This window comes from Polyangium jinanense (assembly GCF_028435365.1).
On sequence record NZ_JAGTJJ010000004.1, the window covers coordinates 399,899 to 453,054 of the forward strand.

The following is a 53,156-nucleotide window of genomic DNA, read 5'->3' on the forward strand; positions in this document are numbered from 1 at the left end:
CCGGCTTTTCCCCGACGTCAGTGATCTCCTGCTCGCGCCGCCTTGCGACGAAGAGCTCGAAGCGGAGAGCGCGGCGGCGTTCGACGAAAAACCCCTCCACTTCACACGCTTGCTCGTCGCGCGCATCCGCACCGTGCACGACGCGGAGATCCTCATGGCGCTCGTCAAGCGGGACGAGGCGAGCATCACGGAGTACGAGCTCGGCCCGGACGAACCCGGGCCACGTCCGCCCAAATCCTTCGTCCGATATCTCGCGCTCGCCAGCATTCCCGCGTTCTGGGTGGTCAGCAATGTCCCCGAGGGCGGGCGGCTCCTTCTCGATCGGGTGCGCAAGAGCAAGGACGCGCGCGAGCAGCTCCTCTTGCACGACGCGACCTCCGCCATCTATGAGCATATGCTCTGGGGACATCCCGAGCGCGCGGTGGGCGACAAGGGGCCGGCGATCCTCCGCGGCTCGCTCCCCGAAATCAAGCGGAGGCTCGCAGGGCCCGCGGACGCGGCCTCGCTGGAGCTCGTGCTCCTGCAGATCAACGATCTGGGCACGTACGGCGTGCGTTTTGGCCTGGAGCGGGAGGCGCGGGCGCTCGTGAACGAGATCCTCGCGGCGAAAGGCGAGGTCCCGCTGACGCAGGGCACTCCGGGCGCGGCGCGGGACCTCGCGGAGGTGGCGCGCGGGGCGCTCTTCGATCTCGATACCCCGCAGAAATCGGTCAGCGGGGTGGAGCTCCCGCGGCCGCGACGAGATCGAATGTATGCCCAGGAGGAATTGCTTTACATGGAGCCTGGGAGCGGAAAGGTCCCGGAGGCCGCCGCGCTCGCCCGCGTGCGCGAGCTCGACCAGGAGCTCGAAACGCTGCGCTTCAATGCGCCCCGCTGCTACGTGCTCAACGAGCTCGGCCGATGGCTGCCGCCCGCCGAGGCGTCACGACGCTTCGACGCGTTCATCGCGCCGATCTTCGACGGAGAGCGCATCCGCCTCGACACCGAGTCCGTTTGCCGCATGGATGTCGCGCTGGGCCTCGACGGCGTGGACGAGGCGCGGCGCGTAAAGCTCCTTGAAAAGCTTCTCACGGCGAAGCCCGAGCAGGTCAGCCCGCGTGACCGGAGCCGCGACGAACATCATCCGGCGATTGCCTACCCTGCGGACGAGCAGCCCTTGTGGTCGGTCGTGGCGCGCGCCCTCCTGGTTCATCCGGGATGGATCGAGCGGCACGCCGGGGTGCGCGCCTGGCTCGAACAGCAGGCCCTCGCGCCGATTCCGATCGATTCTGCGACGGCGGAGGTGTGGAAGTACTTTCAGCCCTCGTTCGAGCGTGTGATCACGTTCCACGCCTCGGGCGCGCCCGGCGCGTCGATGGATACGGCGCGCGCGATTTTGCGCGGCTACATGCAGCCCGACCCGCCGGATCGGAAGAAGGTCGCGCACATCTACTTCCTCGAGGTGTCGAGAGCCCGAACGCGCGCGCTCGGCGAATACGGCAAGCTCGTCGGGCTCGTCCCGGAGATCACGGCGTACCTCGAAGAACGAAAAACGGAGCGCGCCGCGGCGATCGCGCTCCATATGCTGAACCTCTAGCGGTGGCCGGCGAACGACGGTAGCATCGCGCCCAGGGAGGAGCCCTCGCATGACCGACCGCGACAAGTACAACATCAACCTCGACGTGAAGTTCCAGCACCTCGAGCGCATCGACGTCCCCTCCGTCGTCGCCGCGTGCACCGAGAAATGGCAAAACCGGACGCTCACGCAGGTCAATGGCAGCGTGGTGCGGCTCGGGGTCGTGGAGGGCGATTTCCATTGGCACAAGCACGACGAGGACGACGAGTTCTTTTTCGTCCTCGAAGGCAAGCTGCTCATCGACCTGGAGGATCGGACGATCGAGCTCGGGCCGCAGCAGGGCGCGACGATCACGAAAGGGGTGATGCATCGGCCGAGGGCCCCGGGGAGGACCGTCATGCTCATGGTCGAGACGACGGCCATTCAGCCCACGGGAGATCCGTGAAGGATCCGCGGCGCGGGGCCGCGCGTACGTGGGGCGTGAGGCGACGTCTTTTGCTTCCTGCCCTCGTGCTCGTCCTCGGCTGCAGCGCCGCGCCCAAAGCGCCCCCCGCCGCCTCGCGCGGGCTCGTGCGCGAGGGGACGCCGGACGCGGTGAACCTCGCGCTCGCGCGGGCGAAGGAGAAGAAGCAGTTCTTCACGTGGCAATCGTTCTCGCCGGAGACCTTCGCGCGCGCCCGCGCCGAGCGGAAATTCATTCTCCTCGACGGCGCGGCCTCGTGGTGTCACTGGTGCCACGTGATGGACGAGACGACGTACCTCGACGAACGCGTGGGCCGCCTCCTTCACGAAAAATTCGTCGCCATTCGCGTGGACATCGACGAGCGCCCGGACATCGGCGAACGGTATGCCGACTGGGGCTGGCCGGCGACGATCCTGCTCTCGCCCGACGCCGAGGAGATCGGCAAATATCGCGGATACCTGCCGCCGGACGAGCTCTTGCCCATCCTCGAAGCGATCGCCCAGGCGGACGCGGAGAGCGGGGAGAAGTCGCCGGATCCGGCGCGAATCGTCCCCGCGCCCGAGGCGCTTCCGTGGATCGCCGCGCGGGTCTCGATCGACATGGACCGGTATTTCGACCGAGAACAGGGGAGCTGGGGTGATTTTCAGAAGTCGCCGCTCGGCGCGAACGTGCAGTTCGAGCTTCGGCGCGCGGCGCACGGGGACGCGCTCGCGCTTCGGCGCGCCGTGTTCACGCTGGAAAAACAGCGCGCGATCCTCGATCCGGTCTGGGGCGGCATCTACCAGTATTCCGCGGGATCGACCTGGACCGAGCCCCATTACGAGAAATTGATGCCCTACCAGGCGGCGAACCTCGAAGCGTACGCCGCCGCGCACAAGGCCGCGGGCCGCAAGGATCTGCTCGAGGACGCACGCGGGATCGCGCGGTACCTCTCGACCTTCCTGTCGAATGCCGAGGGCGGTTTCCTCGTGAGCCAGGACGCGGACGTGGGCGCGCACGAGGAGGGAAAACCGTTCATCGACGGGGACGTGTACTATCGTCTCGACGACGCCGGGCGGCGCAAGCTGGGGATTCCGCGGATCGACGAGCACGTGTATGCCTACGAGAATGGGCTCGCCATTGCGGCGATGTGCACCCTGTTCGAGGCGTCGGGCGACAAGGACGCCCTTGCACGGGCGGAGCGGGCCGCGGCCCTGGTGATGGCGAGCCACGTGGGGCAAGGCGGCGCGGTCGAGCACGACGCGAAGAACCGTTCGCCGGTTCATTATCTCGCGGACGCCGCGGGGTTTGGCCGGGCGCTTGTACGGCTCTTCGAGGTCACGCAAAACGCGACCTACCGTGACACCGCGCTCCGGATCGCAGAGACGATGGAGAAAACACTGCTCGACGAGGCGACGGGGGCATATTTCGCGCACACGAAGGATCCTTCGGCGGTCGGCGTGTTCGCGCGGCGCGAGCGGCCGTTCGTGAGCAACACGCAGGCCGCGCGGTTCCTCGCGGGGCTCGGACGGATCACGGGAGATCAAGCGTTTTTCACGCGCGCCAAGAGGACACTCGTGGCCATCGGGAGCCCGCGCGGTGTGGCGGAGCAGGGCCGGATGGTCGGGGAGTTCTTGCTCGCGCTCGACGAGGCGGGCGTTTTTCCTTGGCCGGGTGCGCGCTGAAGAAAACGCGGAGCTTCAAGGGCTTGCGGGAACGAGCAGGCTCGTGGAACACTACGTCGCCACTTCGTGCAGGAGGACGCGTGAAGCCCTCGATACGATCCATACCCCTCGTGCTGATGCTCGGCGCCCTTGGCTGCGCGAGCGCTCCCACGCCGCCGGTGGCCGCTTCCGTGCCGCCCGTGACCACGACGACGCAGGAACCCAAGGGCGCCGAGCCGCCCTCCGAACCGCCGCCTCCGCCGCCTGCATCCACGCCGAAGGTCTTCGGCTATCGGGATTTCCTCTCCATTGCAGGCGTGCGCGCCAGGGCCACGCTGGACGACGTCGAGGCGGCTTGGGGCAAGGGGGAACGGAAGAGCGACAAGATCCGGTACAAGGACGGGCCCACGGTGTCGGTCATGCCCTCCGGAGGGCTGATGATCGATATCCACGTGGGCGCGGCGGACTGGGTGAAGCAGCACGCGGACGGGCCGCTGTCCATCTGGGGAAAAACCTGCGAGGAGGCCGCCGCGGCGCTCGATTTCACAGATTCGGTGGGCGCGTACACGACCTGCAAGCATTACGAGAAGGACCTGTTCCTCGACGTGACCTTGATGTGCAGCTCGGGTCGCGTGAGCACGATCGCCGTCGTGTGGTATCCGTTTTCCCCGGCAGACGCGGTCCATCCGCTGCCGCCGGATCATTGTCGCTGATCCCTTGAACAAGAAAGGCGCACACGATCTCCTCGCCGATGGTTCGATCGCGGCGGACGAACGCCTCGCACGGGTGATCGGCGCGGGGGGTATTCCCGCATCCGTGCTGCTGCGGTTTGCCTGCGATTGTGCCGCCCGGGCCCTGGACGGGGAGCGAGAAGCGCGGCGCGAGCCCGAGGCGTCGAGCTGCGAGGCGATCCGGCGGGTGCAGCAATGGATCGAAGGGTCATGGCCCTGGAAGCCGGCCCCGGAAGAGGACAAACCTTCCCCCAACGGTTTCTTCGGCAGCATTGCATTGGCCGACGCCATGCTGAAGCGGAATCTGGCCCCGGCGCGCGTGCTCGCAGACGTGGGCGCGGAGGCGCGCAGGGCCGTCGAGGCATGGGATGCCCGCGCGCCAAGAGCCGCGGCCGAGGCGGCGGCCATCGTCGCGGAGGCGGCCGCCGAGATGGCCGCGGCCGAGGCCGACGCGGAGCACGAATGGAAGGCCGAGGAAATGTGGACCGACGTCGAGCTCGATGCCGCCATGCAAGCGGCCGCTTCACGGGGACCGGGCGCGTGGGCCGCGAAATCGGAGCTGGATGCCGGCGCGATTGCGACCCGGCTGGTTCAGCGACGACAAGCAGCGGCGAGCCGCGCCGCCATCGAGGTGTCTCGCCTCGCCGCGGTCCGCGCCGCCGAGGACGTGGCGGCCTCGATCCCCGAAGAAACGGCGCCCGGCGGCTTCACGTCGTGGCTTCGATCGCTGTGGACACCGCGGACTCCGCCCGCCGATTCCGCGGCAGCACGAACCCGCGCCGAGCAGGCGCACAGCGAGGAACATGCCTGGCAAATCGCGCACCTCAGCGCATTGCTCAGGCAGGACGATCCGGAATCGTGAAATTGGCTCAGGGAACGAGCAGAAGCTTGCCGACGACCTTGCCGGCGCGGGACCGTACGTGCGCCTCCTCGGCCTGCGCGAGCGGGAACTTCGCCTCGATGATGGCCTCGACCTCACCCTTCGCGAGTGCGGCGACGAGCGGCTCGAGGGCGGCGCGTGTGGGTTTGCCGAGGAGCGTCTTCGTCCGGCGCGAGAGCAAAAGCGAAGGGTAATCGGCGGGCCGAACGACCACGAGCCCGAGCAAGCCCGTCGCGGTCAAGAGCTTCCGGCACGCGGACGACGGATACACCGCCGAGCCCATGGCATTGAGCACGAGATCAAAGGGGCCGAGGCGAGCCGCGGCCTCGAACGGGTCGCCTGCATTGTAATCGATGGCCGTGGCGCCGAGCCGCGTGACGAGCGGTACGTTCCGCGCCGAGCACACGGCCGCCACGGTCGCGCCATACGAGCGGGCGAGCTGCAAAGCAAAAAGCCCGACGCCGCCCGAGCCTCCGAGCACGAGCACGCGCGCGCCGGGCTTCGCGGGGATATCGGCCTCCTCCAGCCAGCGCCAAGCCGTCACGCCGGCGACCGGAAGGCACGCGGCGTCGTCGAACGAGACCGACGTCGGCAGCTCGGCGCATTGATCGGGACGGATGATGACCTCGTCGGCATAACTGCCGCGCTGGTTGCGGGAGAAATCGGTGCCGCCGACGACGCGGTCGCCGAGCTTCGGCCCCTCGACAGCGCTCCCGACTTCGACGACCTCACCGGCGAAATCGATGCCGACGACGAGCGGCCCGGACGGGCCGATGATTCGCTGAGCCGTGCCGAGCGGGCCCCCTTCGCGCATTTTCCAATCGACGGGGTTGACGCCGATGGCCTGGACGCGGACGCGCAGCTCGTCCGGACGGAGCGGGCGTGAGGGCAGCTCGACGAGGCGTAGAGGTTCGCGGGACGAACGGGACGTCGCGACGATCATCGCCACGCGCCTCCGCGTCAATCCTTGCTCGTGCCGACGGACCCGCTCGCGCGCCCCGAAGCGTCGATCGAATAACAGAAGGTGCTTTTCGAGGAGGAGAACGGCAGGCGGGTGACGCTGCCGCTGCAGGTCGAGGCGCCCTTCTTCCCCTCGAAACTCCAGTCGAACAGCCCCGACGGCGAGACCTTGAGGTCGGTATACCCTTCCTCCGCGAGGGAGGCGCGAACGCTCGAAAAACCCATGCCCCAGTAGAGCGGGAGGATCAAGATCACGCCGCCGACGATGAGCAGCTTTTTCTTGCGCTGGTTCGCCGCGGCTTGCTCGAGCGCGGCGATGTCGGGATCGTTCTGGAGCGAGGAGTCCATGGCCTCGCGTACCACACCGCCCCCGCGTGCGTTAGTCAAGAGGATTTCAACGAATCATTTCACTCGGGCTCGGCGCTGCGGGTCGGGCGGGACAGCGCGGCGGCTCGGCGCACGGCGCTGCCGTCGTCGCTGAGCTTTCGAATCGCGAAGGCGAGGCCGTCGCGCAACGTCGCCAGCGTGCGTACGCGCGATAGGTCGAGGCCGAGGGAAACCATCGTCTGCGCGACGTTCGGGCGAATCCCGGTGATGATTCCTTCCGCTCCGAGGAGGCGGACCGCCGTGATGATGTTCAGCATATGGCCGGCCGTGGCCGTATCGACGACGTCGACGCCCGTCAAATCGAGGATCGCGAAGCGCGCCTGGGTGCGCGAGACCTCGGCGAGCAGGTCGTCCGTGACCCGCGCGGCGCGCCGGCTGTCGACGACGCCCACCATCGGGAGCGTGAGGACGTTGTCCCAGACCTGGATGATCGGGGTCTCCAGGTTGAAAATGACCTCCTGCTGCCGTTGAATGACGGCGAGTTTCGCTTCGAGCTCCGCTTTGGCCTGATGCGCCTCGGTGACGTTCAAGCTCAGGCCGAGAACACCCGAGACCTCCTTGTCGTCCTCGCCGAACGGGATGACCCAGTTGTCCCAGAAGGTACCGTTCGTCTGCGTGCGATCGTACGCCGCGCTGCCCAGGAGGGCGCGCTGCACGAGGCGATCGCCCGGGGAAATCTCGAAGATGTTTTTTCCTACGAGCGAGCCCCGTTCGAATCCAGCGGCCGGGCAGCCCTGACCGTCGTGGAACGTGAAGTCCCCTTTCTTGTCGGTCACCCAGACGACCACGTCGAGCTGGTCGAGGAGGCTCTGGAGGATCCGCGCCATACGGAGCCTCTCTTTTTCGGCGGTGAGCCGCTCCTCCTCGGCGCGCAGCCTTTGCTCGCGCTCGGCCTCGTAGCGCCTTCGCTCCCCGAGGTCGCGGCAGACGGCGACGGCGCCGCAGAGATCGCCGTCTGCGTCGCGGATTCCGCGCGCCGAGCATTCGATGTACCTGCCCGCCGGCAGTTGCTCGCTCCGCACGAAGAACTCGACGGCGTCGACGCTCTCGCCCTGCAAGGCCCGGACGAGCGGCATTTCGTGCGTCGGGAAGGGCGTCACGCCATCCAGATGGTAGATGCCATAACGCATCGACCACTCCGTGGGCATGACCTCGCTCCGCTCCCCGAAGATCGACGTCGCGACGGCGTTGAAATGAAGAAGGCGGCCCGCGCCGTCGCAGACCACCACACCGTCGGCCAGGCTGTGAATGGCCGCGCGGAGGAGCCGCGTCTCGCCGTCCTGGTCGGACGGACTCCCGTTCTTGTGGTGGCCATTCGTCTGGTGTCCATTCGTATAGTGGCCATTCGTCATGGCGGGCGCCTGCTCGGCGAGACGTGCTTCGAGCTCGGCGACCCGCGCGCGCAACTCCGCGCACTCCTGTTCAAAGGCAATAGACGACACGCTGTCCTCCCCCCTCGGTCCCACGTGAATGAGGGCGCGAGACCGATTGTCGTTCACGTTATCGGTGAACCCGTGGCGGTGTCAACGGACTGACGGCGTCGAAGACGTGCGCTCGAATTCGCGGCGCCGCCCGCAAGTCGGGATTTGCCTGATTGGAGGATACTCGTGAGGACGGGGGGATTCGTGCGTGGCGCGATTCAACCGGGCCGGGAGCTGCGGGCCTTTTGCGCTCCGGCCCCGAACCTGCCGCCGGCGGCCCCGTTGAGCTCTCGAATGACGAGGGACAGGCCGTCGCGCAACGTCGCCAGCGTGCGCACGCGTGACAGATCGAGGCCGAGGGAGATCATGGTCTGGGCGATGTTCGGGCGAATCCCCGTGATGATCCCTTCCGCCCCGAGGAGGCGAACGGCCGCGATGATATTGAGGATGTGGCCGGCCGTGGCCGTATCGACCACGTCGACGCCCGTCAAATCGAGGATCGCGAAGCGCGCTTGCGTGCGCGAGACCTCGGCGAGGACGTTGTCCGTGACCCGCGCGGCGCGCTGGCTGTCGACGACGCCCACCATCGGCAGCGTGAGGACGCGGTCCCAGACCTGGATGATCGGGGTCTCCAGATTGAAGATGACCTCCTGCTGCCGCTGAATGAGGGCGAGTTTCGCTTCGAGCTCCAGCTTGACGTGATAGGCCTCGGTGACGTTCAGGCTCAGGCCGATGACACCCGAGGGCTTCCCGTCGTCGTTCATCGGAATGGCCCAATGCTCCCAGGCGACCCCGTGGGCCTCGTTGCGGTCGTGCCCAGGGACACCCGCCGACAATGCGCGGTGGATGAGCATGTCGTCGGGGTAGACCTCGTGGGCACTCTTGCCGACGAGCCAGCCCCGCGCGAGGCCGGCCGACTCGGCGCCGCGACCATCGTGGAACGTGAAGACGCCTTTTTCGTCGGTCGCCCAGACGATGATGTCGAGGTGATCGAGCAGGCTCCTCAGGATCCGCGCCATGCGGAGCCGCTCGTTCTCGGCGGCGAGCCGCTCCTCCTCGGCGCGGAGCCGCCGCTCGCGCTCGGCCTCGTATCGCCTGCGCTCGCCGAGGTCGCGGCACACGACCACGGCGCCGCAGATAGCCCCGCTCGCGTCGCGAATGCAACGCGCAGAGCATTCGACGTACAGGCAGGCCGGCAGGCCCTCCCTTCGCACGACGAGCTCGATGCCGTCGACGCTCTCGCCCCGGAGTGCACGATGGGACGGCAGCTCGTCCGCCGGGATGTGGGTCACGCCATCCGGATAAAAGAGGCCGTATCGCGTCGACAGCGCCTCGGAGGTGACCTCTCTCGATAGCTCGCCGAAGATCTGCGTCGCAGCGGCGTTGAAGTGGATGGTGCGGCCCTCGCGGTTGCAGATCACCACGGCGTCGGCGAGGTTATGCAGCGCCGCCCGGAGGAGCCGCGTCTCGGCTTCGTGATCGGCGGGGATCGCCTCGCGATGGTGGCCATTCGTCGCGACGGGCGATCGAGCAGCGAGTCGCGCCTCCAGCTCGGCGACCCGCGCGCGGAGCGCCGCGTACTCGTTTTCCATCGGAAGATACACGCTGTCCTCCCCCTCGCGTCCGCGCAGATGGAGTCGAATCCAATCACCCTACGAACACGTCGCAACCTCGTCAACGGATTGACGCGTCGGAGACGTGCCTGCCAGCGCCGCGCAACGCTTGTGCATGTGCGATGGCTCTGCGCACGATTTCGACTCTGCATAAAGGATGGGTCCACATCGCGCCCTGGACGAACGGTCGACCCGGCTCGTCACGTGTTATCGCGGCGCGCACGCGCCCACGCTCGGGCAAGCGCCGCGGCTTCCCGGCCGCTCGGGATCCGCCGACCGACTTCGGCACGGCGACGTTTGCTGCCCCACGTTCTAACCCGACATCCGGGTGAGAATCGTCACGTTCGTCATCGATGGGCTTGGACGCGGGCGACGGTTTCAGGCATGAGCACGCCATGTCCGTACCGGTTCTGCCGAAACGCGCGCGTGTCGTCGTCGTCGGTGGCGGGGTCATTGGCTGCTCCGTCGCCTACCATCTGGCTCACATGGGCTGGAAGGACGTGGTCCTGCTCGAACGGGACCGCCTCACCTCCGGCACGACCTGGCATGCCGCCGGGCTCATCGTGACGTTCGGCTCGACGTCGGAGACGTCGACCGAGATGCGCAAGTACACGCGCGACCTTTACACGCGCCTCGAAGCGGAGACGGGCCTCGGCACCGGGTTCAAGCCGGTCGGGTTCATCGAGGTCGCGGCGGATCCGGACCGGCTCGAGGAGTACCGGCGCGTCTCGGCGTTCAACCGCCACTGCGGCGTCGACGTGCACGAGATCTCGCCCTCGCAGGTGAAGGAGCTCTTCCCGCTCGCGCGGACCGACGACATCCTGGCCGGCTTCTATGTGAAGGAGGACGGCCAGGCGAACCCGGTCGACATCACGATGGCGCTCGCGAAGGGCGCGAAGATGCAAGGCGCGACGATCCTCGAAAACGTGCCCTGCACCGGGGTGCTCACGAAGCGCGGCGCCGTCGCCGGCGTGCAGACGCCGTTCGGCGACATCGAGGCCGAGTGTGTGGTGAACTGCGCGGGCATGTGGGCGCGGCAGCTCGGCGCGAAATCGGGCGTCAACATCCCGCTGCAATCGGCCGAGCATTATTACCTGATCACGGCCAAGATCCCCGACCTGCCGAAATCGATGCCGGTGCTCGAGGATCCTGGCTCGTACGGGTATTACCGCGAGGAGGTCGGCGGCTTGATGGTGGGCCTCTTCGAGCCCGTCTGCGCGCCGTGGAAGATCGAGGGCGTGCCGGATGATTTTTCCTTCGGCGAGATCACCCCGGACTGGGATCGAATGGGCCCCTATGTCGAGAAGGCGATGCGGCGCGTGCCCGTCACGCTGGAGGTGGGCGTCCGCAAGTTCTTCTGCGGCCCCGAGAGCTTCACGCCCGACCTCGCGCCGGTCGTCGGCGAGGCGCCCGAGCTCAAGAATTACTTCGTCGCCGCGGGCTTGAACTCGATCGGCATTCTCACGGGCGGCGGCCTCGGGCGCGTGCTCGCGCACTGGATCATCAACGGCCGGCCCGACGTGGACGTCACGGGGATGAACATCGACCGGCTTCACACGTACCAGGCGAACCCCGAATACCGCCGCACGCGCACCGTCGAGTCGCTCGGGATGGTCTATCAATGCCATTACCCGACGCGTTCGATGCAAACGGCGCGCGGCGCGAAGACCTCCGCCATTCACGAGAGGCTCGCAGCCCAGGGCGCCTATTTCAAGGACGTGAGCGGCTGGGAAGGCGCGGACTGGTATGCGCCGCCCGGCGTCCCGCCGAAGGTGGAGCGCCTCTCGTGGGGCCGGCAAAACTGGTTTTCGTACTGGGAAGCCGAACACCGCGCCTGCCGCGAGGGCGTGATCCTCATGGACATGTCGTTCATGGCGAAATTCCTGGTGCAGGGCCGGGACGCGGGCAAGCTGCTCGATTACATCTCCGCGAACAGCGTCGACGGCGCGCCGGGCGTGATCACGTACACGCAATGGCTGAACGCGGGCGGCACGATCGAGGCGGATCTCACGGTCACGAAGCTCGACGACGAGCGATACTGGGTCGTCGCCTCGGACACGGCGCACCGCCACGTGCTCACGTGGATGCGACGGCATGCGTTGCCCGACATGCACGCATTCGTGACGGACGTGACCTCGGGTTATGCGCAGATCAACATTCAGGGCCCGCGGTCGCGCGAGCTCATGCAAATGGTCACGTCGCAGGACATGTCGAACGAGGCGTTCCCGTTCCGCGCCGCGCAGGAGATCGACATCGGGTTCGCCCGCGCGCTCTGCGTGCGTATCACGTACCTGGGCGAGCTCGGCTACGAGCTCTACATCCCCACGGAGCAGGCTACGCACGTCTATGATCGCCTCGTCGAGGCGGGCAAGCGCGTGGACCTCAAGCACGCCGGGCTCAAGGCGCTGGCGAGCCTCCGCATGGAGAAGGGCTACCGCGATTACGGGCACGACATCGACAACACCGATTCGGTGTTGGAAGCGGGGCTCGGCTTCGCGGTCGACCTGAAGAAGCCGGACTTCCTCGGCCGGGAAGCGGTGCTCGCGAAAAAAGCCGCGGGGCCGCTCAAGCGCCGAATCGTGCAGGTGCTCGTGAAGGATCCGGAGCCCTTGATGTTCCACGCGGAGGTCGTGCGTCGCAATGGAAAGCCCATCGGCTACGTGCGCGCGGCTTCGTACGGGCATACCGTGGGCGGCGCGGTCGGCCTCGTCATGGTGGAGGCCGGCGAGCCCATCGACACGAAGTACCTCGAGAACGCCACGTGGGAGGTCGACATCGCCGGCAAGCTCTATCCGGCCGTCGCCTCGCTCAAGCCGCTCTACGATCCCGAGGCGAAGCGCGTGAAGGCGTGAGCCCTCGCGGGCGATGCTTGACAGACCAGTCCAGAACGGTTAGAACTTCCGTGCGAGCATGGCACGCCCGAAGGAGTTCGACCGCGACGACGTGGTGAAGCGGGCCATGGCCGTCTTCTGGGAGAAGGGGTACGAGGCGACCTCGACGGAGGATCTCTTGCGCGCGATGGGCATCGGGCGCCAGAGCATGTACGACACCTTCGGCGACAAACGTCGCCTCTACCTCGAAGCGCTGCAGCGGTATCAAGCGGAGAGCGGCGCGCAGCTCATCGAGCGCCTCCAGGCCGGGGAATCACCGCTCCGGGCGATCGAAGAGGTCTTGATGGCCGTCGCCGCCGAGACGCCCGCCGAACGGGCGAGGGGCTGCATGTACGTGAGCTCCATCGTGGAGCTCGCGCAAAAAGATCCTGAAGTCGCGTCGCTCGCGAGGTCCGGGACGATCCTCTGCGAGACCGCGTTTGAACGGATCGTGCGGGAAGCCAAGCGCAAGGGCGAGGTCGATCGGTGCGTCGACGAGCGGAAAGTCGCGCGCTTCCTGCTCGCCACGGTGCAAGGCCTGCGGGTCATGGCGAAAGGGGGAGCCACGCCCGAGGCTCTCCGCGACATCGTCGCCGTCGCGCTCACCTCCCTGAAATCTCGTTAGTTCGTGCGCGGGCGCGAGGACGCCCGCGTTCGTTTGCTTGATTCTGGACTGATCCATCAACAACCAAGGAGTCCGCGATGTCTCTCGATCGATACTATCTGCTCGGCCGCTCGGGTCTTCGTGTCAGCCGCCTGGCCCTCGGGACCATGACGTTCGGCACCGACGGGGCCTGGGGCGCGTGGGGTTCGTCCGAAGAAACCGCCCGCGCCGTCTTCGACCGGTACCTCGACGCAGGCGGCAACTTCCTCGATACCGCGGACCTCTACACGCGAGGGACCAGCGAGACCATGCTCGGCAAGTTCATCGCCGAGCGCGGCGCGCGGGATCGCGTCGTTTTGACCACCAAGTACACCTACGGCCTCGACACGGGCAACCCCAACGCCGGCGGCAACGGCCGCAAGAACATGATCCGCGCGGTGGAGGCATCGCTCCGGCGGCTCGGGACCGATTACATCGATCTTTACCTCCTGCACACGTGGGATCGCCTCACGCCCGCCGAGGAGGTGGTCCGCACGTTCGACGATCTCGTACGCGCGGGAAAGATCCGTTACGCCGGTCTGTCCGACGTGCCCGCCTGGTATGCCGCGCGCGCGCAGACGTTCGCCGAGGCGCACGCGCTCGCGCCGCTCGTCAACCTGCAGCTCCAGTACTCACTCGTGGAGCGCCACATCGAGCACGAATTCGTGCCGCTCGCGCAGACGCTCGGCATGGGCATCACCGCGTGGAGCCCGCTCGGCGGTGGTCTGCTCTCGGGCAAATACCGGCCGAGCGAGGGCCGCGGCGAGGGCGAGGGGCGGCTCACGAAGAACGATGCCGGCACCCAGCTCGGGCTGTTCACGGAGCACAACTGGGGCGTCGTGGCGGCCGTGGAAACGGCATCGAAGGAGCTCGGCCGCAGCATGGCGCAGGTGGCGTTGAACTGGACGGCGACGCAGCCGGGCGTCGGCTCGGTGATCCTGGGCGCGACCAAGCTCGCGCAGCTCGAGGACAACCTCGCCGCGCTCGATTTCGAGATTCCGGCCGAGCTGCGCCGGGCGCTCGATCAGGCGAGCGCGCTCCCGCCGCCGTTTCCTTACAAAATGTTCGGCGATGCGTACCAGACGATGCTGCACGGCGGGGCTTCCGTGAGCGACAAACCGGTGGGGTATACGCGGCCGTGAGCGGATGAAAGGGGGCCGGCGGATCAGTCTTCTTGCGCCGGCGAGAACGGCGTGATGGGCGCGGATTCCTCGATTTCGCGCTTGGGCGGGTTCTTGACGTTGAGCGTGCTCTCGATGAGGACGGCTCGACGCGGGCGCGGCGCGCCGACCTGCGCTTTGCGGAGCTCGTCCACGATGCGCCCACGCAGCGCGTCGTTCATGTCCTTGTTCTCGCCGGGCGGCACGCGCGCGCTGACACGCAGGACGATCGAGCCCTCGTTCAGCTCCTCCACGCCAACCTCCACGCGCGCGGGAGCGCCCGTCCGCGCCTCGACCTCCTGTTCGGCGATGCTCGTGAGGAGCTCACGCACCCGCGGCAGATCCTCTTCGTAAGGCACGTGCACGTCGACCACTGCATTCACGAAGGAGCGCGAATGATTCGCGACCTTGCGGACCTCGCCATTGGGGATCGAGTGAAGCACGCCGAGATCGTCGCGGATCTTCGTGATACGAACGCCGATCTCCTCCACGCGGCCCTGGATGCCGCCGATCTCCACGAGATCCCCGACGAGCAGGAGGTTCTCGAAGAGAATGAAGAAGCCGGCCACGATATCCCCGACGAACGTCTGCGCGCCGAAGCCAATGGCGACGCCGATGACGCCGGCGCCCGCAAGAAGCGGCGTGGGATCGATGGAGGCCTCGCGGAGGCCCATCACGAGCGCCGAGAAATAGATCGCATACCGCACGAAACCCATGGCCACGGGGACCAGGGTTTTTCGTTGCTGGAGCGTCTGCGGGTTCGCCTCGGCCACCTTCCCGAGGAAGAGGTCGTTGATGAGTAGAACGCAGATCTCGACGAGGACCCGGCTCGCATAAAAGATCGCGATGATCCGGAGGCCGACGCGCCCCGCCTGCGAGAGCCACGTGTCGGGCGTGAGCGCGTCCGCGACCCACGTGGCCGCCGTGAGGTACACGCAATAATCGACGACCCGCTTCGTGATGCCGAGCAGGTGCGACAGGTTGCCGAGGTACCTGAGCGGGCTCTCGAGGTTGGCGAGCCTCGTCGCGTTGTCGAAGATGACGTCGAGGAGCAGGTATCCGATGCCCGTCGCGAGGCGGCTGACGTAGAAGGCGCCAAGCGTGTAGGTCGCGAGGACGATGGAGCGCTGGGTCCCAGGCGCGAGCGTGAGCTTGTCGGCGATGAGGACCGCCGCCGCGCCGAGGACGACCACGCGCAGCGCTTTGCGCAGGCGTATCGTGACCTCGGCGAGCGGCTCGCGCCGTTTGTCCAGCCACTCCGAGCGCGCGACGGCCTGGCCCAGCGCCTCCGCGAGCCCCCGGGCGAGGGCGTCGACGAAGAGCGCGCCGGCGGCAATGCCGAACGCCGTGAGCAATCGTGTCTTGACGAGCGCGGGATCGTCCCCGGCGAGCGCGACGAGCGCGCTCTTCGCCACGTCGAGGGCCCAGATTCCTCGATAGGTGGCGAAGCCCGCGGCGGCCATGAGCACCGCCACGAGGAGCGCGACCCAGACGATCGCGCGACGACGAACACGGCGACGGAATGCCTTGCGCTCGTCTGCCGTGACGTGCTCCAGCGTCGGCGAGCGCAAGAGGAAGGCATAGCCCCGATGAATTGTCCTGACCAAAAGCTCCGAGAGGAGCAAGAGCACCACGATCGTGATGCACAGGGCAACGAGGTTGTGGGCCAGGAGGTCGAGGTGCAGGGTCATCGGGGCCGCCGCGACTATCGCCCGATCTGGACGTTCTCCAGGATGCCGAGGGCGTCGGGGACGAGGACCGCGGCAGAGAAATACGTGCTCACGAGGTACGAGCTGATGGCCTTCTCGTCCGTGTCCATCTTGCGTGCCGAGACGCCGGGCTCGATTTCCTCGGGGAGGCCCGTGCGGTGGAGGCCGATGACGCCCTGATGATCCTGCCCCGTACGCATGACCAGGATGGAGCTCGTGTCATCCGGGTTGATCGGGATCTTGTCGCACGGCAGGAGCGGGACGCCGCGCCACGCGGAGACCCTCGTGCCGGAGATCTCGACGCTCGTCGCGTGAACCCCGCGGCGATTGCATTCCCGGTGGAAGGCGGCGATCGTGCGCGGGTGCGCCAGGAAAAACTGCGACTTGCGGCGTCGGGACAGGATCTCGTCCATGTCGTCGGGCGTCGGGGGGCCGCTGCGGGTATGGAGGCGCTGCTTGAGATCGGCGTTGTGCAAGAGGCCGAAATCGCGATTGTTGATGAGCTCGTATTCCTGCCGCTCGCGGAGGGCCTGGACCGTCAGGTGGAGCTGCTCCTCGAGCTGATTCATCGGATCGTTGAAGAGATCCGAGACGCGCGTGTGGAGCCGGAGGACCGTCTGCGCGACGCTGAGCTCGTATTCACGCGGCGCGGTCTCGTAATCGACGAACGTCCCCGGCAGCGTGGGCTCGCCCTTGTGACCGGCAGAGAGCGCGATCGCCGCCTGCCCCATCTTGTCCTGCGGCTTCTTCAGCCGCTCCTTGAACGATTCCACGTGCGCATGGAGCGCCGGGGAGCGCGCGATCAGCTCCTCGAACACGCGCTGCGGGAGCTCGAGCACGATGCACGGCGTGACGGTCCGGACCGAATAGGTCCAGAGATCGTTCGATTCGACGACGGCCTGATCACCGAAATGGTCCCCATCCGCGAGCGTGTCGAGGATCGTATCGTCGCCGTATTTGCCCACGCCGAGCTTCTGGGCTCTTCCGTGCGCGATCAGAAAAATGGACTCGGCCGGCTTTCCGCGCTCGGCGATGAGCGCGCCGGGCTTGTATTCGCGCTGGACGAACCGGCTCGCCAGGGTCTCGAGCAAGGCGTCGTCCGAGAAGCCGTGGAGGAGCGGCAATTCGCTGAGCTCCTGCGGAATCACCTGCACCTTCGCCCCGATGTTGCCGAAGCTCAGCCGCCCGTCGCCGACGGCATAACTCAGGCGGCGGTTCACGCGATACGTGCCGCCCTTGACCTCGACCCAGGGCAAGGCCCGCAAGAGCCACCGGGGCGTGATGCCCTGCATCTGCGGATGCGACTTGGTCGTCGTCGCGAGCTTCCGCGCCCCCAGCGTCCCGAGGCTCGAACGCTCCACCTCGTTCCCGATCCCAGGTTTTTCGGCGTTTGCCATGACGTACCTTTCCTTCTGCGAGCTTCGGAGAGCAGCGAGCGCTCCGCGTGTCCCCCGTATCTCCGGGGGACGCACGCGGAGCGCCTACCGCGCACGGCTCATTCGTGGGCGCGACCGATCTCGACGCTCTCCAGAACGCCGAGCGCGTCGGGGACCAGGACGGCCGCCGAGTAATAGAGGCTGACGAGGTACGAGATGACGGCCTTCTCGTTGATCCCCATGAAACGCACGTTGAGGCTCGGCTCGACCTCGTCGGGAATGCCGGCGTGGTGCAGGCCGATGACGCCCTGGTTCTTCTCGCCCGCGCGCATGAGCAGGATCGAGGTGGTCCGCGTGTCCGAGACCGGGATCTTGTTGCACGGGAAGATCGGCACGCCGCGCCACGCCGGGACGTGGTTGCCATTCACCTCGACGCTCTGCGGATAGATGCCGAGGCGGCTGCACTCCTGGCCGAACGCCGCAATGGCGCGCGGGTGCGCCAGGAAGAACGACGGCTCACGCCAGACCGTGGCGAGGAGCTCGTCCATGTCATCCGGCGTCGGGGGGCCGCTGCGGGTGTGAATGCGCTGCTTGAGGTCGGCATTGTGCAGGAGGCCGAACTCGCGGTTGTTGATGAGCTCGTTCTCCTGGGTCTCCTTCAGGGCCTCGATGGTCAGGCGGAGCTGCTGCTCGGTCTGGTTCATCGGCTCATTGAAGAGATCCGCGACGCGCGAGTGGATCTGGAGCACGGTCTGCGCCACGCTGAGCTCGTACTCGCGGGGCGCGGTCTCGTAATCGACGAACGTGCCGGGCAGGACGGGCTCGCCGGAGTGGCCCGCGGAGATCTCGATCGCGGCCTCGCCCGTGTTGTCCTGCTTCTTCGTGGCGAGCGCCTTGAAGTTCTCGAGGTGCTTCTTCAGCGACGGATACTGCGCGACCAGCTCCTCGAACACGTTCTGCTGGAGCGTCAGCACCGTGCAGGCCGTGACCGCCTTGGCCGTGAACGTCCAGTAATCCTGCGTCTCGAGGAGCGCCTGGTAGCTGTAATGGTCGCCGTCCGCGAGGACCGCGATCACCGTCTCGTCGCCGTACTTGCCCGTGCCGATCTTGTTGATCTTGCCGTGCGCGATGAGGGCGATGTGATCGGCCTCCTTGCCCCGCTCGGTGATGATCTCGCCGGGCTTGTATTCGCGCTGCACGAAGCGGCTGGCCAGCGCGGTGAGGACCTCGACGTCCTCGTAGCCGCGGAGGAGCGGCAGCTCGCAGAGCTCCTGCGGGATGACCTGGATCTTGGCGCCGGTGTTCGTGAACGTCACGCGACCGTCGCCGACGGCATAACTCAAGCGGCGGTTCACGCGGTACACGCCGTTCACGTGCACCCACGGCAGGAGCTTGAGCAGCCACCGCGACGAAATGCCCTGCATCTGCGGGACGGACTTCGTCGTCGTCGCGAGTTGCCTTGCGGCCGCCGTCGCGAGGCTCGTCTGCTGCTGATCGATTCCCGAACCCAACTTCCCTGAGATTGACATGAATCCCTCTTTCCTTGACGGCTACGACCGCCCGAGCTTCCACGGCACGGCCCGCGCCGTACCCATCGAAAGATCCGCCTTCGCGGCAGGAACCACGGCACCGGCCTTTCCGGTGCCAAAGAAACTGCTGATACGCGCGGCCGACGCGCCAAACCCACGCGCGCCCTCGATCGCCCGCTCGAGCGGGTGGCGCTCGAGCTCCGCGTCCACGTAACGGCTGGTCAGGACGTGCCAGTTGAGCACGCCGGCCATGTACAATCGCTGCTTCTCGACGTATCCGAGCACGGCATCGCGGGCCGCCTTCTCGAGCTTGAACTCGTCCAGAATGCGGGGCAGCTCGGTCGCGACGATGTGCTCGAACTCGACGATGCGCGCCGTGAGCATGTCATTGACGACCTCCTTGGCCCGCTGCGCGTCGCATTCGAGGAACCGCTCGACGACAAGCACGAAGTTACTGAGCTCGCCCTCGAACTCGATCTCCTTGCGATACGAATAGAGATCGTTGGTCCACCCGCCGACGTCGGCCGTGGTGTTGTCGAGGCTCCGCATCGTTCGGGTGCGGAAGACCTCGGCCGGGACGACGTCGCCGAGCGTGAGCTTGGACAGACCCATCGTGAGATCGGCGCCGAACGTCTTGCGGCGCATCTCGACGTAATCGACCGGATCCGGGATCCGGTTCTGGGTCTGGTTCAAAAGCTCCCAGAGCCAGCTCTCGCACATGGTCTCGATGCTGCGGCGGAGCGTCCGCCTTGCGTTCATCGACATGGGGGACGCCGTGCGAATCCAGAGATCGAGGAGGCTGCTCTCCACGGGGTTCTCGGGCACCGGGGCGCCGGCGCAGTCGAGGGGCATGAAGAGCGAGAGCCGTGCAACGAACCGCTTCGCGCCCGCCATGTCCCGCGTCGCGCCGAAGACGAGCGGGAAATAATCATCGCCGTACGTCCCCCAGGTCAGCCAGCCCGAGCTGATATCGAGCTCCTGCGGGGACGCGTCCGGATGGATGCCCGCAGCGCACACGGGGAAATCGAAGCCGATGAGCCTGCGCTCGTCCCAGAGCCCGGAGCCGAAGACGCCCGGCACCACGTCGAGCATCCCGAACTTGCGCGCCCACTCGACGGTGTTCCGGCGCGAGGCAGGCAGATGCGGGCTCAATCGGAGCTTGAACGGCATGTAGATCTTCGGGAGCGGCATCCGCCCCACGGGCCGGAACGGCGTGTGGGTGAGCGTCTTGATCCGCTGCAAACCGAGCGCGCCGGGTGTGAGCTTGATCCGGAGCGCCGAGGTGCCGAGCCCCGTCGGCCCACCGAGGAAATCGGGCACGGACGCGGATTTGTCCGCGTTTTCGTTCATGTAGCGGCTCGACCGCATGTGCCATTCGTGGCCGCCGGATTGCCAGTCCTGGAGCCCCTTCACGTACTTGGCGACATCGAGGGCTTGCGCCGGCGAAAGCCCGTACTCCGCGCAGAGCGCCGGCACCTCGACGAGCGCCGTGTTCTCGAATTGATGGAGGCGCGACGTCAGGATCTCGTTCGTCAGATCGGCCGCTTTTTGCGTGGGGACACCGAGGAATCGCTCGAGGACGAGCACGCAGTTGGCATTCTCCCCCTCCTCCTCGACCTCGCGCTGGTACGAGAACAGGTCATTGCGCAGGTGGACGCCGTCCGAGAACGTGTCGCGCAGGACCTCGAGGGGGCGCGTCGCCGCGACGGCGGCCGGGACCTCGGCGCCGACCGCGATCTCGACGAGGCCCGCGGACCAGGGCGCGCCGCCGACCTTGCGTCGCATCTCGACGTATTCGACCGGGTTCGCGACGCGGTTCTCCTGGATATTGGCGAGCTCCCACATGCACTCGAGCAGCAGGTTCTTCGTCGCTTCGAGGAAACGCTCGCGCCAGTTCACCGAGGTGAGCGGGACCGTGCGCGCCCAGAGGTCCGCGAGCGCGCGCTCGACGACGTTCGTCGGCTCCGGCGGCGTCCCCGTGGGCACCACGGGCATGAAGAGCGGCAGGCGATCGAGATACGCCTTCGCGCCGGACATGTCCTTGGTGCGCTTGTAGATTTCGAGGAAATGGTCGTCGAAGAAGAACACCCAGACATACCAATCCGTGATGAGATCGAGCTCGGCCGGGGGTGCGTCGGGGTGGGTGTACGCGCAGAGCAGCGCGTAGTCGTGCGCGTCGAGATCTTGCTCGGTCCAGATGGGTTTCCCCTGCGGGTTCTCCTCGAGGATTCCCATCTCATAGGACCAGGCCTTGGTATGCACGCGCGCCCCCTCGAGGTGGGGATTGATGCGCGCCGGATACGGCATGTAGAAGTCGGGCAGCGTGAAAGGTTGCATGTTCGCTGACTTCTCTCGCGCGTCGTTGACATTCACGACGCGAGCGACGGTGACCCGCTTGTTTTGGCGGTGTGTATCCCGGACACACCTCGGCCGATCCGCACGACGTGCGGCGACGCGCCTGTAAGGTTCGACCATACAGACCGTTCAGGATCTTCCGGACGAAAGCGGATCTAGATCAGTCGGTTCAAGCAAGTAAATTGAAATGTGACCGTCCGTGACGTTTTTTTGGCGCACTCCTCGGTCGAGCGCGGTGGGCAGCCAGATCTGCCTTGATCTTCGCAAGGTTTCGCGCCACGCCGTTTGTCCGCGGATGTTTGTCCATCGCCCGCGGCCACTCGTTTTTAGACGCCTGTGGCGCGTTTTTTTCGCACAGATCGCCTTCATGAGAACTTCCCTACCTTTCACCCGACTTTCCAGACAAATCATCGGGGTGTCTACATGGTGACACGCAGTGCAAAGTAATAATTCATACGTTAGGGCGGGCGTCGACGGGCCATCGGACTTCACTTCAGCGCCGCAGCGTCGGCTCGAAGGCCGGCGCTCGCCGCGCCTTCGTGCTTTGCTCGAATGCGAATGCCATACCAAGGAGCTCCCCCTCGGAATATGCGCGGCCCATGAATACGAAGCCGAGGGGCAAGCCGTGGCTATCGCCCATCGGCACCGTGATGCTCGGCGTGCCGGCGACGGCCGCGACCGCATAACTCTCGCCCACGAAATGATCCCCGAGGACGTGATCGGTGAGCCAAGCCGGGGCCATGCTCGGCGCGACGACGGCATCGAGCTTGCCGCCGTCGAGGATCGCGAGCAGGCCCTCCTTGCCCGCGAGGCGCCGCGCGGACTCGCGCGCTTCGAGATACTCCGCATCCGTGAGCGGCCCGAGCGCCGCCGCCTTCTCGAAGAGCTCCTGGCCAAAAAACGGCATCACGGTTTCGGCGTGGGCCTCGTTCCACGCAATGAGGGCCGAAAGCGATGCGTGCGGCGCGCCGCTGCGACGCAGATACGCATTCAGCCCATCCTTGAACTCGTACAACATGACCGTGAGCTCGGGGTTGTCCCAGCGGTGGTAGGTGGCCATCTCGACATCGACCACCTCGGCGCCCTGCGCCCGCAAGGTCGTGAGTGACGCTTCGGCCGCCCTGTCGACGTCGGGGTGGTATCCCATGGCCTGACGAAGCACACCGAGCCGCTTTCCTTTGAGCGCGCCCGGCTTCAGGAACGTCGTGTAATCGGTCGGAAGCCCGCCTTCCTTCGGCGCGGCCGGATCGGCCGGATCGACGGCCGCGAGGGCGCTGAGCAAAAGGGCCGCGTCGGTCACGGTCCGGGCCATCGGCCCTGCGGTGTCCTGCGAGATGGAGATGGGAATGATCCCGCTGCGGCTGACCAATCCCACCGTGGGCTTGAGCCCCACGAGGCCATTGACGGCCGAAGGGCAGATGATGCTGCCGTCGGTCTCGGTGCCGACCCCGATCGCGCCGAGGCTCGCGGCGATGGCCGTGCCGGCGCCGGAGCTCGAACCGCAGGGATTGCGGTCGAGCACGTACGGGTTTTTCGTCTGGCCCCCGCGCGAGCTCCAGCCGGATGTCGCACGGGTCGACCGAAAATTCGCCCACTCGCTGAGATTGGTTTTTCCCAGAATGACGGCGCCGGCCGCGCGAAGGCGGGCGACGAGAAAGGCGTCCTCTTTCGGCCGATGGTCGGCGAGCGCCAGCGATCCGGCCGAATTCACCATGCCGGCGACGTCGATGTTGTCCTTGATCAAGACGGGAATGCCGTGCAGGGCGCCGCGCACCTTCCCGGCCCTGCGCTCCGCGTCGAGGGCCTCGGCGTCCGCAAGCGCGCGGGGGGAGAGCTCGATGACCGCGTCGAGCCGGGGCCCGGCGTCGTCGATTTGGGCGATTCGATCGAGATAGGCCTGCGTGAGCTCCCGCGCGGTGAGCGTGCCTTTGACCATACGATCCCGCGCGTCCGCCGCGCTGAGCTCGACGACGTCGGTTCTTTCGCGGGCGACGGTCGACGCATCGGCCGGCCGGGCGCCGCTCTTCGCCGCTCCCCCGTCACATGCCCCGACGCATGCAACGCCGAGCAGCGCCGCGCGCACCATCCATTGCACGGTCTTCATTCCTCGGCTCCCGCCTGCACGAACATCCCTTGCGCCTCCTTCACCGCCGCGCCCCGTTCCCGCGCGAGCAGCGGATTCTCGCGGAGCGCGGATTCCAGCGAAGCCTTGGCCTCACGCGCGGCCTGCTGCTTTTCTTTTGCATCTCGCGCGGCGCTGACGCGCAAGAGGGAAAGGGCCCCCTTTGCCGCGAGCGCCGTCGCCATGTTCGGATGGATGGCAAGCGCCTTGTCGGCCATCACGCGCCCCATCGTCAGATCCTTTTCGGCGTTTTTCCTCCGCCCGAGGAGCCAGCCGGCGCGTAGCTCGTAGATCTCGGCCAGCGCCTCGTAGACCTGCGGATTGGCGCGCTCCTTGTCGAGGACGGGCAGGAGCGGCGCGAAGGCCGCGCCGAACATCGCGGCATCGGCGTTTCCCTTCGCGAGGGCCCAGCGAAGCGCAATCGTCTCCGTGCGCGCCTGCTCGACGCGGTAGTCCACGTCCCAGGGCGATCCCTCCGCGCTCTTGCGGAAAAACCCACGCGCCGCCTCGACCGCCATCGTCGGGTCCTTTCCTTGTCGCAACAGGTAAAGCGCCCGCGTCATGGCGACGAGCCCCCAGAGCTCGTCGTTCGCGGAGGAAGGCGCGAGCTGTTCCTTTTCACGGAGAAACGCCTCGGCGCGCTCCAGGGAGGCGCTCGGATCCTGGCCCGCATTGCATGCATGAGAAGCACGGTGCAAGAATGCCCAGGCCGAGACGTGCGCCGCGTCCAGCGGATTGTGTTCCTTCACGGCGGCGACGGCCTCGAGCGCGCTCGCCACCGGCGCCTCCGGCGAACGCCCATGTTCCACGAGGTGCAGAGCCTTCTGCAAATGTGCGTGCGCCTTGTAGAGCGCCGGGTACGTGAAGCTCGGGTTTTGCGCGAAGGCTTGATCGCAGCGGGACGTCGCGCGCTCGACCGAAGGGCTCGGATCGACGCCTCGCCAGTTCTCGCTCCTGGCGCGCTCCACGTACGACGCGCACACCTCGTTGTAGGGCCAGAGAAAGCCCGGATCGAGCCGGATGGCCTCCTCGTGCGCCGCGATGGCGCGGTCGCTCACGTCCCGCGCCTCGAGCCCTCGGTTCATGCGGTGCAAGAGCTCCATGCGGTACGCGGCGCCGACCAGGTAATGTGCCATCGGATCGCCCGCCCGGCGACGGGCCGCCTCCTCGGCGCGATCGATGGCGACCCGGATGATCGCCTCCGGATCCTTCTGCCCGGGCCCGTTCATGACCTGCCACGCGAAGGCGTTCTGCGCGAACGCCATCGTCAGGCGTGCCGAGCCGCGCTGCGGGTCCGCCGCGAGCGCCTTCCCGCAGGCGCTCACCGCTTTCTCGAAGCTCGGGCGCAAAAGCTCGGGCCGAGCGTCCGACGCGAAGACGACCTGGGTCCAGAGCTCGCACTCGGCTTCGTGCACGGCCGGATCACTCCGCGCAATCGAAGCGGCCTCCGCATAGGCCGCCGCCGCCGGCTCGAACGATCGCATCATCCTGTCGTAATCGAACGCGGCATCCCGACCGAAACGCTTGCCTTCCGCGAAATGCGCGTCACCTTCGAGCTTTTTTGCTTCGTGGAGCCAGGGTGATTGCGCGAACGCTTCGCGCGCCTTCGCGAACGCGACGTCGTTTTGCCCCTCGTGGAGCGCGATGAGCCCCTCCACATACGCCGGCGACGAGAGCCGCGCCCCGAGCGCCGCGCGCAGGTGGGCGAGGGCGGGCGATTTGTATTCGGCGTCGATCGCCGCGAACCTCGCCTTCTTGCGCGCTTCGTCCTGGATCCGCTTCGTCTCTTCGAGGGCCTTGCGATAGAGCTCCACGAGCACGAGGCCCATGGCATAACGGAGCTCCGGCGGCGTGTACCCGGCGGCCTCGGCGCGGCGCAGATGGGCGAGCGCCTCCTCGGGCTCCTGGAGCGCCAAAAATCCCCGCCCGAGCGCGTAATGCCCCGGCCCCTCCCCCGCCCGCCCGAGGGTCGCCATGCGTGCCTCGATGTCCCGCAACTGCTGCCGCACGATGCTCCGCTCCCGCTCGATATCGTGCAGCGGGAGGCTGTACGCACGTGACAGGAAGAGCTCCATCTCCTTCACGTCCTCGCCGAGCTCGCGCGAGAGGGCCGTCTGCTCGGCCAGAGCTTGCCGTTGCCGGATCCAGAAGACGCCGAACACCAGGAGCACCACGAACAGCGCCGCCCCGAGCGCGACGCGCACCTTGTGCCGCCGCGCGGCCTTGAGCAGGACGTACCCGAGCGACGCCCGGCGCGCCAGCACGGGCTTGCCGTCGAGGAACCGCTGCAGGTCCTCGCCGAGGGCCAGGGCCGACTCGTATCGCCGCCCTTGCTCCTTTTCGAGGCATTTCATGACGATGGCCTGGAGGTCCTCCGGGACGTCCGGGCGAATCTTCCCGAGCTGCGGGGGATCCTCGGTCAGGAGCTTTCGCATGACCGCGAGCGCATGGGAGCCCTCGAACGGGGGCCGCCCCGTGAGCAGGTCATACAGCGTCGCGCCGAGCCCATACACGTCGGTTCGCCGATCGAGCGTCTCGGCATCGCCGCTCGCTTGCTCCGGGGCCATGTACGCGGGTGTCCCGGCGAGCGAGGCCGTCACCTGGATCGATTTGCCCATTTCGCGGGCAATGCCGAAATCCATGATGTAGGGCTTGTAGGCTCCGTCCTCGCCTTGCTCGACCATGATGTTGCCGGGCTTGACGTCGCGATGGATGATTCCCAGCCGGTGCGCCTCGTGGAGCGCCATCGATACCTGCTGGACCGCGCGTACCTTTTGCTCGCGAGTCATCCGTTCGCTCGCGCAATCGAGCGATTTGCCCGCGATGTATTGCATCACGATATAGGGGCGATCGCCGTCCGTCCCCACCTCGTGGACCTTGCACGCGTGCTCGTGCTCGATTCGCGCCTGCGCGCGCGCCTCGCGCAGGAGCGTCCGGTTCGTCTCCAGGTCCGCCTGGTGAAGAAATTTGACGGCGACGTCGCGGCCGAGGTGCCGATCCTTGGCGCGGTACACGGAGCCCATCCCACCGGAGCCGAGGAACTCGAACTCCCCGAAACGCGTGAGGAGCCCCAGCGGAACGCTCGGCGGGCCCGGCGGCGCGCTCGACGGCGTGGCGTCCGGCTGCGTGGTCTCCGGAGCTGTAACAGGAGTCACAGAACGCACTTGAACAGCATGACCTATCGTCAAGGGGGCACACCATGGGACCAAGGTCCCATGGTGTAAGGGTTGCAAGAACCCTACCGTAACGTTCGGTTCTGGATGAGGCCCAGGCCACAGGCGCCGGCTGTATCGTAATTATATTTACGATTGGAAGCGCCGACCAGGGGACCCAGCGCCGAGCAGAAAGAGTAGGAGATCATGCTGTCATTTCGCTTGCTCGAGGGGGTTGTCCTTGGAACCGTGCTCACACTCATCGGCTGCGGCACCGCGGTGGATCCGGGTGATTTCGTGGAGTCCCAGGCGCTCGAGCCGCAAGGCGGTTCCACCAAAGGCACGGGGGGCATGAACGGCCTGAGCCCGGCCGACTACCACGCGAACGTCACCGCGCTCGTGAGTGCGTTGGGTGTCGCCGCTGCGGATCCACAGAACCCGTCGGCAGTCAACCCCGCGATCGAGGCGACGGGACTGCTCGCCACCGAAGGCGGGCGCGAGGTCTTCTCCTACGCCGCGCGATGCACGCTCCCGGCCGGGACGCAGCTCACGAACGGGAGCGGCGTCTACACGGGCGGCGGAATCCTCACCACCACCGGGTCATGGCCGAGCGCAGGCCTCACGACGTCCCAGAAGGAGGACGCGCTCACGTGCATGGTGACGCACCTGAACCCGTTCGGCGCCCACGTGCCGTTTTTCCTCTCGGGGCCCAGCATCGCCGGGACGGAGAGCTCGGACGCGCAAGGGTTCACCATCGAGGAGGCGATCTGGCAGGTGAAGCTCGAGGGCCCGAACCAGACCCCGATCTACTACGCCTGGCCCCGCGTGGACCTGCTCAACACCTGCGGGCTCGTGACATCGCTCACCTGGGTCACCCGCATCTGCGGCTCGGCCCTCAACACCTGCGGCGTGCAGGTGCGCTACGATCGCGCCACGGCTTGCACCGGCTCGGACGGGATCTTCACCTGCAACGGCAAGCCGGCCGTCCAGACCTCGCTCGAGGAGAGCGACCTGTGCATCCTGCACCTCAACGTACTCGGCATCGGCCTGCTGTAGCTTCGTTCGAGGCGCGGGCTGATGCCTGCATGTCTCGGCGTCCGAGGACTCCAGACCTCAAAGGAGCGTCAGGTGATCGAGGCCGGCCTCACGACGCCGCGCTCGATGTCCCGCCCGCACGCCACGTCCCATTGCGACGTCCGGCGCGTTTCCTCCTGAAAAGCCGATGCTCCGGACGGCGCGGGGACGATGGCCGTCCAGCCCTGCGCCCCCTTCCCTGCCCCTCTCCCTCGCTGTAGCCTCCCAGCTCCAAGGCCCAAATCGCCGTTTCATCGGCTGACGAGCCTACGTGGGCGCTCATGACGTCGTTCAAGTATCCCCGAGACATGCTCGCGCCGCTGAAGGCGCGCTGGTACGAGTGGGCCCGGCAGGAAAGCGAGCCTCCGGCCTTGCCGAGCGACGACAAGCTCGCGCTCTTGCTCGAAGTCGCATACCACGCGAGTTACACGGCGGACGAGCGCCGCGGGACCCAGTTCCGCGCCGTCGTTTGCAGCCCCGACCTGCGGGAATCGGAGATCGATCATCCGCTCCGGATCGACCCGCCGCGTGGCTTCACGCCCCACGAAATCATGCGCCTCGCGCCGGCCGCCGACGCCGCGAAGGTCATGCTCGCCGTCGATCCCGGCGGGGACGAGCCGCTCATCTGGGGGCTATGCAATGGCGCGGACATGCAGCTCACCGTCTCGGTGATGGCGCCCGGCAAGCTCTCCGTCGGGCGCAACATGCGCAGCCTCGTGGCCCTGGAAGACGGGCGCATTTTCGAGGAAGGGGAGCGGCTCGGCGTGTTTCAATCCGTGGTCGAGGCGCTCTCCGAGGCGACCGACGCGTTGTGGGACGGCGTCAACTGGCGCGGGGGATCGTGGTCTCCCCAGGTCAATTACCCGGCGCACCTGCACGACATCCTCTCGACGATCCGGAAGCTCGGGCACGGGGGCACGGTCCTCGTCGTCCCCGACCGCGAATGCAAGTCCCTCTCCTGGCGGCAGCTCCTCAAGATCAAATACCAGTGCCAGGACGATTCGGTCTGGCCGCTCTTGCGAAAATCGGTGTTCCAGTTCGACGAGGATTCCCCGGGGCGCGGCGCCATGGAATTTCAGTATGCAGAGGACAAGGCGCGCCGCTTGCTGGAGCGGCTCCCCGGTCTCACGGCGGTGGATGGGGCGCTCTTGATCACGGACCGATATCGGGTGCTTGGCTTCGGGGTCGAGGTGCTGGCGCAGACCGAGCTCGAAACGATCTTCCTGCCGGACGGGGCATCTCGGAGCGTCGAGGCGTACGGCACGCGGCATCGCTCCGCGTTCCGCTTCTGCGCGGCGTACCCGCGCGGGGTCGCCTTCGTTTGCTCGCAGGACGGCTCGATCAAATGCGTACGCAATCGCGACGGAAAGGTCACGCTGTACGAGTGATGCGGTGTATCCGCAGGGAGGTGCTTCATGCGAAAGGGTTTGCTGGTATCGCTGTTCGTGCTGATCGCTGGCTGCACGCAGGGCCCGGATGAGCCGGGCCCGAATGAGCCCGTGGAGCAAGACGAAGCGTTCCACCCCGGCCTTCAATACGCAGGGGCAATCGCGATCGGGAACGCGGGCCAGCCGAGCATCGAGCTCTCGGCCCCGCTTTTCCCCGATTCCGTCGTGTTCCAGCAGTTCCAGGACGCGAGCCTCTATCCCACGCTCTCCGATGCCGATCGCGACGCGCTCCTCGACGACATCCGCACCTTCGAGCAGCTCGTGCCGCTCTGCGCCGCCACGCATCCGGCCATCAAGCAGCAGAGCCCCGGCGGGCCGCCGCTCACGCCGGCCGAAATCGCGACCAATTACGACGAAGTGGCGCGCTGCGGGTACGAGGATTACGGCGCCAAACCTTACTGGGTCCCAGAGCACGTGAGCGACGTCGACATCTGCTCCGCGAAGCTCGGCGACGATTGGCGCCTGCCGACCGAGGCCGACGTCGCCACATTGCAGGAGAGCGACTTCGCGTTCTTCCAGTCGACGCTCGCGGCCCAGCCGGGCCAGGACGAGTTCCCGGTCCACTTCTACTATTCGCTCGACGTGTACGTACGCGGCAATGACGGGGCGCTCGCGCTCGGAAACCTCGCGCCGCAGACGGACCACGTCGTGCCCCTGCCCGTCTCGGGCGCCGCGATGAACGAGCTTTACATCGGGAATGGCAAACCGATTGGTCTACGCTGCCTCCGGCTCCCGAGCCCCGCGCCTTGAGGTCACGAATTCGGGACCTTGAGCTTATTTCGCACCCATATTCCCACGAGCACGCCGGGCGTCGCGAGCAGCGCGAGGAGCCTCGCCATGGATCCCGGGCGCGAGCCGTCCCAGTCTCCTTCCATGACGCTGAAAAGCCCGCCGATCAGAGCCGCGCTGTTCACGACAGCGACGAGGATGCCCGCCGCCATCGCTTTCGTATTGCGGATCGTATACTCGCGCCGCCGAGCGACCGCCCGCTTCCATTCTTCTTCCGGATCCAGGGCGACCTTCGCGGCGCCCCCCGCACGTTCGTCCGCCATGTCGCACGTCTAGCACGAACCCATGCGCGCGGGAACCGGTCCACGCGCTGACGAGCGAGCTCAGGGAGGCCATCCGCGGGGCGCGTGGGATGCACCTCGGGGTGCTATGCTCCGAGGGAGGGGGCGAAAAAATGGTCGCGCCGGACATCCTGCTCATCGGGCACGTCGCCCGGGATCTGCTGAGCGCCGATCCGAACGACGGCTACCGCCTCGGGGGCACGGTGAGTTTCGCCGCCGTCACGTGCGTGAAGCTCGGGCGGAGGCCGACGATCCTCACGTCGGCAGCGCCGGGGCTCGACGTCTCCGAGCTGCCGCGCGAGGTGGAGCTTTACGTCCTCCCCTCGGAGGTCACGACGACATTCGCCAACGTTTATACCGACGCGGGGCGTATCCAGCATTGCAGCGCGCGGGCGCGACCGATCACCGCCGCCGATATCGATCCCTCGTTGCGCCGGCCGCGGGCAGCGCTGCTCGGGCCGATCGCCGACGAGATCACCCCCGACGTGGCCCACGTTCTCGCCGAGGAAACGCTGGTCGTGGCCACGCCGCAGGGATGGATGCGGCGCTTCGACGAGGCCGGGCGCGTCCATGGCAAACCCTGGGAGAGCGCGAGCGCGATTCTCCCGCGCGTGGACGCCATCGTGCTCTCGCTCGAAGACATTGGCGCCGACGTCCGCCGCCTGGATCCCATGATCGAGCAGGTCCCTCTCGTGGTCCTCACTGAATACCGGGACGGGAGCACGCTTTACCGGCGCCGCGACGACGGAACGATCCTCGTGACGCGAATCCCGCCGCGCCCGGCTCGGGAGGTCGATCCTACCGGCGCCGGGGACGTCTTCGCGACGGCATTCATGATTCGTTTCCAGGAGACCCTCGATCCGGTCGAAGCAGCGCGCTTTGCCAACGTCACGGCGTCGTTCGGCGTCGAGGCGGTCGGCGTGACCGGAATTCCGAGCCGCGAGGCGGTCTTCGCATATATGCGGGAGAACCCATTCCGAGATGGCGCGCACGGCTGACGTATGGCAAGACAGGGTTCCGCCCCATGACTCGCCCCCGCCTCCTCGCGAAGCGCCCGATCCTCCTCGCTACCCTCGTCCTCGCGGCCGTCGCCCTCCTCGTGCTTTTTCTGCCCCCTTCGAGCCTCGCCACGCCCGCCTCCTGCAACAAGCCCGAGATCGTCATCCGCAAGAAGGACGCCGCGCTCGATCTGCACTGCGGTGGAAAGCTGTTCCGCACCTTCTCGGCCACGTTCGGGGCCCAGCCCGTCGGGCAGAAAGAACGCGAAGGGGACGAGCGCACGCCCGAGGGGGTTTATCGCATCGCGAGCAAATCGGAAAGCGAGCGGTTTTATCGATTCCTGGGGATCTCCTACCCCGGGCCCGAAGACCTCGCGCGGGCGAAGAAAAACGGAATCGACAAGCCGGGTGGCGGCATTGGCATCCACGGGACCAAGCCGAAGCTTGCGGCCCTGGCGCGGGCATGGATCCGGCTCTCGAGCGCGACCGGGCTCGGGCAGGTCTGGGGCCCGACGGACGGCTGCATCGGGCTCGCCAATGAAGACGTCGTCGTGATCTATGCCCTCGTGCCCGTCGGCACGAAGGTGACGATCAAGCCTTGAGCATGCGAGAAGGAGGGCGCCAAGGGCCCCCGAGGATCCCCGGGAAAACCTTCGAGCGCCCCCGGACGTGAGAGCGAGGCCCGATCAGTGCGCCGTGATCCAGCTCCGGATGGGCTCCCAGAAGAGCGCTTCCGCGTCGTAGCCCTGGAAGATGTCGGTGTGACCGATGTCGAGGAGGCGATACTCCTCGGGGTAATGCTGGACGACGTGGCTCGACACGTCCTGGCTGCCGAGCAGCGTGGTCGTGTAAATGCCGGCCGCGCCAAACCCGCCGCCGGCGCCGACGTAGAACGTCGGGACCGTGATGTCGGCGAGGTGATCGTCGAACGGCACGTCATCCTGCGGATCGTCGCAGGTGGCCGCGTCCGCGTCCGCAATCATGGCCCAGGGCTGCCAGGGTTTGGCGCGGGCGAGGACGTCGAACCAGACGGCCGGATCGGCATACGCGAGATCCTGCACGCCGGCCGCGTCCCAGAGGCCCCCCGTGAGGTGGTACGAGGGGACCGGCGGCTGCGGCATCAAGAGGAAGGTGGCCGCGCCGAGCGTCATGGCGGCGTGCTCGTTGTCGAGCCCCGGGAACGCGGGCGACGGGCCCATGGGATCGATTTGAGCGAGGTAGCCGAGCGGCCCGAGCTGCCCTCCGAGATTGTTTGCGTATTGCCCCGCGGCGACGAGGGCGCGCTGGTCGGCCCGACGCTGACAGGCGCCCGCGCGGAAATCCGGGTCGTCGGTTTCGAGATAGATGTCCACGGGAATCAGGCCGCCGACGTGGCGCAGACCTGAGGGCCGCTGGGTCTCGGCGCCCGCATACGCATACGCGAGCTGACCGCCGCGGCTCCAGCCGAGCAAATGCAGGCGGCCGTGCCCCTGGCCCGAGAGCGCGCGGACCACGCGGGCGACGCCGAGCGCCGTGCCGATGTCGCGCACGTCGCGCTGAAAACCCCAGTTTTGCATGAACGAGAGATTGGTCTCGCTCGCGGGGACGCGGGTCCAGCCGAGATCGACGCCCCAGACGTCGATGCCGTGCGAGGCGAGGTGCACCGGCAAGCTCGCCCCGTCCGGCGAAGGGCCCGCGGCAAGGAAGGCGGACTCGAAATCCCAGGCGTCGCCATGGACCATCATGACGGCCTTGCTGGTGGGTGCGGGGACGTTCGGCGCCGATTCGCGCACGACGCGGTGGAGGCCGATGACGTCGTAGGTGCCGGGGCCGACGCGGAGATCGACGCGGTATTCGACGACGTCGCCGACGAGGACGCGCCGCGAGACGGCGGCGGAAAGGCTTTTCTCCGGCGCATCGCAATCGGCTTCGTTCGACTCGCAAGCAATGGCGAGCGCGCGGGCCAGGCTCGGTCCGGCGGCGGCGGTCGAGGAAAGCAGAGCGATGGGCGCGACGGCGAGAATCGAAGAAATGATGTGTCGGATCAAGATGTTACCTCTCGGTAGGATGGCGCGGGCGCCCTTGGCAAGAACCGCGCCGAGGCCAGGGGAGGGCAGCACTCCAGGGTTCCAGGGTCTCGCGGTTGTGCAGGGTTTGCGCGAACTGTGCCAGATTGCGACAACGCGCCGGACATCGACGGCAGGATCGTTTTCTGCGAGGATCTTGTCATGCCGGTGGTTCAATACATCGTCATCAATCGCGAGATTCTCGCACTCGGACCGGGCGTGCTCGCGAGCCAGGCCGCGCATGCCTCCATGGCAGGTTATCTCCTCGCCGCCGAAACGGAGTCTGCGCGCGCCTGGGCGAATGGCACGTTCACGAAGATCGTGCTCGCCGTCGAGACGGAAGCGGCGTTGCGGGAGGTCGGAGCGGCGCTCGCCGCTGCCGGCGTCACGCACAAGGTGATCGAAGAGAGTCGGCTCGGGGGAAAGGCCACGTCGCTGGGCGTAGCGCCGCTCGAAAAGGCGGAGCTCGGCAAGGTGCTCGGGCACCTCACGCTGCTTCGATGACGGACGTCATCGACGAATACGCCGTCCGCTGCCCGAGGAATCGGCAGGCCATTCTGGAACGGGTTCGTCGATTGCGAGACGTCGGCCCTGGCTGATCGCCCACCCGACGATTGCAGCTCAAGGAACGGAATTCCTCCGCTGCCCCGGTCCGCCCCGCTGGCGCGTACCTTCGAACTCCACCAGCAAGTCGAGCATCTCGACGAAGCGGTCCATCCGTGCGGCTTGCTCCTCGAGCAACCGGGTGCGTGTCACGAGCTTTCGTGCGATCAATCGGTTTTTCGCAAACTTGGCTTGCTCGATCGCATGATTGAAGCGCCGCAGCGTTCCCTTGAGCTCCTCGACGATCTCTCTCTGTTCCTGCCAGTCCGCTCGCAACTGGGAGACGAACCCCGCGTGCGCTTGTTGCCGGGCGAGCGCCTCCTTCGCGAGGACGTCGTCGCCGGCCTCGCTGGCCTTACGAGCACGTTGCTCCCATTCCTTGGCAGCTTCTACCTCCTGCTCGATCTGCTTGAAGAGGCGCTTCTCGTCGGCGATGGCGACCGCCGTATCCTTCTTGGCCTCGATCAGCGCCTCGGCCGCCTGGATGATGAATCGATTCAGGAGCACCATGGAGGGCTCGACCGTGCGCCCCAGGTATCGCTCGCGTACGCGCGAAATCGCGTACTCGGACCATCCGAGAGAAGCTCGCGAGCGGCGCCAGCCTCCATGAGCAGCTTGTCGGCGTAGCCGCGGAGCCAATCGAGACCGTCGTTCAAGTGATCACGCACGTCGTGGAAGACCATGAAACCACCCTCTCAGGATTGCGCTGCAAGCGAAGGCGCGAGCTCGACCTCGATTCCGAAGTGATCGGAGATGAACGTATCCTCTTCGTCGATCGGCTCGACGCCGACGAGCGTCGCCGCGCGGGGCGAAAATGCGCGGCTGCGCAAGAACACACGGTCGATGCGCTTGTGGGCATGCTCGGCGTGCATGACGTAACGCATGAAGTTGATGTTCGTGTCGACCGTAAAGCCCGGACGATCCCCATGCAACGCAGGCCATACATCGACGAACGTGGGATCGAGCGCGGCGTTTTCGGCCGCGGCGTCCGGCGCGAAGTTCATGTCGCCCGCGAAGACCACGTCGGGGCTCGATGCCGCGAGGTAAGGTTGGATGATGCCGAGCTGGGCAACCCGCGTGGCCGTGCACTCGGACGTACTCTCCAAGTGAATCGTTGCGACGGTGAGGCCACACGAAAGCTCGGCCGAAAGGAGGCGTCGCCCCATTTCCGTCGGCAAATCGAGCACGACGAGGCGTCGGATGGGAATCCGCGAAAGCAAGAGGACGCCGTAGCGACTGAAGGTGCTGCCATCGACGTCGGAGATTTGATAACCGGCGCGAACCCAGGGGGCCTCGACGATGGCGGCGAGGAGCTTCTGGGTCACCTCTTGCAGCACAATCACGTCGGGGCTCCGTCGGGAAAGCTCCGCGAGCAGCGCTTCCTGCCGCACGCGGAACTTGTGGGCGCCAAACCACACGTTCCACGTGACGAGTTTCAAGGGGCGGGCAGCAATACGGGCCGGAGGAGCGGCGGCCTGCCATTCCCCTCGGGTAAACGCGTAAGGCTTCATGACCGTGGGGCTTTCCGACGACGACATGGCATACCGTACCACCGTCTCGGGTGGCCGCCCAGAACGAGCAGCAAGGACTCCCGCCGTCGTGCAGACGTGGTAGCTTCCGGCGCACGCCATGTTGTCCTCGTCGTTGCACCGCATCTGCCACGAATCCTGGGAGCTGATACAGGTCTTCCGCGGGCCCACCATCCCGCGCGAAGGGGAACTGCTCCTCCTCGAGCAGAACGGGCAGGAGACGAAGTTCCGCGTCATCCGGGTGATGTACAAGGCCGCACCGGGAGGTGAGCTCCTGGCGACCGTGTTCGTGACCCCGGCTTGAATGGCGGACGGACCGACCGATCAGAGCGCGAACCGCACCGTCGTCGCAGCGATGGCGCCGATTGCAACGCCCGCGAGTAGCCAGGCCAGGCGCGAGGGCCGCGGAGATTCGCTTTCGCCGAGCGGAAACTCCACCGCGTGTACCCGCTCCGCCTCGGCGTCGACCAGCAAGACACCGTCCACATCGAACGCGATGCGGTATTCGAGGAGCTGGCGGCGCGTGCCGGGTGTGTCGATCCGCGGCGCCGCGCGGCCCGTCTTCACCTCGGCCACGTAACGCTTGTCGCCCCAGCCCACGAGGTAATCGGCGCGCAGGTCGATCGCCACCGGATCGCCGTCGACCCGCACGCCGTACGAGACGGCCACCTGCCGGCCCAGAATGGTGAAGCCGAGGTCGCGCAACAGGCCCTCGGCGCGAAGCTCGCCCGCCGCGCCTCGCTCGCGCCGAACCGCGATCGTGCGCCGCCGCCAGAAGCCCCGCCACGCAATCCGCGCGGTCTGCACCAAAGCGAGCAGCGCCGCCGCCGCAAGGAGGACGAGCAGGACATCGGGCGGGAGCGCGCGCAGATCCACCTGCGCGTGCATGACAGCAGGCGCCCACGGTGGGCCAACTTTTCGGCAGCGACTTCGTTCGATGCACCACGGGATCTCGAGCGGAACCGCGCGCGGGTTCTACCTTCGGAACGTGGCCCATCGATGAAGGGCGCGTCGATTGTCCCTGGGTGACGTTTCACTTCGGTTGATTTCGCGCGACGATCGAGGTCAGGAGTTTCCCGCTTTTGTAGGAGAAAGACCGAATCGCAGGATCTCGACGTCCGTTGGGAATTTGCGCAGGCGGCCCCCGCCAAGCTCCCGATGCGGGAAGGCAGAATTCTGACAGTCGGACGAGCATACGGGGACTATCGCTTCGTGTATTCTCGTGGGATGCAAGCCGCGGTCGATCGCGGCTTCGTAGCGGAGGGGAAACACGTGGCGACCGTAGGGGAGGTCATCGCCGGCAAATACCGCATCGAGCGGGAGATCGGCCGGGGAGGAATGGGGCTCGTGCTCCTGGCGACGCACGTCGACCTCGAGCAGCCGGTCGCCGTCAAAGTCCTGCACGAGGACTCCGCTTACGACGCCGATGCGATCGCGCGCTTCATCCGCGAGGCGCGCGCCGCAGGCAAAATCCAGAGCGATCACGTCGCCCGCGTGATGGACGCCGGCGTGCTGCCCGAAGGCGGCGCGTACATCGTCATGGAGCTGCTCGACGGGAAAGACCTCGCCGATGTGCTGCATGACGAGGGCCCCCTCGACATCTCCGTCGCCGTGGGCCACGTGCTCGAAGCCTGCGACGCGCTCGCCGCGGCGCACGCGGTGGGGATCGTGCACCGCGATCTGAAGCCCGCGAACCTGTTTCTCGCCCGCAAGCCGGACGAGACGAAGATCGTGAAGGTCCTCGATTTCGGCGTCTCCAAGATGGCCGCGCAGAACACGCCGTCGGCGCCGTCGGCGCTCACGCAGTCGGGCCAGATTTTCGGCTCGCCGAGTTACATGGCGCCCGAGCAGCTCCGCAGCGCGGCCGACGTCGATGCGCGCGCGGACATCTGGTCGCTCGGCGTCGTGCTGTACGAGCTCGTCACGGCGAGCCTGCCGTTTCCCGCGCGCACGATGGCGGACATGATGGCGGCCGTCGTACGCGATCCGCCGCAGCCGCTCGCGCAGGTACGCGCGGACGTGCCGCCCGCGCTCGAGGCGATCCTGGTGCGTTGCCTCGAAAAGGAGCCGAGCGACAGATATACGAACGTCGGGGAGCTCGCCCGCGCGCTCGCGCCGTTTTCCCCGGGAAACGAGGCGCTCGTCGCGCGGATCGAGCGGGTCTCGGCGCGAAGCGGGGCCAGCGGCGTGCCCTCGCTCCCGGCGCCGAGCTCGCTGCGGATCGACGTCGTCGCGCCGGAAGAAGCCGGCGAGACGGAGCATGAAGGCAATGCGGAGGAGCCGCAGGACACCCCGAGCGAGGCGCCTCTTTCCAGATCGCTGGGCAGCGGGCGCGTGTCGTCCTTGTCCGGTCGGTCCTCGCGGTGGGTCGTCCTCGGGCTCGCACCGGCCCTCGCGGCCGCGATCGGGTTTTTGGTGACCCTCTCGCACCGCGCGCCTCCCGCGCCGACGCCCGCGTCCGCGCGCGCGCCCGAGCCTCCGCCGGCCGCGGCGCCCACGGAGACCGCGCAGGTGCTCCCCGCGGTGGCCCCGGCTTCCGCGGCGCCTTCGCCTTCGGCCGCGCGGACCGAGGTCACGATCAACGTCTCGTCCGCGCCGAAGGAGACGCGCGTCTATCGCGGCGCCGAACTCCTCGGGACGGTGCCCGGCCCGCTCGTGTTCGAGCGAGGACAGGCGCCGATCGAGCTCAGGTTTGTCGCGGAGGGATACACGTCCGCCGAGGTCACGGTGGTACCGAACGTCGATCGTGTCCTCGCCGTCGAGCTCAAGCCGACGAAGCCCACGCTGCGCACCCAGAAGGCCGGGACCGGGCCCAAAGGAAAGGTCCCGGGCGACCTGGAGCCCTTCTGATGCGCCGCGCGGGTGCTCGGTCCCCTGCGCGCGTCTTTGCCGCCCTCGTGCTCGCCCTCGCGGCGCCCGCGTGCGCGCCGCTGCCCACGTTGTCGGAGGGCGTTTGCGGCAATTTCGTGGTCGAGGCGGGCGAGGATTGTGATGGCCACGCGCCCGCGCCGGGCTCGTGCGCGCCGATGGGCGCGACAAACGAGTGCCGCTTCGTCTGTGACCCCACGCTCCCGGAGCCCGGGTGCCCGGCTGGCTTCGGGTGCGGGTCCAATCGGGTTTGTCGTCGCGCGTCGGGCACGATCGAGCCCACGGGCGAGCGGGTGGGGTACACCTGGCCGACGTCCTTGCGCGTGGGGGATTTTAATCTCGACGGCGCGCCCGATCTCCTGCTGCTCGGCGCGCCGGACGCCGCGGGACTCCGGCCCGCGCGCGCGCTCTCCTCGCATGGGTTCTCCCTGTCCGAGACGCTCACCGAGCTCCCGTTCGAGATCGCGGCTCCGACCGTCGGCGCTGGGACGGGGGAAGCGTACCGCGACATCGCCTTCGCGGACCGCGAGGGCGTGGCGATCCTGCGCGGGTACTCGGAAGACGCAGCCCGCTTCGCGATGGTCCCTTCGATCATCTTGAGCCAAGGGACATCCGCGCGGCTCTTGTTCGTCGACGTCCTGCCGGATGCGCCGGGGGACGAAATCGTGGCGCTCACCGACTCGGTCGAGAACGGCGCGTTGCTCACGGGAATCGCGGCGGACGGGACCCCTCCCGCCGGGCTCTCGCCGATGCCGGGAGGCGAAGCGGAGGTCATCGGCGCCGTGCCCATGCTCGCCGCTGCGCTCGACGAGGCCGTGCCGTGCAAGCAGATCCTCGTCGCGTATCGCGGGGCCACGACCGTGCCCGTGTTCACGCCTTGCAGGCTGGGCGATTTCGGGGTGGAGTGGAATACGGGAGGCGCGCCCCTCGACGTGAAGCTCGCGCCGGAAGCCCCCATCGATCGTGGGGTCTTCGTCGCCGACGTGGACGTGGACGGGCACCTCGACCTCGTCGTGGGCGCGGGCGGGCAGACGTACGTCGCGCTCGGGCTCGGGGATGGCACGTTCGTCTCGAAAAAAAACGGGGGGATGCCAAACGAGGCGGCGCCGTACATGCTGCCGGAGGCCGCGGGTGACGCCACATTTCCGCTCGCGATGGCGGACCTGAACACCGACGGCCATGTGGATTTCATCGTCCCGCGCGGGATCGTGATCTCTCGCCCGGCGGGGTACGAGCTCGCGTATGGCAACCTCGGGGCGGCCTGGTCCGAGGCGGTGATCGGGCATTTCAACGGCAATGACGCGCTCGACGTCGTGGCGAGCACGGCGGGCGTCGTCGACCTCGATTTCTTGAACAACGCGGGTGACGGCGTGTTCTCCCCGGCCGTCATCTCGACGCATGGCTCCGCGCGGCTGCTCACGGTCGGCGATGTCGACGGCGATTTGCTCGACGATATCGTCTTCAGCGAGCAGAACGGGGAAAACGGGGAGCTCGTCGATCAAATCGCTTTGAGCTTCGGCGTACCGTTTGGCGTGCCTACGTCGGCGGTCGCCGCGGTGGAGGCCGGGTCGGTCGAGCAGATCACGGCGGGTCATTACGTGGGGCAAACGGGAATGAACGCGATGGCGGAGGTGGCCGTCGTCTTCGAGGCCGAGGCGCACAATTCGGACGCGCTGGCGGTGCTCCAGGGGCGGACGTCGCGCAACATCTACCCGGCCTTGCCTTTGCGGGGCGAGGGCAGCTCGTTCTTGCCCATCGCGCTCACGTTCGGGAATTTCGGCGATGAAACGGCCGACATCGCGGCACTCGGCGTGAATCCGGCGACGCGCGACCTGCGCCTGTTCCGCGTCGAGGCCTTCGAGGACGGCCCGCCGGGATTGCCCGCTGCGAGTGAGGCGCTCGATTCGTGGTTTTCCCCCGTGGAGGGGACGGACGCGATCCTGTTCCGTCATGGCGCGCTCGTCGCGGCGGCGGACTTGAACGACGACGGGCTCGACGAGGTCGTCCTCGTCGGAGCCCATGGCGAGCAGAAGCAGGCCGCTGTGATGGTCGCCGATTACGATGAAGCGTCGGCGACCTTCCAGCCCCGCGCCGCGCAGCCGTTCGCCGCGACGCTCTCCATCGACGCGGACCTGCTCGTCGCCGACGTCGACGGTGACGGGCACGAGGACGCGCTCGTCCGGACCGGCTCCCCGGACACGCCGAGCTCTCTCGTGATTCTGTGGGGAAACGAGACGGGGGACCTCGGGAAGGACGCGCAAGTGTCAGCGCCGCTCGACCCCGACGGCTCGGGCGTGCGTGCGCTCACGTGCGTAAAATCCCCGCGGGGAAAGGGGTTCGACGTGCTGGTTGCGAGTGACCAGGCCATCTATCGGTACGAGCTCGACGCAGGCAGGGACGCGACCGCCGCGCCCGTCCAGGTGTTGCCGCTCATGCACGTGCGCGCGCTCGCGGCGGCCGATTTTGATCACGACGGCGTCGACGATATCGCCGTGCAGACGGAGGACGGGTTCGAGCTGTATCGCTCGATCCCGGAGCTCCAATGAAGCGCGTCGTGTATGGTCTCGTCGCGGCGATGCTCGCCTCGGCCTTCGCGGGCCCGGCGCGCGCCGGGGATGCGGTCGAGGAGGCGCGGATCCTGTTCACCGCGGGCGCGCAGGCTTATGAGGCGGGTCGATATGCCGACGCCGTCGACGCATTCCGGGCGGCGCACGCCCTGACGCCGGAACGGCCGACCGTCCTTTTTTCGCTCGCGCAGGCCGAGCGCCGCCATTTCACGGTCGCGCGTGATCCTGCCGTGCTGGAGGCCGCGATCACGCATTTCCGCAGCTATCTCGAGCTCGTGCCCGAGGGAGGGCGCCGCGCCGACGTCGTGGCCGCGCTCGGCGAGCTCCAGGCCATCGCGGCGAGCCTCGAGCAGAAGAACATCGAAGCGTCGGTGTCGAAGGCGCGGCTCTTGATCACGACGCAGACGCCGGGCGCCGTCATCACGATCGACGGCACGGAGCGGACGACGGTGCCCGTGATCGAGGCCATCGCCGCGGGCAAACATGCGGTCGTCGTCTCGGCGCCGGGTTTCATCGGAGAAACGCGTGAAATCGTGGCCGTGGAGGGGGCGATCTTGCCGGTGGAGATCAACCTGCGCGAGCGTCCGTCGTTCCTCGCGGTGACGGCGCCGCGGGGCGCTTCGATCCAGGTCGACGGCCGTTCGCAGGGCGAGGCGCCGCTCGTTTCGCCGATCGAGCTGCCCTCCGGGGCGCACGTGGTCACCGTCGCGAAACGTGGCCACGATCCGCGCACGTTGCGTGTGATGATCGAGCGAGGCGGGACGAACCGCCTCGACGTCTCCCTCGCGACGACCCGCCAGCGTCGCGTCTCGTACGGGCTCGTGGTCGGCGCGGGCGTGGCCTTCGTCTCCGGCTTCGCGCTCGCCGTGAGCTCCGCGTTGCAGGAGGACGCGGCGCAGCGGCTGCTTTCGCGCACCGAGCAGGGGAACATCGACCTCGGCACGCTCGAAGCCTACGAATCGGCGCGCACGTCGCGGGACGTGCTGCGCACCGGGGCGATCGGCTCGTTCGCCATGTCGACGGTGTTCGGCGTGGCCGCCATCGCAACGTACTGGTTCGACAACCCCACGCCCGGGCCCGCGGGGTCCGGGGAGACGGCGCGCATGGAGCGTTTTGCGCGGGTGGTGCCGATGCCGGGTGGGGCGTGGATCGGCGTGGGCGGGCGGTTTTGACGGAGGTCCTCCCCGCCCCCGCGGCTGGCGTGCGGCTCAGAGCGCGAGGCACTCTTTCAGCAGCGCGAGACCAAACGCCCACTGCCCCTCCGCCGTGCCGAGCTTCAGCGCGCCGGTCATCATTCGCTGATAGAATTCGCCGAGCGAGAGCGTCGATTCGGGCGTCTCGGCGCCGGTGGCCCCCGCGTGGTTCATCTGGCAGGCGAGGAAGAGCTGCATCGCGCCGGCGAGCGCCGCCGCCAGCCGGCGCATGTACAGAAAGCGCTTCGGGAGCTCGGCGATAGGCTTGCCTTCGTAGGCCGAGAGCAGGCGCAGGCAGGTGCCCCCGTCCATGCGCAGGAAGACGGCGATCACCGCGAGATCGTAATACGCGTCCATCGGCCCGGCGGCGGCCCAATCGAGCACCAGGATCGCCTCGCCGTCATAGACGAAATTGGAGGGATTGAGATCGTTGTGGCCGAGGACCAGGGCGCCCTCACGTATCGGAGGAGCCTCGGCGAGCACGCGCTCGACGGCACGGGCGATGAAACCCGGGAGGGGGAAGCCGGAAAGGACCTGGTTCCATAGCTGGGTGAGGAACTCGCGGGGATCACGCATGGGCGCGACGCCGGGAATCGGGAGCGCGTGGATGCGGCGCACGGTGCGGCCGAGCAGGGTGAGCGCGGCCTCGTGGGTCTGCGGATCCCGATAAAAGGCCGCGAACGAACGGTCGGCGACGAATTCGGTGAGGACCGCGCGCCTCGGCTCGTCGACGTGGATGACCCGAGGCGCGAGGCCCGCGTCTGCGGCAAGCCGCTGGATGTGGAGCGTACTCCGCCAATCCTCGGCGCTCTCGCTCTCCGCGGCGACCTTGAGCACGAACGCCTGTCCCGCCGCGTCGACGCGGTGGACGCCGGCGCCCGAGAGCCCCGCGGCGATCGGGGTGATCGTGGTGTTGGGTCCTCTGAGGTCCGGGGGGAGGAGATCTTCGAGGGTCATGATCGGCTCGCTCGACGGGGAAGGGATTGCGGCCCGTTCGAGCGTCAGGGTGTCACGTTTGGGGTGGGCCGTCTTCGCGATCCGGCGATCACGACCGTGCTCGGGCGTGGGAGCGGCAAGTGGGGGTGATGCGGGCTTTCGACGGACGACCGCGGAGGGTCTTCGTCCGGCGGGATCGGCGGAGCGAGGTCAGACGTCGAAGAACGGCAGCTCGCCGATGAAGTCGAGCTTGCCCACGTCCACGCCGTTGTGGCGGAGGATCGCGTAGGCCGTGGTGGCGTGGAAGTAGAAGTTTGGCAGGGCCATCTTGACGAGGAAGTCCATGCCCTTGAGCCCCTTGCCCGGCGCGAACGGCAGGGTGATGGTGCGGGCCTCGGCGCCCTCGAACTGCGCGGGCTCGAGGGTCTTCAGCCACGCGATCGTCCTGTCGAGGCGGGCGCGGATCTCGTCGACGGTCTTCTCGTTGTCCTCGAACACGGGCGGCGTGACCCCGGCCAGGCGCGCGGCCGTGAACTTGGCGCCGTCGCTGATGGCCTGGAACTGCCTCACGAGCGGATACTGATCCGGCGCGAGACGACAGCCGAGGAGCACGTTGACGTCGAACTTCTTTTGCTCGGCAAGCGCCTGGGCCTTGTCGAGCCACGCACGCGCCTGGCCCACGATCTGGATGAGTTGCGGCACGAAAGGATCATAGAGGTTCATGGGTCATCTCCTGGGTAGAGCGGGAACGGGTGTAGCACGCGCCGCGGATACGCCAAAGGCCGATGCGCGGGCAGCCCGCCAGGCCCGCAATACCCGCCGCATTGCGATTTCCTGCTTCTCCCTTGACAGGGCAGAGACCTCTGTTCCTGTGGGGCACGCGAGAGGGGGGACTGGACGGTGATGTGGTGAACGAGCGGACGACTTCACGTTTCAATTTGGATCACAACGCAGCGCAATACCCCCGAGCCGAGCCGGTGCACCGGCTCTTCGAGCAGCAGGTCGAGCGGACCCCACGCGCGGTCGCCGTCACCTGCGGGCAGGTGAACCTCACGTATGCGGCGCTCGCCGAGCGAGCGAATCGGCTCTCGTGCAGGCTCCGACGCTGGGGGATCGGGCCGGGGAGCAAGGTCGGGATTCTCCTCGACCCCACGGCGGATGTCCCCGTGGCCATGCTGGGCATCTTGAAGGCGGGCGCCGCGTACGTACCGCTCGATCCGGCGCATCCGCACGCCCGCACCAGGTTCATCGTGGGCGACGCCGGCCTCTCGGTCCTGCTGACCGAGCCGTCGATTTCGCAGGGGCTCGGCGAGATCCCTGCACGCGTGGCTTTTCTCCCGGAGCTCTTGCTGGATCCGGCCGAGACCGAGCCCCTCCCGACGGTCCCCTCCCCCGAGGACCCTGCGTACATCATCTATACCTCGGGCACCACCGGGGATCCCAAGGGCGTGGTGATCCCGCACCGCGCCCTCACGAGTTATGCCTGGTGCGCGAAGGAGCTCTACGCCGGCGCGGGCGCCGCGACGTTTCCTTTGTATTCATCGCTGGCCTTCGATCTGACGGTGACGTCCCTCTTCGTCCCGCTGCTCGCGGGCGGCCGCATCATCGTGTATCCGGGCGCTTCGCCCATCGCGTCCCTGATGGCCGCCGTCCACGACGAGCGCATCGATACCCTCAAGCTCACCCCGAGCCACCTCTCGCTCGTCGTTTCGCGTGACAACCGGGGCAGCCGTATCCGGCGAATGATCGTGGGGGGCGAGGCGCTGTCGACGAAGCTCGCGCGGCGCGCGCTGGAGAGCTTCGGGCCGCACCTCGAGATTTTCAACGAATACGGCCCCACGGAGGCGACCGTGGGCTGCATCGTCCACCCATTCGATCCTCACCGGGATAGCCTCGACAGCGTCCCCATTGGCCGGCCGCTACCCAATACGCGGGCCTACGTCCTCGACCCGTCGCGCGCGCCGGTGCCGGACGGCACGACCGGCGAGCTTTACCTCGCCGGCGATTGCCTGGCGACGGGCTACCTCGGGAATCCCGCCGAGGCGCAGGGCAGCTTTTTGGAAAACCCTCGCGCGCCTTCCGAGATCCTCTACAAGACGGGCGATCTCGCGCGGCGGCTCCCGGAGGGTGATCTCGAATTCCTCGGTCGAAGCGACACGCAGATCAAATTCGCCGGCCATCGCGTCGAGCTCGCGGGTATGCGGGCGCTCCTCCAGCGGCACCCGAAAGTGCGCGACAGCGTCGTCGTGCTCCGGGAGGATGAGAGCGGCCATGGCGCCCTCGTCGCCTATTACACGTCCGAAATGCCGCTCGCGCCCGGTGTCCTGCGGAGCTTCATGACTTCGCTCGTCAGCCAGGACATCGTCCCGAGCTTTTTCGTCCACGTCCCCAGCCTGCCGCTCACTTCGAACGGGAAGGTGGATACGGCCGCCTTGCCGTCCCTCGAAGACGTGCGGCAAACGGTGGGAAGCGCGTCGGCGCCGCCGCGCACGCCCGCGGAGGTCGAGCTCGCGGCGATATGGGCGCGCTCGCTCGGGCTCTCGCACGTGGGTATCGACGACGATTTCTTCGAGCTCGGCGGGCACTCCTTGCTCGGCAATCGGATCATCCTGCAGATCCGCGAATCCTTCGGCGTCGACCTCAACATGCGCAGCATCTTCGAAAACCGGACGATCGCCGCGCTCGCCCGCAGCATCGAGCAGGCCCGCGCGAGCGCGGCCGTGCGCCTCGGGAGCGATGAGGCGCAGGCGGAGCCGCCCCCCGACCTCCCGGCGCTCCCGTTCGACCTCGCCATGGCAGAGCGAAGCGCCTCGCCGGGCGCGCGGACGGCGAGGCGCAGCGACGAGGAGAACCTTCCGTCTGCCGAGTCCATCGCCGCGGTCGACGACATGGTCGGCGACTTCTACAGCCGTTTTCCCTGGCCGTGGAATAGCTCCAAGTTCGAGACGCTCGCCGACCCCGATTTCGAGACGGTCATGGTGAGCCAGGAGGTCGGCGATTACGAGCATCGCGCCCTGCCCAGAGAGGCGTCGATCTGGGTCGCCGGGTGCGGGACCAACCAGGCGCTCTTGACGGCCCTGCGCTTCCCCAAGGCCCGGGTGCTCGGGACCGACCTATCCACCAAATCGCTCGAGATCTGCGCGGAAAGCGCGGCCGAGCTCGGCGTGAAAAACCTGGAGCTCAAGCTGGAGAGCATCAATGACGCGCCCTACGAGGGAGCATTCGACCACGTCGTGTGCACGGGCGTCATTCACCACACCTATGACCCCGCCCACGCGCTCTCGCGACTGTCGCGCGCGATGAAACCCGACGGCCTGCTGGAGCTGCTCGTCTACAACCGGTTTCACCGCACGATCACGAGCGCGTTCCAGAAGGCGATCCGGATCATGACGCGCGGGCTGTCGGCGAACGACTATGCCGTGGCCAAGCGGCTCGCCGCGGGGTTCGCGCTCGACAATACGATGGCGAGGTTCATCAGCCGCCACCGCGACTGGGAGGAGTCCGACTTCGCCGATCTGCTCATCAACCCGGTCGAGCACAGCTACACCGTCGATTCGCTGGCCGAAATGGCGGAGGGATGCGACCTCGAGCTCGTCCGCCCCTGCATCAGCCTGTACGCCAAATATCGAGCGGAGAGCATCTTCTGGGAGATGTCCTACTCCGACCCCGACATCCAGCGCCTTTACGACAAGATGCCCGACCTCGACCGTTGGCGCGTGTCGAACCTCCTGATGCACGAGAAGTCGCCGATGCTGTGGTTCTATCTGCAGCGCAGGGACACGCCGAGGCCGCGGAAGTCGGAGCAGGAGCTCAATGCGGCCTTCCTGCAAACGCGGTTCGAGCGCGCGATCACCGAGCAACGCAGCTACATTCGTGGCACCGACGGCCGCTTCCGGGTCGCGCCGAGGTCGATCCGGTATCCGGCGTCGGTCCCGGACGATTCGGTGCGCGCGATCTACGAGCGATTCGATCGGAGCCGGGTCATGGGCGAGGTTTTTGCCGAGCTCGGGATCGAGCCGTCCTTCGCAAACGTGCAGCGCGCGCGGATTTACCTCACGATCCCCGCATTTCCGTATCTCCGGGCGACCGTGGGATAAAAAGGCTCCCGGAAGGGCGCAGGGCACAGCTCGCCCAGAGAGGTGCCCTCGCGCCCTCCCGGGAGCGCGCAACGTAACTTTCCGACGAACCCGATCCGGTCGTCAGCGCTGTACGGCCAAGGCCCGAAGCACCGCCGCGCGTAGGTTCTCCCGATCCTCGTCAGCCTGCGGCCTCTCGCGCGCGTCGAGCTCCACGAGCTCCAGCGCTCTCCGGGCGTTGCCGCGTCGCAATGCGGCCTTCGCCTTGAAAAGGCATGTATCGGGTGACGCAGGGTCATCGGCTTTTCCCGCACCCGACGAATGGCCTGCCATCGGCGCCCGCCTCTCCGGCGCGACCACGCGCGTGACGGATGGCGCATCCACGACGGGAGGACCCGCATCTGCACTCGATTCCGTCTTCGGCGCCGCGCTCCCCCTCGGCTCCGCCTGCACCACGACCGCCCCCGATTCATGGGCCGAGGCGGATGGCTTTGGCTGCGTGATGGCCAATGCAAGGACACCGGCCGCGACGCTCGGTACCACGCGGAGCGGCACGCCGAGTGCCCGCGCGTTGACACGGAAGAACCCGCGTACCCATGCCTCGAATGCCTCGACGACCCTCGCCGCCGCGAGGAAACTCCCGAGCCCGACCAGGACCACCACGGTGCGAATGCCGCGGGGCCTCTTGATCGTGTCGAGCGCCGCCAGCTCGATACGAGCCATTCTTCGGCCACGACGCAGCCACGTCTCGACCGACTTCACGCTCGCGCCGATCCTTTCCGCGGTTTCCTCGGCGTTTTCCCCGAGCGCATTGCCCTCGATCGCCCGCCGATACTCCAGTCGCAAGAGCGGCCAGATCCGCTCGATGCGCTGACGCTCCTCCAAAGCCGCGATCGCGTCGCGCGGATCGGCCGCGAGCAGCTCCAAGGCGGGCCCCTCCACGAGCTCCTGCCGTGCCAGCGCCCTGCGCTCCTTGATGTGCGAAAGGACGCGGAAACTCAGGATGGCCAGAAAGATTCTTTTCCGTTCGTCCGGCGCGCTCGGGAGCGGATCCTCTCGTGCACAAACGTCGACGAAAACATTGGCGATGACATCGTCTGCGTCCTGATCGTGAACGCCCTTTGCTCGTGCTCGCTCATAAAGAATCGGGACGAGCTCCCTGAGCTCATCGAATTCTTCTTTTTTGGGTTGGTTCACGGTAAAACCTCTCGGTCGCGACAGCGTCCCCTCACCCATAGAGGGTCGACGAGGCCCAAATCCCTTCAACGATCGACATGCACCCCGAAAAAATCCGGGAGACAGTGTTTTACCGAACCAAACAGCGACCCAGGCTCGGTTTGGCGGTGCCGGCTCTCACGCTCGCCCTCTTGGCCGAAACCCCCGCGCACGCCGAGGAGTCCCACTACCGGGTGGAGCTCTCCGCAAAGCAGCTTCCGGCGTGCGACCGCCTCCAGGAATTCGAGGGCCTGCTCGATCTCGTGCTCGCACGGCCGCTCCTCGATCCACCTGCGTCGCGGGTCCTTTCGGCGCGTATCGTCCGGACAACCACGGGCGGATATGGCGTAGATCTCGTGTTCACGGATCCGGACGGCCACGTGCTCGACACGGTCCACCGCGAATATCCGGCCGCGATGTGTTGCCACGAGGTGCTCTACAAGGCGGCGCTCGCCGCGGCGCTCTGGATGGAGAACCGCGAAGCGCCCCCGGAGGAGCCGCCCGCGCCTGCAAAAGCGCCGGAGCCCTGCCCTTCGCCGAGCCCGCCTCCGCCCGCGGATCCGCCGCCCCCCGCGCCCCCGGAGCCTCCCGCGCCTGCGGTGCCGATCGAACGCCTTTGGTTCCTCGGGGCCGGCGGGCTGTTCGCGGTGGGCATCGCGCCCGAGGTCGTCGGCGGTGTGCAGCTCGGCGGCGGATTTCGTTTGGCAGAGCGGTGGACCCTCGAAGCGCATGCGCGCGCGACGTTCCCGCTGCTCACGCGGCCGCTCGGAGAGACGCAGGTCCGCGCGCAGACCGTGTCGACGACACTCGGGCCCTGTTATCAGCGCGGAGTGTTCGGGCTCTGCGGAGTCGTCCTGGGTGGAGCCACGTGGATGGAGACGACAAACCGGACGTACCCGATGCCGAGCCGTCGCGCCTTCCTCGGCCTCGCCGCCCGTGGGCTGCTGGAGCATCCGATCGGGGATCGTCTGAAGGTACGCGTGGACGCCGAGATCGCATCCATCCTCTATCGCCCGCGGGTCAAGGAGGCAGACGACCCGATCCGGTGGCACACGGCGCCCGTCACAGCGAACTTCGGGGCGTCGCTCCTCTACTGGTTCTGACGCTGCACGATCAGCTCACGGGCTCGCGGCAGCAGAACGTTGTCGCGCCCGTGAGGAAGACGTCCCCGACCGGCTCGCTGCCGTGCGGTTCGCAGGTGCCCGGCTGGTAGTCGAGCACCTCGGCGGCGATGCCGGCGAGCGCAACCCCGGACATGAGGAGGTGGCAACCACCCCCCATCTCGGGCGAGATGTCAACAGCCAAGCGCTCCGTCGTGCACGCCGCCTCGCTGTACACGTGCACCTTGACCGAGCACGTCGCGCCCGTCGGCGGCTCACACGAGCACGCCTCGCACTGCCGTTGATCGTCGACCTCTCCATAGAGGAGGTGCTTGTCCGGCCAGCCTTCGGGGCACGTCTCGTCTCCCTCGTGCATCACGCACGTGGCGAACGGCGCGCCCATACGCGGGAGACAAACCTCATCCGCGCCTTCGCACGCAGTCCAAGGCGTACGGGCGCAGGCGCGGGCAAACCGTGCGGCAAAACCTCCGGGCGCGAAGTGGGGCACTTCGGGCGGAGGATCACTGCCGCGTGGCGTGCAGGGCGGCTCCTCTATCGTGGGCGCGGAGATCAGGATCCCTCCGACACAGGGCACGCCGCCGCACTGGAGCCCCTCCGGGATCGAGTTCGTCGCGGAACATGTGCCTTCCCAATCCGCAGGAGGGTCGAAATTGGTCTGGACACCGCCGCCCGTGCATGCATCGGAGGTCACGGTCCATGTCGTCGGTACGTGGCACGCTCCTCCGACGGGCTCGTCACACGAGCACGTCGGGCAGACGAGTCCCCACGCCGGCGCGGGCCTTCCTTCGAAGGCGATCTCGGGCGCGTTCTCCGGACAAACGGGCACGCTGATCTCCGCGCCCTCCGCGAGAAACACGGGATCCCAGTCGGGAGCAGGGACGACGCACGTGCCGTCCGTACATGAGGAGAGCGACCCATCCCCAGCCTCGGTGCCGCCATCGACGCACTCGGGGGGCGTCGGAGGAGCACCGTCCGGGCAATCCTCCGGCCAGGGGCAGAGGCAGCACTCCCGCGGCTGATCCGGCGGGCAGTCCGAGCCGATGGCCATGTCGTTGAACCAGCACCCGGAGGCGACGAGAGAGGCGACGGTGGCAGCCGTCGCGAGCCCAGCAGCGAAGAAGAGACGAACGCGCAACATGAGCGGGATGCTACCGCGCCGACGGGCCGAGAGGCAACCGCGGACAAACCAGGCGGGCAGTCCGCCAGGAAATCGTCCGTTCATGTGCCCCGACAACCGAAAAACGTTTGTCCAGGGGCGGTGGTGGTGGTAAGGGGGAGTCTGTCGGGGCAACCCCCCGACCGAGACATCCGAGGAGACCACCATGCCGCGAAGGAACACCCCTGACCCCATCTCCGCCAAGATCGGCGCCCGGATCCGCTTGCTCCGCGCCGAACGTGTCATGACCCTGGTCGAGCTCGCCGATGCGAGTGGGCTCAACAAGGGACACCTGTCGAGCATCGAGCAGGGGCTCGTGCGAATCAACTTCGAGACGCTGGTTCTGATTGCGAAAGCGCTCCGTGTGCAGCCGATGATCCTGGTCACGTTCCCGGACGAACACCCGATGGCGCGGATGGTGGAGCGCTGGAGAAAGCTGTCACCGGACGCGCTCGCGCGGGAGCTCGCGGAGGTGCGGGAGACGTTGAAGCGGATGAGGAATTAGCCGGTGCGGAGAAACGCAGCGAGCGCCCGAAAGCCCTGAACACGGCCCCCGCGGGTCGAAGGGCGCTTGCGGCTTGCTCGACACGATGGACGGGATCGTCACCTCCAAGGAGGTGGACATGATATAGATGACGAAGCCATGAAAGCGCGTCTCCAGGATCCGCGTGCCTTATCGAAAATGTTTCGTTTGATCGCCACGCTCGCCGTTCCGCCGGCGAGCGTGGCGGCTGTGGCGGTCGGTTGCGGGGGAGGGAGCGGGGGAGGCAGCTACGATTGTGGCTCGCATCCTTTCACGGAGGAAAGGCACCACTCCTGTCCGACGGAGGAGGAGGCGCAAAAGGCGTGGGAGGCCCAGACGCCCGAGGGGCGTGAATCCACGAGGGCGAGGCTCGTTCAGGCAGGTCTCGTCGATGCGGGGACGAGCGCGGACGCAAGCGAGGACGGCGGCGCGAGCGTGGCCATGCCTGATTTCGGCTCCTGCCAGGCGCGTTGCACGGCATTCAACCCGATGGGTGATTGCCCGATCCACGCGACCGCGGACAGGTGCGAGGTTGTCTGCACGATGACGGGTTTTCACCCCTGTGGGCGGAGGCCTGCGGGATATGCGGGGCCGCGTGGGGGTCGTTCGAGACGTTTGGCGGGGCGATACCTGGCCGGATCCGCGGCGCTCGAAGCGGCGAGCGTGGAGGCTTTCGAAGGTTTGGCTGAGGAGCTTGCGAAGCACGGCGCGCCGGACGATTTGATTTCGCTCGCGAAACGGAGCGCCGAGGACGAGCGGCGGCATACGCGCACGACGAGACGTCTAGCCCAAAGGTTCGGGGGGGAGTATCTGGCCCCGAACGTGCGTCGAAGGCGGGCGCGAACGCTCCGAGCGATGGCGAGGGAAAACGCCGTGGAGGGATGTGTTCGCGAGGCCTACGGAGCGCTGATCGCAACGTTCCAGGCGGCCCACGCGCGGGATCCGAAGGTGCGTCGAGCGATGCAGGTGATCGCGGCGGACGAGACGAGACATGCGGCGCTCGCCTGGAGGATCGCCTCCTGGGTCGAGAGCAAGCTCGACGAAAAGGCGCGGCGCGCCCTGGCCGCCGCACGTCGAAAGGCGGCCAGGGAGCTCCTGCTCTCCGCTGACAAACCGGTGGATCTCGAGCTCATCGAGGACCTTGGCTTGCCGAGCCGAGAGGTCGCCCTGCGCTTGTCGAGAGCCTTTTCGGAAGGTCTCGCAGGCTGTTGAGGACCGCCGCGAGCGGCCTGGAGCTTCGAGGGTGTTCCGCAGGCGTACGGACCTCACCCACCCCAACCCTCCCTCTCCACACGGTGGAGAGGGAGGGAGTTTCCGGCTCGATCCAGCGCCTTTCGCCCCCTCTCCGCCGCGCGGAGAGGGGGTCGGGGGGGTGAGGTTCTGGGGCCGACGACGTCTGTGGAACACCCTCTTAGGGAGGCGGGTGCCTGTGGCTCAGGCCGGGGAGGGCTTGGTCTTCTCCGCGGCCTTCTTGTTCTTTTCGCGCATGGCGGCGATCTTCTGGCCGACGGCGAAGTGATACGCGAGGAGCGGCTCGAACGGGGCGGCCACCTCCGTGCCATTGGGTAGCCGGTCGGCCCGACGCCGTACCTGATGCGCCATCTCGCCGAGGCGGAACGCAATCGCGTGATTGCGCATGAGGCGCGTCTCGTGGAGGAGCTCGAGGAGCTTCTCGACCGCGGGCACGACCTCGTCGATACGCTTGGACGTTTCCCAGTCCGCTCCGAGCTCGGCGACCTCGATCTCACTGAGGCCGGCCCGCTGCCGAACCGCGGGGTCTGCAAGGAGAATGGCCTTGATGGCGCTCGCGTACCCGTCGCGGAGCTTGCTCAACCGGGCAATGTGATCGGGGGTGATGTCGACGAGGTCGAGATCGGTGACGTCGATGCTGCGATCGCCGGGCTGGGGATGCTTGGAATCACTCATGGGGGATGGTCTCCTCTTCCTCGGGGGAAGGGTGATGGTGCGTCGAATGAAAGTCCGACGTGGGTGACGTCGGTGCGTGCGAGGGCTTTGTGCAAGGGGGATGCCAGGATTGCGGGTGGTGAGATTGGAGCGGGGGTGAGGTCGGAGTTTCGTGGGGCGAGGGGCGGGTGTGGCGGGGCAGAATTGGGCGTCGGGGGTGGGATTGGGCGGGGTGGATGGGAGGGGGGATCGGGCTGGAT

At 67.3% G+C, this 53,156-nt stretch carries 44 protein-coding genes (1 of these 44 cut by a window edge); 22 read left to right on the forward strand and 22 right to left on the reverse strand.

All coding sequences use genetic code 11. From position 1 onward, the window contains the following. The 5 genes from KEG57_RS13035 to KEG57_RS13055 form a co-directional block, all read left to right on the forward strand. Nucleotides 1-1,576, forward strand: the 3' portion of a protein-coding gene (locus tag KEG57_RS13035) for a hypothetical protein (RefSeq protein WP_272419781.1). Its footprint begins 203 nt before the window's first position; 1,576 of the gene's 1,779 nt are visible here — the last part of the coding sequence; its start codon lies off the left edge, out of view; the stop codon is at nt 1,574-1,576. A gap of 49 nt (nt 1,577-1,625) precedes the next feature. Beyond that, the gene (locus tag KEG57_RS13040) at nt 1,626-2,000 is read left to right on the forward strand and encodes a cupin domain-containing protein (protein WP_272419780.1); all 375 of its coding nucleotides are present in this window, start codon (nt 1,626-1,628) and stop codon (nt 1,998-2,000) included. Nucleotides 2,001-2,035: 35 nt separating this feature from the next. Continuing rightward, nucleotides 2,036-3,682 (forward strand): DUF255 domain-containing protein, encoded by a 1,647-nt coding sequence (locus KEG57_RS13045; protein ID WP_272419779.1) that lies wholly within the window; start codon nt 2,036-2,038, stop codon nt 3,680-3,682. A gap of 80 nt (nt 3,683-3,762) precedes the next feature. Beyond that, a complete protein-coding gene (locus KEG57_RS13050) occupies nt 3,763-4,374 on the forward strand; it encodes a hypothetical protein (RefSeq protein WP_272419778.1) in 612 nt (203 codons plus the stop codon). A 4-nt stretch (nt 4,375-4,378) separates the two neighbouring features. Beyond that, a complete protein-coding gene (locus KEG57_RS13055) occupies nt 4,379-5,254 on the forward strand; it encodes a hypothetical protein (RefSeq protein WP_272419777.1) in 876 nt (291 codons plus the stop codon). Between the two features lie 7 nt (nt 5,255-5,261). Here KEG57_RS13055 and KEG57_RS13060 read toward each other — a convergent pair whose 3' ends face one another. The 4 genes from KEG57_RS13060 to KEG57_RS13075 all read right to left on the reverse strand — a co-directional run bounded on the left by KEG57_RS13060 (nt 5,262) and on the right by KEG57_RS13075 (nt 9,644). Beyond that, the gene (locus tag KEG57_RS13060; protein WP_272420122.1) at nt 5,262-6,215 is read right to left on the reverse strand and encodes an NAD(P)-dependent alcohol dehydrogenase; all 954 of its coding nucleotides are present in this window, start codon (nt 6,213-6,215) and stop codon (nt 5,262-5,264) included. Between the two features lie 17 nt (nt 6,216-6,232). Continuing rightward, nucleotides 6,233-6,580: a hypothetical protein gene (locus tag KEG57_RS13065; protein WP_272419776.1), complete on the reverse strand. Its 348-nt coding sequence runs from the start codon at nt 6,578-6,580 to the stop codon at nt 6,233-6,235. Nucleotides 6,581-6,639: 59 nt separating this feature from the next. Continuing rightward, nucleotides 6,640-8,061, reverse strand: a complete 1,422-nt coding sequence (locus tag KEG57_RS13070) for a PAS domain-containing protein (RefSeq protein WP_272419775.1) — start codon at nt 8,059-8,061, stop codon at nt 6,640-6,642. Between the two features lie 197 nt (nt 8,062-8,258). Beyond that, the gene (locus tag KEG57_RS13075) at nt 8,259-9,644 is read right to left on the reverse strand and encodes a PAS domain-containing protein (protein WP_272419774.1); all 1,386 of its coding nucleotides are present in this window, start codon (nt 9,642-9,644) and stop codon (nt 8,259-8,261) included. A gap of 404 nt (nt 9,645-10,048) precedes the next feature. Here KEG57_RS13075 and KEG57_RS13080 point away from each other — a divergent pair, with 404 nt between their 5' ends. From KEG57_RS13080 to KEG57_RS13090, 3 genes are all read left to right on the forward strand, one after another. Then, complete coding sequence (locus KEG57_RS13080) at nt 10,049-12,505, forward strand: GcvT family protein (RefSeq protein ID WP_272419773.1); 2,457 nt, start codon at nt 10,049-10,051, stop codon at nt 12,503-12,505. 58 nt (nt 12,506-12,563) lie between these two features. Further along, nucleotides 12,564-13,148 (forward strand): TetR/AcrR family transcriptional regulator, encoded by a 585-nt coding sequence (locus KEG57_RS13085; protein ID WP_272419772.1) that lies wholly within the window; start codon nt 12,564-12,566, stop codon nt 13,146-13,148. A gap of 77 nt (nt 13,149-13,225) precedes the next feature. Next, complete coding sequence (locus KEG57_RS13090) at nt 13,226-14,308, forward strand: aldo/keto reductase (RefSeq protein ID WP_272419771.1); 1,083 nt, start codon at nt 13,226-13,228, stop codon at nt 14,306-14,308. Nucleotides 14,309-14,331: 23 nt separating this feature from the next. On the opposite strand, the gene KEG57_RS13095 is transcribed toward KEG57_RS13090, so the two are convergent. The 6 genes from KEG57_RS13095 to KEG57_RS13120 form a co-directional block, all read right to left on the reverse strand. Continuing rightward, on the reverse strand, nt 14,332-16,017 hold the full coding sequence (locus KEG57_RS13095; RefSeq protein ID WP_272419770.1) for a mechanosensitive ion channel family protein: 1,686 nt from the start codon (nt 16,015-16,017) through the stop codon (nt 14,332-14,334). Between the two features lie 14 nt (nt 16,018-16,031). Next, the gene (locus tag KEG57_RS13100) at nt 16,032-17,432 is read right to left on the reverse strand and encodes a family 2B encapsulin nanocompartment shell protein (protein ID WP_272419769.1); all 1,401 of its coding nucleotides are present in this window, start codon (nt 17,430-17,432) and stop codon (nt 16,032-16,034) included. 98 nt (nt 17,433-17,530) lie between these two features. After that, nucleotides 17,531-18,940, reverse strand: a complete 1,410-nt coding sequence (locus KEG57_RS13105) for a family 2B encapsulin nanocompartment shell protein (RefSeq protein ID WP_272419768.1) — start codon at nt 18,938-18,940, stop codon at nt 17,531-17,533. Nucleotides 18,941-18,961: 21 nt separating this feature from the next. Next, nucleotides 18,962-21,277, reverse strand: coding sequence for a family 2 encapsulin nanocompartment cargo protein terpene cyclase (locus KEG57_RS13110; RefSeq protein WP_272419767.1), 2,316 nt, complete (start codon nt 21,275-21,277; stop codon nt 18,962-18,964). Between the two features lie 511 nt (nt 21,278-21,788). Continuing rightward, nucleotides 21,789-23,399 (reverse strand): amidase, encoded by a 1,611-nt coding sequence (locus tag KEG57_RS13115; protein WP_272419766.1) that lies wholly within the window; start codon nt 23,397-23,399, stop codon nt 21,789-21,791. Then, entirely contained in the window at nt 23,396-26,572 is a 3,177-nt protein-coding gene (locus KEG57_RS13120; protein ID WP_272419765.1) for a serine/threonine-protein kinase, read from the reverse strand. Before KEG57_RS13120 ends, KEG57_RS13115 begins: the two co-directional genes overlap by 4 nt. Before the next feature lie 204 nt (nt 26,573-26,776). On the opposite strand from KEG57_RS13120, the gene KEG57_RS13125 reads away from it, so the two are divergent. The 3 genes from KEG57_RS13125 (at nt 26,777) to KEG57_RS13135 (ending at nt 29,841) form a co-directional block, all read left to right on the forward strand. Then, nucleotides 26,777-27,625: a hypothetical protein gene (locus tag KEG57_RS13125; protein ID WP_272419764.1), complete on the forward strand. Its 849-nt coding sequence runs from the start codon at nt 26,777-26,779 to the stop codon at nt 27,623-27,625. A 299-nt stretch (nt 27,626-27,924) separates the two neighbouring features. Further along, complete coding sequence (locus KEG57_RS13130) at nt 27,925-29,031, forward strand: putative sensor domain DACNV-containing protein (RefSeq protein WP_272419763.1); 1,107 nt, start codon at nt 27,925-27,927, stop codon at nt 29,029-29,031. A gap of 27 nt (nt 29,032-29,058) precedes the next feature. Continuing rightward, on the forward strand, nt 29,059-29,841 hold the full coding sequence (locus KEG57_RS13135) for a hypothetical protein (protein ID WP_272419762.1): 783 nt from the start codon (nt 29,059-29,061) through the stop codon (nt 29,839-29,841). Between the two features lie 2 nt (nt 29,842-29,843). Here KEG57_RS13135 and KEG57_RS13140 read toward each other — a convergent pair whose 3' ends face one another. Further along, nucleotides 29,844-30,143: a hypothetical protein gene (locus KEG57_RS13140; protein WP_272419761.1), complete on the reverse strand. Its 300-nt coding sequence runs from the start codon at nt 30,141-30,143 to the stop codon at nt 29,844-29,846. A 131-nt stretch (nt 30,144-30,274) separates the two neighbouring features. Between KEG57_RS13140 and KEG57_RS13145 the strand changes: the two genes are divergently transcribed. Beyond that, complete coding sequence (locus KEG57_RS13145) at nt 30,275-31,159, forward strand: PfkB family carbohydrate kinase (RefSeq protein WP_272419760.1); 885 nt, start codon at nt 30,275-30,277, stop codon at nt 31,157-31,159. A 26-nt stretch (nt 31,160-31,185) separates the two neighbouring features. Continuing rightward, entirely contained in the window at nt 31,186-31,761 is a 576-nt protein-coding gene (locus tag KEG57_RS13150) for a L,D-transpeptidase family protein (RefSeq protein ID WP_272419759.1), read from the forward strand. Nucleotides 31,762-31,845: 84 nt separating this feature from the next. Here the strand turns inward: KEG57_RS13150 and KEG57_RS13155 are convergent, their stop codons facing one another. Further along, nucleotides 31,846-33,186 carry an esterase/lipase family protein gene (locus KEG57_RS13155; RefSeq protein ID WP_272419758.1) on the reverse strand — a complete coding sequence of 447 codons (1,341 nt, stop codon included), beginning with the start codon at nt 33,184-33,186 and terminating at the stop codon, nt 31,846-31,848. Between the two features lie 180 nt (nt 33,187-33,366). Between KEG57_RS13155 and KEG57_RS13160 the strand changes: the two genes are divergently transcribed. Then, entirely contained in the window at nt 33,367-33,708 is a 342-nt protein-coding gene (locus KEG57_RS13160; protein WP_272419757.1) for an aminoacyl-tRNA hydrolase, read from the forward strand. A gap of 117 nt (nt 33,709-33,825) precedes the next feature. On the opposite strand, the gene KEG57_RS13165 is transcribed toward KEG57_RS13160, so the two are convergent. From KEG57_RS13165 to KEG57_RS13175, 3 genes are read right to left on the reverse strand one after another with little or no spacing between them, the layout of a single operon-like run. Beyond that, the gene (locus KEG57_RS13165; protein WP_272419756.1) at nt 33,826-34,317 is read right to left on the reverse strand and encodes a PspA/IM30 family protein; all 492 of its coding nucleotides are present in this window, start codon (nt 34,315-34,317) and stop codon (nt 33,826-33,828) included. Then, a complete protein-coding gene (locus KEG57_RS13170; RefSeq protein WP_272419755.1) occupies nt 34,305-34,490 on the reverse strand; it encodes a hypothetical protein in 186 nt (61 codons plus the stop codon). The genes KEG57_RS13165 and KEG57_RS13170 overlap by 13 nt, the downstream gene beginning before the upstream one ends. A gap of 12 nt (nt 34,491-34,502) precedes the next feature. Next, nucleotides 34,503-35,246 carry an endonuclease/exonuclease/phosphatase family protein gene (locus KEG57_RS13175; protein WP_272419754.1) on the reverse strand — a complete coding sequence of 248 codons (744 nt, stop codon included), beginning with the start codon at nt 35,244-35,246 and terminating at the stop codon, nt 34,503-34,505. A gap of 190 nt (nt 35,247-35,436) precedes the next feature. Here KEG57_RS13175 and KEG57_RS13180 point away from each other — a divergent pair, with 190 nt between their 5' ends. After that, nucleotides 35,437-35,640 carry a hypothetical protein gene (locus tag KEG57_RS13180; protein ID WP_272419753.1) on the forward strand — a complete coding sequence of 68 codons (204 nt, stop codon included), beginning with the start codon at nt 35,437-35,439 and terminating at the stop codon, nt 35,638-35,640. 20 nt (nt 35,641-35,660) lie between these two features. Here KEG57_RS13180 and KEG57_RS13185 read toward each other — a convergent pair whose 3' ends face one another. Continuing rightward, the gene (locus tag KEG57_RS13185) at nt 35,661-36,224 is read right to left on the reverse strand and encodes a hypothetical protein (RefSeq protein ID WP_272419752.1); all 564 of its coding nucleotides are present in this window, start codon (nt 36,222-36,224) and stop codon (nt 35,661-35,663) included. Nucleotides 36,225-36,608: 384 nt separating this feature from the next. On the opposite strand from KEG57_RS13185, the gene KEG57_RS13190 reads away from it, so the two are divergent. From KEG57_RS13190 to KEG57_RS13200, 3 genes are read left to right on the forward strand one after another with little or no spacing between them, the layout of a single operon-like run. Next, nucleotides 36,609-38,186, forward strand: coding sequence for a serine/threonine-protein kinase (locus KEG57_RS13190; RefSeq protein ID WP_272419751.1), 1,578 nt, complete (start codon nt 36,609-36,611; stop codon nt 38,184-38,186). Then, nucleotides 38,186-40,750 carry an FG-GAP repeat domain-containing protein gene (locus KEG57_RS13195; protein ID WP_272419750.1) on the forward strand — a complete coding sequence of 855 codons (2,565 nt, stop codon included), beginning with the start codon at nt 38,186-38,188 and terminating at the stop codon, nt 40,748-40,750. Before KEG57_RS13190 ends, KEG57_RS13195 begins: the two co-directional genes overlap by 1 nt. After that, entirely contained in the window at nt 40,747-41,943 is a 1,197-nt protein-coding gene (locus tag KEG57_RS13200) for a PEGA domain-containing protein (RefSeq protein WP_272419749.1), read from the forward strand. The genes KEG57_RS13195 and KEG57_RS13200 overlap by 4 nt, the downstream gene beginning before the upstream one ends. A 36-nt stretch (nt 41,944-41,979) precedes the next feature. Here KEG57_RS13200 and KEG57_RS13205 read toward each other — a convergent pair whose 3' ends face one another. After that, the gene (locus tag KEG57_RS13205; protein WP_272419748.1) at nt 41,980-42,921 is read right to left on the reverse strand and encodes a phosphotransferase; all 942 of its coding nucleotides are present in this window, start codon (nt 42,919-42,921) and stop codon (nt 41,980-41,982) included. Nucleotides 42,922-43,110: 189 nt separating this feature from the next. Further along, a complete protein-coding gene (locus KEG57_RS13210; protein WP_272419747.1) occupies nt 43,111-43,623 on the reverse strand; it encodes a DUF1993 domain-containing protein in 513 nt (170 codons plus the stop codon). A 185-nt stretch (nt 43,624-43,808) separates the two neighbouring features. Here KEG57_RS13210 and KEG57_RS13215 point away from each other — a divergent pair, with 185 nt between their 5' ends. Then, complete coding sequence (locus KEG57_RS13215; RefSeq protein WP_272419746.1) at nt 43,809-46,997, forward strand: amino acid adenylation domain-containing protein; 3,189 nt, start codon at nt 43,809-43,811, stop codon at nt 46,995-46,997. Nucleotides 46,998-47,099: 102 nt separating this feature from the next. On the opposite strand, the gene KEG57_RS13220 is transcribed toward KEG57_RS13215, so the two are convergent. After that, nucleotides 47,100-48,173, reverse strand: coding sequence for a sigma-70 RNA polymerase sigma factor region 4 domain-containing protein (locus tag KEG57_RS13220; protein WP_272458505.1), 1,074 nt, complete (start codon nt 48,171-48,173; stop codon nt 47,100-47,102). A gap of 146 nt (nt 48,174-48,319) precedes the next feature. Here KEG57_RS13220 and KEG57_RS13225 point away from each other — a divergent pair, with 146 nt between their 5' ends. Next, nucleotides 48,320-49,294, forward strand: a complete 975-nt coding sequence (locus tag KEG57_RS13225) for a hypothetical protein (RefSeq protein WP_272458506.1) — start codon at nt 48,320-48,322, stop codon at nt 49,292-49,294. A gap of 10 nt (nt 49,295-49,304) precedes the next feature. Here KEG57_RS13225 and KEG57_RS13230 read toward each other — a convergent pair whose 3' ends face one another. Continuing rightward, nucleotides 49,305-50,450, reverse strand: coding sequence for a hypothetical protein (locus KEG57_RS13230; RefSeq protein ID WP_272458507.1), 1,146 nt, complete (start codon nt 50,448-50,450; stop codon nt 49,305-49,307). Between the two features lie 184 nt (nt 50,451-50,634). Between KEG57_RS13230 and KEG57_RS13235 the strand changes: the two genes are divergently transcribed. Further along, nucleotides 50,635-50,973: a helix-turn-helix domain-containing protein gene (locus KEG57_RS13235; protein ID WP_272419742.1), complete on the forward strand. Its 339-nt coding sequence runs from the start codon at nt 50,635-50,637 to the stop codon at nt 50,971-50,973. Between the two features lie 392 nt (nt 50,974-51,365). On the opposite strand, the gene KEG57_RS13240 is transcribed toward KEG57_RS13235, so the two are convergent. After that, a complete protein-coding gene (locus KEG57_RS13240; protein WP_272419741.1) occupies nt 51,366-51,533 on the reverse strand; it encodes a hypothetical protein in 168 nt (55 codons plus the stop codon). Nucleotides 51,534-51,846: 313 nt separating this feature from the next. Here KEG57_RS13240 and KEG57_RS13245 point away from each other — a divergent pair, with 313 nt between their 5' ends. Beyond that, nucleotides 51,847-52,203: a hypothetical protein gene (locus KEG57_RS13245; protein ID WP_272419740.1), complete on the forward strand. Its 357-nt coding sequence runs from the start codon at nt 51,847-51,849 to the stop codon at nt 52,201-52,203. A gap of 222 nt (nt 52,204-52,425) precedes the next feature. Here the strand turns inward: KEG57_RS13245 and KEG57_RS13250 are convergent, their stop codons facing one another. Continuing rightward, the gene (locus KEG57_RS13250; RefSeq protein WP_272419739.1) at nt 52,426-52,917 is read right to left on the reverse strand and encodes a hypothetical protein; all 492 of its coding nucleotides are present in this window, start codon (nt 52,915-52,917) and stop codon (nt 52,426-52,428) included. Nucleotides 52,918-53,156: the final 239 nt, after the last annotated feature.

Excerpts from the sequence above, each read along its gene's own strand:
- KEG57_RS13040 (WP_272419780.1), top strand. The coding sequence starts at position 1,626 with ATGACCGACCGCGACAAGTACAACATCAACCTCGACGTGAAGTTCCAG.
- KEG57_RS13060 (WP_272420122.1), bottom strand. The coding sequence starts at position 6,215 with ATGATCGTCGCGACGTCCCGTTCGTCCCGCGAACCTCTACGCCTCGTC.
- KEG57_RS13065 (WP_272419776.1), bottom strand. The coding sequence starts at position 6,580 with ATGGACTCCTCGCTCCAGAACGATCCCGACATCGCCGCGCTCGAGCAA.
- KEG57_RS13080 (WP_272419773.1), top strand. The coding sequence starts at position 10,049 with ATGTCCGTACCGGTTCTGCCGAAACGCGCGCGTGTCGTCGTCGTCGGT.
- KEG57_RS13085 (WP_272419772.1), top strand. The coding sequence starts at position 12,564 with ATGGCACGCCCGAAGGAGTTCGACCGCGACGACGTGGTGAAGCGGGCC.
- KEG57_RS13090 (WP_272419771.1), top strand. The coding sequence starts at position 13,226 with ATGTCTCTCGATCGATACTATCTGCTCGGCCGCTCGGGTCTTCGTGTC.
- KEG57_RS13095 (WP_272419770.1), bottom strand. The coding sequence starts at position 16,017 with ATGACCCTGCACCTCGACCTCCTGGCCCACAACCTCGTTGCCCTGTGC.
- KEG57_RS13100 (WP_272419769.1), bottom strand. The coding sequence starts at position 17,432 with ATGGCAAACGCCGAAAAACCTGGGATCGGGAACGAGGTGGAGCGTTCG.
- KEG57_RS13105 (WP_272419768.1), bottom strand. The coding sequence starts at position 18,940 with ATGTCAATCTCAGGGAAGTTGGGTTCGGGAATCGATCAGCAGCAGACG.
- KEG57_RS13110 (WP_272419767.1), bottom strand. The coding sequence starts at position 21,277 with ATGCAACCTTTCACGCTGCCCGACTTCTACATGCCGTATCCGGCGCGC.
- KEG57_RS13115 (WP_272419766.1), bottom strand. The coding sequence starts at position 23,399 with ATGAAGACCGTGCAATGGATGGTGCGCGCGGCGCTGCTCGGCGTTGCA.
- KEG57_RS13125 (WP_272419764.1), top strand. The coding sequence starts at position 26,777 with ATGCTGTCATTTCGCTTGCTCGAGGGGGTTGTCCTTGGAACCGTGCTC.
- KEG57_RS13130 (WP_272419763.1), top strand. The coding sequence starts at position 27,925 with ATGACGTCGTTCAAGTATCCCCGAGACATGCTCGCGCCGCTGAAGGCG.
- KEG57_RS13135 (WP_272419762.1), top strand. The coding sequence starts at position 29,059 with ATGCGAAAGGGTTTGCTGGTATCGCTGTTCGTGCTGATCGCTGGCTGC.
- KEG57_RS13140 (WP_272419761.1), bottom strand. The coding sequence starts at position 30,143 with ATGGCGGACGAACGTGCGGGGGGCGCCGCGAAGGTCGCCCTGGATCCG.
- KEG57_RS13145 (WP_272419760.1), top strand. The coding sequence starts at position 30,275 with ATGGTCGCGCCGGACATCCTGCTCATCGGGCACGTCGCCCGGGATCTG.
- KEG57_RS13150 (WP_272419759.1), top strand. The coding sequence starts at position 31,186 with ATGACTCGCCCCCGCCTCCTCGCGAAGCGCCCGATCCTCCTCGCTACC.
- KEG57_RS13160 (WP_272419757.1), top strand. The coding sequence starts at position 33,367 with ATGCCGGTGGTTCAATACATCGTCATCAATCGCGAGATTCTCGCACTC.
- KEG57_RS13165 (WP_272419756.1), bottom strand. The coding sequence starts at position 34,317 with ATGGTGCTCCTGAATCGATTCATCATCCAGGCGGCCGAGGCGCTGATC.
- KEG57_RS13170 (WP_272419755.1), bottom strand. The coding sequence starts at position 34,490 with ATGGTCTTCCACGACGTGCGTGATCACTTGAACGACGGTCTCGATTGG.
- KEG57_RS13180 (WP_272419753.1), top strand. The coding sequence starts at position 35,437 with ATGTTGTCCTCGTCGTTGCACCGCATCTGCCACGAATCCTGGGAGCTG.
- KEG57_RS13185 (WP_272419752.1), bottom strand. The coding sequence starts at position 36,224 with ATGCACGCGCAGGTGGATCTGCGCGCGCTCCCGCCCGATGTCCTGCTC.
- KEG57_RS13195 (WP_272419750.1), top strand. The coding sequence starts at position 38,186 with ATGCGCCGCGCGGGTGCTCGGTCCCCTGCGCGCGTCTTTGCCGCCCTC.
- KEG57_RS13200 (WP_272419749.1), top strand. The coding sequence starts at position 40,747 with ATGAAGCGCGTCGTGTATGGTCTCGTCGCGGCGATGCTCGCCTCGGCC.
- KEG57_RS13205 (WP_272419748.1), bottom strand. The coding sequence starts at position 42,921 with ATGACCCTCGAAGATCTCCTCCCCCCGGACCTCAGAGGACCCAACACC.
- KEG57_RS13210 (WP_272419747.1), bottom strand. The coding sequence starts at position 43,623 with ATGAACCTCTATGATCCTTTCGTGCCGCAACTCATCCAGATCGTGGGC.
- KEG57_RS13230 (WP_272458507.1), bottom strand. The coding sequence starts at position 50,450 with ATGTTGCGCGTTCGTCTCTTCTTCGCTGCTGGGCTCGCGACGGCTGCC.
- KEG57_RS13235 (WP_272419742.1), top strand. The coding sequence starts at position 50,635 with ATGCCGCGAAGGAACACCCCTGACCCCATCTCCGCCAAGATCGGCGCC.
- KEG57_RS13245 (WP_272419740.1), top strand. The coding sequence starts at position 51,847 with ATGGCGAGGGAAAACGCCGTGGAGGGATGTGTTCGCGAGGCCTACGGA.
- KEG57_RS13250 (WP_272419739.1), bottom strand. The coding sequence starts at position 52,917 with ATGAGTGATTCCAAGCATCCCCAGCCCGGCGATCGCAGCATCGACGTC.